Consider the following 57,671-nt stretch of genomic DNA (forward strand, 5'->3'; position numbering starts at 1 on the left):
AACGCCTAATCGGCCGCTACGGACCATATGAATCAGGGCCGGCCCCCGAACGTGGAAAAGCCCCGCACCGTCAGGTGCGGGGCTTTCCCGTCTCAAGAATTGTTCGGCGGTGTCCTACTCTCCCACAGGGTCCCCCCTGCAGTACCATCGGCGCTGAAAGGCTTAGCTTCCGGGTTCGGAATGTAACCGGGCGTTTCCCTAACGCTATGACCACCGAAACACTATGAAGATACCGACACTCCACCGGCACACCGGGAGGTCGTTCCTTCAGAACAACACAGTGGACGCGAGCAACTGAGGACAAGCCCTCGGCCTATTAGTACCGGTCAACTCCACCCATCACTGGGCTTCCATATCCGGCCTATCAACCCAGTCGTCTACTGGGAGCCTTACCCTCTCAAGGAGGCGGGAACACTCATCTCGAAGCAGGCTTCCCGCTTAGATGCTTTCAGCGGTTATCCCTCCCGAACGTAGCCAACCAGCCATGCCCTTGGCAGAACAACTGGCACACCAGAGGTTCGTCCGTCCCGGTCCTCTCGTACTAGGGACAGCCCTTCTCAATATTCCTACGCGCACAGCGGATAGGGACCGAACTGTCTCACGACGTTCTAAACCCAGCTCGCGTACCGCTTTAATGGGCGAACAGCCCAACCCTTGGGACCGACTCCAGCCCCAGGATGCGACGAGCCGACATCGAGGTGCCAAACCATCCCGTCGATATGGACTCTTGGGGAAGATCAGCCTGTTATCCCCGGGGTACCTTTTATCCGTTGAGCGACGGCGCTTCCACAAGCCACCGCCGGATCACTAGTCCCGACTTTCGTCCCTGCTCGACCCGTCGGTCTCACAGTCAAGCTCCCTTGTGCACTTACACTCAACACCTGATTACCAACCAGGCTGAGGGAACCTTTGGGCGCCTCCGTTACCCTTTAGGAGGCAACCGCCCCAGTTAAACTACCCATCAGACACTGTCCCTGATCCGGATCACGGACCCAGGTTAGACATCCAGCACGACCAGAGTGGTATTTCAACGACGACTCCACCCCAACTGGCGTTGAAGCTTCACAGTCTCCCACCTATCCTACACAAGCCGAACCGAACACCAATATCAAACTGTAGTAAAGGTCCCGGGGTCTTTCCGTCCTGCTGCGCGAAACGAGCATCTTTACTCGTAGTGCAATTTCACCGGGCCTATGGTTGAGACAGTCGAGAAGTCGTTACGCCATTCGTGCAGGTCGGAACTTACCCGACAAGGAATTTCGCTACCTTAGGATGGTTATAGTTACCACCGCCGTTTACTGGCGCTTAAGTTCTCAGCTTCGCCCCACCGAAATGGAGCTAACCGGTCCCCTTAACGTTCCAGCACCGGGCAGGCGTCAGTCCGTATACATCGCCTTACGGCTTCGCACGGACCTGTGTTTTTAGTAAACAGTCGCTTCTCGCTGGTCTCTGCGGCCACACCCAGCTCCGAGTGCAAGACTCATCACCAGACATGGCCCCCCTTCTCCCGAAGTTACGGGGGCATTTTGCCGAGTTCCTTAACCATAGTTCACCCGAACGCCTCGGTATTCTCTACCTGACCACCTGAGTCGGTTTAGGGTACGGGCCGCCATGAAACTCGCTAGAGGCTTTTCTCGACAGCATAGGATCATCCACTTCGCCACAATCGGCTCGGCATCAGGTCTCAGCCTTCACGTGCGACGGATTTACCTACCACACGGCCTACACCCTTACCCCGGGACAACCACCGCCCGGGCTGGACTACCTTCCTGCGTCACCCCATCACTCACCTACTACCAGTCTGGGCCACCGGCTCCACCACTCCGCACTTGTCCGAAGACGCACACGGCGGTTTCACGGGCTTAGCATCGCTGGGTTCAGCGCTGACGCTTCAAAGCGGGTACCGGAATATCAACCGGTTGTCCATCGACTACGCCTGTCGGCCTCGCCTTAGGTCCCGACTTACCCTGGGCAGATCAGCTTGACCCAGGAACCCTTAGTCAATCGGCGCACACGTTTCCCACGTGTGTATCGCTACTCATGCCTGCATTCTCACTCGTGAACCGTCCACAACTCGCTTCCACGGCTGCTTCACCCGGCACACGACGCTCCCCTACCCATCACAGTCCCCGTTAGGAGTATGTACTGCAATGACACGACTTCGGCGGTACGCTTGAGCCCCGCTACATTGTCGGCGCGGAATCACTTGACCAGTGAGCTATTACGCACTCTTTCAAGGATGGCTGCTTCTAAGCCAACCTCCTGGTTGTCTCTGCGACTCCACATCCTTTCCCACTTAGCGTACGCTTAGGGGCCTTAGTCGATGCTCTGGGCTGTTTCCCTCTCGACCATGGAGCTTATCCCCCACAGTCTCACTGCCGCGCTCTCACTTACCGGCATTCGGAGTTTGGCTAAGGTCAGTAACCCGGTAGGGCCCATCGCCTATCCAGTGCTCTACCTCCGGCAAGAAACACACGACGCTGCACCTAAATGCATTTCGGGGAGAACCAGCTATCACGGAGTTTGATTGGCCTTTCACCCCTAACCACAGGTCATCCCCCAGGTTTTCAACCCTGGTGGGTTCGGTCCTCCACGAAGTCTTACCTCCGCTTCAACCTGCCCATGGCTAGATCACTCCGCTTCGGGTCTTGAGCGCGCTACTACACCGCCCTATTCGGACTCGCTTTCGCTACGGCTTCCCCACACGGGTTAACCTCGCAACACACCGCAAACTCGCAGGCTCATTCTTCAAAAGGCACGCAGTCACGACGCAAGAACCGAAGTCCTTGCGCGACGCTCCCACGGCTTGTAGGCACACGGTTTCAGGTACTATTTCACTCCGCTCCCGCGGTACTTTTCACCATTCCCTCACGGTACTATCCGCTATCGGTCACCAGGGAATATTTAGGCTTAGCGGGTGGTCCCGCCAGATTCACACGGGATTTCTCGGGCCCCGTGCTACTTGGGTGTCTCTCCAACGAGCCGCATGAATTTCAGCTACGGGGGTCTTACCCTCTACGCCGGACCTTTCGCATGTCCTTCGCCTACCCATACGGTTTCTCACTCGTCTCACAGCCGGCAGACCATGAAAAAGAGATCCCACAACCCCGCACACGCAACCCCTGCCGGGTCTCACACGTATACGGTTTAGCCTCATCCGGTTTCGCTCGCCACTACTCCCGGAATCACGGTTGTTTTCTCTTCCTGAGGGTACTGAGATGTTTCACTTCCCCTCGTTCCCTCCACACTGCCTATGTGTTCAGCAGCGGGTGACAGCCCATGACGACTGCCGGGTTTCCCCATTCGGACACCCCCGGATCACAGCTCGGTTGACAGCTCCCCGGGGCCTATCGCGGCCTCCCACGTCCTTCATCGGTTCCTGGTGCCAAGGCATCCACCGTGCGCCCTTAAAAACTTGGCCACAGATGCTCGCGTCCACTGTGCAGTTCTCAAGCAACGACCAGCCACCCACCACCCCCAAGCCACACCTGGAGTTCACTGGGACCGGCATCGCAGAAGGGCAAGCAAACACTCGCACCCTCAGACACCCAACAGCGCGCCCGACAAACCCAACCGCCCACCCCTTCCGTTCCACGCCCTAAAGAGCAGTACTAAGAAAGACCGAACCGGCCAGACCTACCGAATAGTCAACGTTCCACCCATGAGCCACCAGCACCGGACGTTCGCCGATGTACTGGCCTCTGACCAGACCAGACGGCCTGGTAAGAAGTGCTCCTTAGAAAGGAGGTGATCCAGCCGCACCTTCCGGTACGGCTACCTTGTTACGACTTCGTCCCAATCGCCAGTCCCACCTTCGACAGCTCCCTCCCACAAGGGGTTGGGCCACCGGCTTCGGGTGTTACCGACTTTCGTGACGTGACGGGCGGTGTGTACAAGGCCCGGGAACGTATTCACCGCAGCAATGCTGATCTGCGATTACTAGCGACTCCGACTTCATGGGGTCGAGTTGCAGACCCCAATCCGAACTGAGACCGGCTTTTTGAGATTCGCTCCACCTCACGGTATCGCAGCTCTTTGTACCGGCCATTGTAGCACGTGTGCAGCCCAAGACATAAGGGGCATGATGACTTGACGTCGTCCCCACCTTCCTCCGAGTTGACCCCGGCGGTCTCCCGTGAGTCCCCAGCACCACAAGGGCCTGCTGGCAACACGGGACAAGGGTTGCGCTCGTTGCGGGACTTAACCCAACATCTCACGACACGAGCTGACGACAGCCATGCACCACCTGTACACCGACCACAAGGGGGCACCCATCTCTGGATGTTTCCGATGTATGTCAAGCCTTGGTAAGGTTCTTCGCGTTGCGTCGAATTAAGCCACATGCTCCGCCGCTTGTGCGGGCCCCCGTCAATTCCTTTGAGTTTTAGCCTTGCGGCCGTACTCCCCAGGCGGGGAACTTAATGCGTTAGCTGCGGCACGGACGACGTGGAATGTCGCCCACACCTAGTTCCCAACGTTTACGGCGTGGACTACCAGGGTATCTAATCCTGTTCGCTCCCCACGCTTTCGCTCCTCAGCGTCAGTATCGGCCCAGAGATCCGCCTTCGCCACCGGTGTTCCTCCTGATATCTGCGCATTTCACCGCTACACCAGGAATTCCGATCTCCCCTACCGAACTCTAGCCTGCCCGTATCGAATGCAGACCCGGAGTTAAGCCCCGGGCTTTCACATCCGACGCGACAAGCCGCCTACGAGCTCTTTACGCCCAATAATTCCGGACAACGCTTGCGCCCTACGTATTACCGCGGCTGCTGGCACGTAGTTAGCCGGCGCTTCTTCTGCAGGTACCGTCACTTGCGCTTCTTCCCTGCTGAAAGAGGTTTACAACCCGAAGGCCGTCATCCCTCACGCGGCGTCGCTGCATCAGGCTTGCGCCCATTGTGCAATATTCCCCACTGCTGCCTCCCGTAGGAGTCTGGGCCGTGTCTCAGTCCCAGTGTGGCCGGTCGCCCTCTCAGGCCGGCTACCCGTCGTCGCCTTGGTGAGCCGTTACCTCACCAACAAGCTGATAGGCCGCGGGCTCATCCTGCACCGCCGGAGCTTTCCACCACCATCGGATGCCCGAAGCGGTCGTATCCGGTATTAGACCCCGTTTCCAGGGCTTGTCCCAGAGTGCAGGGCAGATTGCCCACGTGTTACTCACCCGTTCGCCACTAATCCCCCACCGAAGCGGGTTCATCGTTCGACTTGCATGTGTTAAGCACGCCGCCAGCGTTCGTCCTGAGCCAGGATCAAACTCTCCGTGAATGCTTCCCGGTCATCCGGGCAAACACCCGCGTTGAGCGGGACCGGAAGAAGGAATGATCCTCCCGATCCACAGCATCCTCGCTGTGTTCTTCAAAGGAACCACGTCTCACAGAGACGGGGTTATCAACATATCTGGCGTTGACTTTTGGCACGCTGTTGAGTTCTCAAGGAACGAACGCTTCCCTCGTACTCACCCTCTCGGGCTTTCCTCCGGGCGCTTCCCTTCGGTGTTTCCAACACTACCAGATCCGTTCACCGTCCCGTTCTCGGTCCGGATTCCCTCTCCAGCGGCCGTTGGAAGGCCTCCGCCTTTCGGCGCTTTCCGACTTTATCAGAAGTCCTGAGTCGGAATTTCCCTCCCCTTTGGGTCCCCTGGCACGTGAACGGGCCGGGTTCCCCTCGGGCGGAGCCGTAAACGTACTGGAGCGGGGCGCCCCGATGCAAATCGAGGGCGCCCCGCTCCGTTCAGGGCCGGCGGGGCGTCAGACCTCCACCACCACGGGGAGGATCATCGGACGCCTGCGGTACGTGTCCGAGACCCACTTGCCGATGGTGCGGCGGATCAGTTGCTGAAGTTGGTGGGGCTCCACGACGCCGTCCTGGGCCGACTTGTTCAGCGCGTCCTCGACCTTCGGGATCACCGCGTCGAACGCACCGTCCTCGATGCCTGAGCCTCTCGCCTGGACGTGCGGGCCGCCGACGATCTTGCCGGTCGTGGAGTCCACCACGACGAAGACGGAGACGATGCCCTCCTCTCCGAGGATGCGGCGGTCCTTCAGGGCCCCCTCCGTGACGTCACCGACCGACAGGCCGTCCACGTACACGTAGCCGGCCTGCACCTTGCCGACGATCTTGGCCTTGCCGTCGACCAGGTCGACGACCACGCCGTCCTCGGCGATGACGATGCGGTCCTTCGGGACGCCGGTCAGGGCGCCCAGTTCGGCGTTGGCGCGCAGGTGGCGCCATTCGCCGTGCACCGGCATCAGGTTCTTCGGCTTGCAGATGTTGTAGAAGTACAGAAGCTCGCCGGCCGAGGCGTGGCCGGAGACGTGGACCTTGGCGTTGCCCTTGTGGACGACGTTCGCGCCCCAGCGGGTCAGGCCGTTGATCACGCGGTAGACCGCGTTCTCGTTGCCGGGGATCAGGGACGACGCCAGGATCACCGTGTCGCCCTGGACGATGCGGATCTGGTGGTCCCGGTTGGCCATGCGGGACAGGGCCGCCATCGGCTCGCCCTGGGAACCCGTGCAGACGAGCACGACCTCGTGGTCCGGCAGGTCGTCGAGGGTCTTCACGTCGACGACGAGGCCCGGCGGGACGCGCAGGTAGCCCAGGTCGCGGGCGATGCCCATGTTGCGGACCATCGAGCGGCCGACGAACGCGACCCGGCGCCCGTACTCGTACGCCGCGTCGAGGACCTGCTGGATGCGGTGCACGTGGCTGGCGAAGCTGGCCACGATGATGCGCCGCTGAGCGCCGGCGAACACCGAGCGCATCACGCTGGAGATGTCGCGCTCGTGCGCCGTGAAGCCGGGGACCTCGGCGTTCGTCGAGTCGCTGAGGAGGAGGTCGATCCCCTCCTCGCTGAGCCGGGCGAACGCGTGCAGGTCCGTGAGGCGGTTGTCCAGCGGGAGCTGGTCCATCTTGAAGTCGCCGGTGTGGACCACCATGCCCGCGGGAGTGCGGATGGCGACGGCCAGGGCGTCCGGGATGGAGTGGTTGACCGCGATGAACTCGCAGTCGAACGCGCCCAGGACCTCGCGCTGCCCTTCGGCCACCTCCAGGGTGTAGGGGCGGATGCGGTGCTCCTGGAGCTTCGCCTCGATCAGGGCGAGGGTCAGCTTCGAGCCGATCAGGGGGATGTCCGGCTTGAGGCGCAGCAGGTACGGGACGGCGCCGATGTGGTCCTCGTGACCATGGGTGAGGACGATGGCCTCGACGTCGTCGAGGCGGTTCCTCAGGGTCGTGAAGTCCGGCAGGATCAAGTCGATGCCGGGCTGCTCCTCCTCGGGGAAGAGCACGCCGCAGTCGACGATCAGCAGACGGCCGCCGTACTCGAAGACGGTCATGTTGCGGCCGATCTCGCCGAGGCCGCCCAGCGGGGTGACGCGCAGGCTGCCCGGGGACAGCTTCGGCGGGGCACCGAGTTCGGGATGCGGATGACTCAAAAGACTCTCCTCACCACGCGCGCCACGTGCCGTCGGGACACGTGGCGCGCGTGATCTTCCTACGGGTACGAAAGGTGGTGTTGTCGCTGTTCAGTTGTGAAGTCCGTGGTCACAGGTCTACCCCGCCGGCGGCGAGGTCCGCCTTGAGCTGCTCGGTCCCGGCCGGGGAGAGCTCCACGAGCGGCAGCCGCAGCGGGCCCGCGGGGAGGCCCCGGAGGGCGAGGGCGGCCTTGGTGGTGATCACGCCCTGCGTGCGGAACATGCCGGTGTAGACCGGGAGGAGCTGCTGGTGGATCTCGGTGGCCTTCTGGACGTCGCCGCTGGCGTGGGCTTCGAGGAGGGCGCGCAGCTCGGGGGTGACGACGTGGCCGACGACGGAGACGAAGCCCACCGCGCCGACGGAGAGCAGCGGCAGGTTGAGCATGTCGTCGCCGGAGTACCAGGCGAGGCCGGAGCGGGCGATGGCCCAGCTGGCGCGGCCCAGATCGCCCTTGGCGTCCTTGTTGGCGACGATGCGCGGGTGCTCGGCGAGGCGGACGATCGTCTCGGTGTCGATCGGGACGCCGCTGCGACCGGGGATGTCGTAGAGCATCACGGGCAGCCCGGTGGCGTCGGCGATGGCCGTGAAGTGCCGGTACAGACCCTCCTGAGGGGGCTTGCTGTAGTACGGCGTGACGGCGAGCAGGCCGTGCGCGCCGGCGCGCTCCGCGGCCCGGGCGAGCTCCAGGGTGTGGCGGGTGTCGTTGGTGCCGATGCCGGCGACGACGTGGGCGCGGTCGCCCACCGCCTCCAGGACGGCCCGTACGAGCCGGTCCTTCTCCGCGTCGCTGGTGGTCGGGGACTCACCGGTGGTCCCGTTGACGACCAGGCCGTCGTTGCCCGCGTCCACGAGGTGGGCGGCGAGCCGCTGAGCGCCGTCGACGTCGAGCGCGCCGTCCGCCGTGAAGGGCGTGACCATGGCGGTGAGGACCCTCCCGAAGGGGGTCTGCGGAGTGGAGATCGGAGCCATGGGTAACACGCTACTCGCTGCTCAGCGCATCGGGTCCCCTCGGGGGACGTGCCGGGGCAGAGCCCGGCGCTGCCTGCTCGGGGGTTCAGGTAGCGCCGGGTCCGTCTATTCACCCTAGATGAACCCCTCAATAAGCCGCAATACGGACACTTCGGGCAGTGGGTCCGTCCATCCGTACGGCTCCGGCCGCCGGTTCCCGGCGGGTCCGCGCCACGGCGCTCCGCGTCACGGCGCGACGCGGCCGTTGGCGTTGAAGGCGGCGTGCGTCAACGGCATGAGCTGGGCCCACTCCGCCTCCATGCGCTCCCCGACCATCTCGATCTCCCGCTGCGGGAACGAGGGCACCTTCGCCAGCTCGTGTTGGGTGCGCAGCCCCAGGAAGTGCATCAGCGAGCGGGCGTTGCACGTGGCGTACATGGACGAGTAGAGGCCGACGGGGAGCACCGAACGGGCGACCTCGCGGGCGACGCCGGCGGCGAGCATCTCCTGGTACGCCTCGTACGACCGGGCGTAGGAGTCCTCCATCGCGCGCGAGGCGAGCGCGTGCTGTTCGCCGGTGCCCTCGACGAAGACGTACTTGCCGGGGCGGCCCTCCTGGACCAGCCTGCGGGAGGGGTCCGGCACGTAGAAGACGGGCTGGAGCTCCCGGTAGCGGCCCGACTCCTCGTTGTACGACCACCCCACGCGGTGCCGCATGAACTCGCGGAAGACGAAGATCGGTGCGCTGACGAAGAACGTCATCGAGTTGTGCTCGAAGGGGCTGCCGTGCCGGTCCCGCATCAGGTAGTTGATCAGTCCCTTGGACCGCTCGGGGTCCTTCGTCAGCTCTTCGAGCGACTGCTCGCCCGCAGTCGAGACACGAGCCGCCCAGAGCACGTCCGAGTCGCGGGCGCTGCTTCTGACCAGGTCGACGGTCACATCACTGCGGAAGTGCAGCTTGGCGCTCTCAGCGGGGGTGGTGGGCACGTGGGTCCTTCCGGTGTGGCGTAGACGGGCGCGCCTACTCTAGCCAGGGCGGGACGGGGCCCCACCAGCCCCGCCGGCCCGATCCGCCGTCCGCCGGCGCGTCGGCCCGTCGGCCCGTGGGGGCACCGAATCGCCCGTATGAGCGTTCGTACCGGGTAGAAGCCGCATTCCACCGTCGTCATGAAGGAGGACACGCCATGCACCCCCGGCGAGAGGCCGTCCCGTTCGCGTTCGTCGCGGAGACCGACCGCTTCCGCAGCAACGTCACCCCTCCGGCACGGCAGCGTCCCGGTGTCTCGGAGATCGCCGGCCGTACGCTGATCGGACTGACTGTGGTGGCCGGGCTCGTGGGGTCGCTGCTGTTCGGGATGCCGGCACTGCAGGCCGGCCCGCAGGCCGGGCACGCGCAGCAGTCCGCGGCTTCCGAAGGCCGCTGACCCGTACGCGCCCCCTGCTGTGGCCGGGCACGGGGGCGCTGGGTAGCCTCACCGGGCACAGCCCGAACGAGCGTGCAACGAGTTAAGGATCTGTCGTGCCCCTGCCCTTTCTGACGGCCGACCGCGCTTTCGAAGCCACAAGCGACGACCTGGCGCTCCCCTTCGACGACCACGACCGGTGGCGTCGCCCCTACCGCCCCGGGCCCTGGCGGGTGAGCGCGGCGGCCCTGACCCTGCTGATCGCCTCGTTCATGCTGCTGGCGACCCTGGTCATCGCGCTGGCCGGGACGCTGCCGGCCGCGGCGGTGTGCCTGGCCGCCGCCGCGCTCGTCATCGCGCTGGCGCTGCGGCTGCTGCGCGTGGGGGCCTGGGTGAGCCGGCACGGGGTGCGGCAGGTGCGGTTCTTCCGCACCGTCACGGTGCCGTGGGCCCGGACCTCGTCGCTGCGCACCGTGCAGCAGCCGGTGCGCTGGCTAGGCATGCCGCGGACCGTGCAGGGACAGGCGCTGCTGCTCGTCCGGCGGGGCGGCGGGGAGCCGCTGACCCTGCTCACCGACCACAACGCGGACTTCCTGGCCCGGGTGGAGGCCTTCGACCGGGCCGCCGACTCCGTCGGGGCGTGGAACGCGGAGTACGCGCCCGCCTCCTGAGCCGCGGACCGGGAGACGCCCGTGCCCCGCTGCCCGGACCGCCGGGGAGCGGGGCACGGGCGCCGCGGCTCAGCGCGCGGCGGGGCCCTCGTCGTGCAGGGCGATCGCGCGCTGCATGGCCTTGCGGGCCCTGGGTGTGTCGCGGGCGTCGCGGTAGGCGACGGCGAGCCGGAACCAGCAGCGCCAGTCGTCCGGCGCCTCCTCGGTCTCGGCGCGGCGCCGGGCGAACACCTCGTCGGCCGAGTCCCGGTCGATCCGCCCGTCGGGAGTGCGGCGCAGCTCGTCGACGGGCAGCCCGCCCTCGGCCTCCAGTTCGGCGGCGAGGCGGTTGGCCCTGGTGACGAACCGGGTGTTCATCCAGAGGAACCACACGCCGATCGCCGGCAGGATCATCGCCGCGAGTCCCAGCGTCACGGTGACGGCGGTGCCCTGCCGGATCAGGGCCACGCCGCGGCCGCCGACCAGGACGAACCAGACGGCCAGGAAGGCCGCCATGACGAAGTACGTGATCTTCGCGCCCACGGGGTCAGCCGAGGTCGAGGAAGTGTTCCAGGCCGAAGGTGAGGCCCGGGGCGGAGACGACTCGGCGGCAGCCCAGCAGGATGCCCGGCATGAAGCTGCTGTGGTGCAGCGAGTCGTGGCGGACGGTAAGGGTCTCGCCCTCGCCGCCGAGCAGCACCTCCTGGTGGGCGAGGAGGCCCCGGAGGCGCACGGCGTGGACGGGGACGCCGTCCACGTCCGCGCCGCGCGCGCCCTCCAGCGCCGTGGTCGTGGCGTCGGGCTGGGGGGCGCAGCCGGCCTGCGCGCGGGCGGCGGCGATGAGCTGGGCGGTGCGGGTGGCCGTGCCGGAGGGGGCGTCGGCCTTGTTCGGGTGGTGCAGCTCCACGACCTCGACGGATTCGAAGTAGGGGGCGGCGAGCTGCGCGAACCTCATCGTGAGGACCGCGCCGAGGGAGAAGTTGGGCGCGATGAGCACGCCCGTCCCCGGGGACCGGCCGAGCCACCCCTCCAGCCGTGCGAGGCGTTCGCCGGTCCAGCCGGTGGTGCCGACGACGGCGTGGATGCCGTGGCGGACGCAGTGGTCGAGGTTGTCCATCACCGAGTCGGGGGTGGTCAGCTCGACGGCGACCTGGGCGCCGCTCGCGGTGAGCGCGTCCAGCGAGTCGCCCCGGCCCAGGGCCGCGACGAGCTCCATGTCCTCGGCGGCCTCCACGGCCCGTACCGCCTCGGAGCCGATGCGGCCCCCGGCGCCGAGGACGGCCACGCGCAGCTTGCTCATGCTTGCTTCCTTACGTTGCGGCGGGGTCGGATCAGGAGACGGCCGAGTGGAGGCGATCCGCCTGCTTGTCCTTGAGCGGGCCGATCACCGCGAGCGACGGCCGCTGTCCCAGGAGCTCGGAGGCCACCGCGCGGACGTCGTCGGGGGTGACGGCGGCGATGTTGGCCAGCATGTCGTCGACCGACATCTGGTCGCCCCAGCACAGCTCGCTCTTGCCGATGCGGTTCATCAGGGCGCCGGTGTCCTCCAGGCCGAGGACGGTGGAGCCGGAGAGCTGGCCGACGGCGCGGGCGATCTCCTCGTCGGGCAGTCCCTCGCCCGCCACCCGGTCCAGTTCCTCGCGGCAGATCCGCAGCACGTCGTGGACCTGGCTGGGGCGGCAGCCCGCGTACACGCCGAACAGGCCGCAGTCGGCGAAGCCCGAGGTGTAGGAGTACACGCTGTAGGCCAGGCCGCGTTTCTCCCGGACCTCCTGGAAGAGGCGGGAGGACATGCCGCCGCCGAGGGCGGTGTTGAGGACGCCCAGGGCCCAGCGGCGCTCGTCGGTGCGGGCGAGGCCGGGCACGCCGAGGACGACGTGCGCCTGCTCCGTCTTGCGGCCCACCACCTCGACGCGGCCGGCCGTGCGGACGGCGCGGCGGCCGTCGCGCGGGGCGAGGGGGACGGCGTCCGCACGGGTCAGGGCGCCGGCCTCCTCGAAGGCTCGGCGGACCAGACGGACGACGGTGGCGTGGTCGATGTTGCCGGCCGCCGCGACGACCAGGTGCGTCGGGTCGTAGTGCTTCCTGTAGAAGCGGGCGATCTGGTCGCGGGTGAGGGCGTTGATCGTGTCGACCGTGCCGAGGACGGGGCGGCCCAGCGGCGTGTCACCGAACATCGTCTCGGCGAACAGGTCGTGGACGACGTCACCGGGGTCGTCCTCGGTCATCGCGATCTCTTCGAGGATCACGCCGCGCTCGGCGTCGACGTCCTCGGTGCGGATCAGCGAACCGGTGAGCATGTCGCAGACGACGTCGATGGCGAGCGGCAGGTCCGTGTCGAGCACCCGCGCGTAGTAGCACGTGTACTCCTTCGCCGTGAAGGCGTTCATCTCGCCGCCGACCGCGTCGATCGCGGCGGAGATGTCGAGGGCGCTGCGCCTGCGCGTGCCCTTGAACAGGAGGTGCTCCAGGTAGTGCGTGGCGCCGTTGAGGGCGGGCGTCTCGTCGCGGGAGCCGACGTGGGCCCAGATGCCGAAGGTGGCGGAGCGGACGGAGGGCAGCGTCTCGGTGACGACGCGCAGACCGCCCGGGAGGGTGGTGCGGCGGACCGTGCCGATGCCGTCCCTGCCCGGGAGGAGCGTTTGGGTACGGGCGACGGCCCGCGCCTCCGAGGAGGTGCGGGCCGTCGTCCGGAGACTACGGGACGTCACTGGTCGGTGTCGTCCTTCCCCGCGGCGGAGCCGCTCGTGGACGCGGCCTCGGCGCCCTCGGCGCCCTCCTCGTCCGCGAGGACGGGGATGAGCGAGAGCTTGCCGCGCTGGTCGATCTCGGCGATCTCGACCTGGACCTTGGAGCCGACCGCGAGCACGTCCTCGACGTTCTCCACGCGCTTGCCGCCGGCGAGCTTGCGGATCTGCGAGATGTGCAGCAGACCGTCCTTGCCCGGGAGGAGCGAGACGAACGCGCCGAAGGTGGTGGTCTTGACGACCGTGCCCAGGTAGCGCTCGCCGACCTCCGGCATGGTCGGGTTGGCGATGCCGTTGATCGTGGCGCGGGCGGCCTCGGCCTGCGAGCCGACCTGGGCGCCGATGTAGATGGTGCCGTCGTCCTCGATCGTGATCTCGGCGCCGGTGTCCTCCTGGATCTGGTTGATCATCTTGCCCTTGGGGCCGATGACCTCGCCGATCTTGTCCACGGGGATCTTGACGGTGATGATCCGCGGGGCGTTCGGGGACATCTCGTCCGGGCGGTCGATCGCCTCCATCATCACGTCGAGGATGTGGAGGCGGGCGTCCCGGGCCTGCTTGAGGGCCGCGGCCAGGACGGAGGCCGGGATGCCGTCCAGCTTGGTGTCGAGCTGGAGGGCGGTGACGAACTCCTTCGTGCCGGCGACCTTGAAGTCCATGTCGCCGAAGGCGTCCTCCGCACCGAGGATGTCGGTGAGGGTGACGTAGTGCGTCTTGCCGTCGATCTCCTGGGAGATCAGGCCCATGGCGATGCCGGCGACCGGGGCCTTCAGCGGCACGCCGGCGTTCAGCAGCGACATGGTGGAGGCGCAGACCGAGCCCATGGACGTCGAGCCGTTGGAGCCGAGGGCTTCGGACACCTGGCGGATCGCGTACGGGAACTCCTCGCGCGACGGCAGGACCGGCATGAGGGCGCGCTCGGCGAGGGCGCCGTGGCCGATCTCGCGGCGCTTCGGCGAACCGACGCGGCCGGTCTCGCCGGTGGAGTACGGCGGGAAGTTGTAGTTGTGCATGTAGCGCTTGCGGGTCACCGGGGAGAGGGTGTCCAGCTGCTGCTCCATGCGCAGCATGTTGAGGGTGGTGACGCCGAGGATCTGCGTCTCGCCGCGCTCGAACAGGGCGGAGCCGTGTACGCGCGGGATGGCCTCGACCTCGGCGGCGAGCGTACGGATGTCCGTCAGGCCACGGCCGTCGATGCGGACCTTGTCCTTGATGACGCGCTCGCGGACCAGGGACTTGGTCAGCGAGCGGTACGCCGCGGAGATCTCCTTCTCGCGGCCCTCGAACTGCGGGAGCAGCTTCTCGGCGGCGACCGCCTTGACGCGCTCCAGCTCGTTCTCGCGCTCCTGCTTGCCGGCGATGGTCAGCGCCTGGGCCAGCTCCGTCTTGACGGCGGCGGTGAGCGCCTCCAGGACGTCGTCCTCGTAGTCGAGGAAGATCGGGAACTCGCCGACCGGCTTGGCGGCCTTGGCGGCGAGGTCCGACTGGGCCTTGCACAGGACCTTGATGAACGGCTTCGCGGCCTCGAGACCGGCGGCGACGACCTCCTCGGTGGGGGCCTCGGCACCGCCCTTGACCAGCTCGACGGTCCGCTCGGTGGCCTCGGCCTCGACCATCATGATCGCGACGTCGCCGTCCTCCAGGACACGGCCCGCGACGACCATGTCGAAGACGGCGTCCTCGAGCTCGCTGTGGGTCGGGAAGGCGACCCACTGGCCCTTGATGAGGGCGACGCGGGTGCCGCCGATGGGACCGGAGAAGGGCAGGCCGGCCAGCTGCGTGGAGCAGGAGGCGGCGTTGATCGCGACCACGTCGTAGAGGTGGTCGGGGTTGAGCGCCATGATCGTCTCGACGATCTGGATCTCGTTGCGCAGGCCCTTCCTGAAGGAGGGGCGCAGCGGGCGGTCGATCAGGCGGCAGGTGAGGATCGCGTCCTCGGAGGGCCGGCCCTCCCGGCGGAAGAAGGAGCCGGGGATCTTGCCGGCCGCGTACATCCGCTCCTCGACGTCGACCGTCAGGGGGAAGAAGTCGAGCTGGTCCTTGGGCTTCTTGGACGCGGTGGTGGCCGACAGCACCATGGTGTCGTCGTCCAGGTACGCGACGGCGGAGCCGGCGGCCTGCCTGGCCAGGCGGCCCGTCTCGAAGCGGATGGTGCGGGTGCCGAAGGAGCCGTTGTCGATGACGGCCTCGGCGTAGTGGGTCTCGTTCTCCACCAGCGGTTTCTCCGTTTACTTGTCGTCTTTTCGTCCACGCGCCCGTGTGGCGCGGGACGGGGAGCGGAGAGAACTCGCCCTGTGTGCGGGCCGGTCTTCGATCGAAGCACCCGGGTGCGCCCTGGATCCTTGCGGCCCAGAGGCCCGGGGGCCACTACCGAGGACCGGCGACGGCGAGGCGGCCTCTCCTCCGTACCATGACGTGTTCCCCGGTCGGGTCCGCGTCATGACGTGTTCGTTGTGTCGTTGTGCGACCAGACTACTGAGCCCGGTCCCGGGATCGCATTCCGATCAGCGGGTGCGGCGCGCCCGCGTACGGCAAAGGGAGCGGCTCCCCTCGTCGGGAACCGCTCCCCTCACGGCGTCCTACTTGGCGCCGCCGGCCGCACCGCGGCGGATGCCGAGGCGGTCGACCAGCGCACGGAAGCGCTGGATGTCCTTCTTGGCGAGGTACTGCAGCAGGCGGCGGCGCTGGCCCACGAGGATCAGCAGGCCGCGGCGGGAGTGGTGGTCGTGCTTGTGGGTCTTCAGGTGCTCGGTCAGGTCCGAGATGCGGCGGGAGAGCAGCGCGACCTGGACCTCGGGGGAACCGGTGTCGCCCTCCTTGGTGCCGAACTCGGCCATGATCTGCTTCTTCGTGGCGGCGTCGAGAGACACTCGGTACTCCTCATGGGTGTTCGATGCGCCCGCGAGTGCCCCTGGTCTTGGTCTCAGGGGAGCTTCCGTGACTCGGAGGCGAGGGCTCGATGAGCGCTGCCCCCAGATCCTCCGGGAGCGCGTACACGAACGGCCGTCACACAGCGTACCAGCCCTTGCGGACGCCTAGGACGTGAGGGCGCGGATGGAGTGGTACACGCCGAAGACCGCCAGGCAGAGCGGGACCAGGGTGAGCAGGAAGAACCCCTCCGCGATCTCCAGGAAGCGGCCCCAGAACGGCGTGACGCCCTTGTTCGGCACGATCAGCCCGACGGCGACGACCACGGCGGCGACGGCGGCGACGGCGGCGGCCAGCCACACCGTGCGCACGTCCAGCGCCCCGGTGTCCCCGCGCAGCGCGGCGCGGACGACGCCCTCCGGCGGATTGACGCACAGGCCCAGGCCGAGCAGGACCAGGGAGCCCAGCCCGGCGGCCAGGGCGCAGCCGACCTGCGCGGAGTACCGGAACAGATGGGCGCGCATCATCATCGCGGCGCCCGTGGCGAGGGCGAGGAGCTGGCCCCACACGTTGTCCGAGAAGCCGAGCACGCCCGCGGCGGTGACCGCGACCAGGGCGCAACCGCCGACCAGGCCGACGAGCAGCTCGTGCCCGCGCCGGGCCTGGGCGGCGACGCGGGCGGCGTCGACCGGTCCCTGCGGGGCGCCTTCGCCGCCGTCGTACCCTCCGACGGCGGTGCGGGGCGGGTCGAAGCCGATGGGGAGCCGGGCGAAGCGGGTGGACAGGCCCGGCAGGAAGGCGAGCGCGCCGGCGGCGACGGGGGGGCCGACCGCGGCGGTCTGCACGGCGCCGATGCCGGTCAGGATCGCGACGAACGTCACCAGCAGGCCCACGGTGGAGGCGAAGACGAACGCGACGAACGGCCCGTCCCCCGAGGGGGCGACGAGCATGAGGACCAGCGACGTGACCAGCACGGCGGCGCAGGCGAGCAGGAACTGCAACCGGCCCGGGCCCTGGCCGGCGGCGAACGGCAGCAGTCCGGAGCCGCCGACCGCGGCGTTCGCCATCGCGCCGAGGCCCAGGGCGACGGCCGAGCCGCGGTCGTCGTACACGCGGGCGCGGACGCAGGCGAGCGCCAGGAGGAGCAGCGCGGCCACCCCGGCGAGGACGCCCGGCAGGCCGTGCGTGTCGTGGCGCGGGTCGGCCTGCCACAGGACGAACGCCAGCAGCACCAGCAGGACGGAGCCGCCGAACAGGCCGGAGCCGCGCATCAGCCCGTCCGTCCAGAAGCGGCGGTCGCGCGCGACGGCGGAGGCGACGGCGTCCGAGACGTCGTCGAAGACGGCCGGCGGCAGCGACTCGGCGAAGGGCCGCAGGGAGAGCAGCTCACCGTCGAGGATGCGCTGGGCGGCCAGCGACCTGGCCGAGTCGAGGACCGTGCCGTCGCGGCGGACCAGGTGGTAGCCGACCGGGCCGCCCTCGACCGGACTCTGACCGGACAACCGGAGGATCTCCGGGTGGAGGTCGGCGACCGGGATGTCCTCGGGCAGCGCCACGTCGACGCGTCCGTCGGGCGCGACGACGGTGACGCGGCAGAAGCCGGTCCCGCCGCCGGACGGCGTCGCGGGAGCCGGGTGGCCGGTCGTGGTGGCCGCCGCCTGGGCCGTCATGCTCACCTTCTGCTTCCCCTCGTGAAATCCGTGACTTCGTCGGGCGCGGGCGGCGATGTGCCGGCGCCGGCGCGGCCGGCGGTGCCCGCCCGCGCTCCGAACGTCCCTCGTTCCGCGGTGGTTCGCCGCTCCGCGGGTCCGTCGCGTCACCCTACCGCCCGGTCGCCGCCCCCCCACGCAAGTAGGATCCCCAACCGCGGATGGAACCCGTCGCCACGGGGGCGCCGATAGGAACTTTTCCGTCCGGCAAGGGAATTGGTGAGCTGTGAGTCAGATCGTCGTCAAGCGCCCACCACGGGTCCTGCCGTCCGAGGTGCCCGGCGAGCAGGTACAGGTGCAACCGCCGCCCGAGCTGCCCCGCGGGCAGCAGGAGGGGGCGCTGATGCAGATCCTGCCGATGCTCGGCATGGGCGGCTCCGTCGTGTTCTTCTTCATGACCCCGAACCCGATCATGCGGATCATGGGCATGGTGATGATCGCGTCGACCCTCGCCATGGGCATCGCGATGCTGGTGCGGTACCGGCGCGGCACCCAGGGGCAGCTCGCCGACCTGCGGCGCGACTACCTCAAGTACCTGAACCAGACGCGCCGCGCCGTGCTCCGGACCGCGCGGCTCCAGCGCGACGCCCAGTTCTACCTGCACCCCTCCCCCGAGCAGTTGTGGGCGCTGGTCGCCGAGGGCAGCCGGGTGTGGGAGCGGCGCGTGGGCGACGACGACTTCGGGCAGGTGCGCATCGGCCTGGGCAGCCAGCAGCTCGCCACGCCCCTGATCGCCCCCGAGACGGCTCCGGTGGACGACCTGGAGCCGCTGACGGCGGGCGCGATGCGCCGGTTCCTGGCGACGCACGGCACGCTCGACGGGTTGCCCATGGCGGTGTCGCTGCGCGCCTTCTACCACGTGACGGTGAGCGGGGAGCAGGAGTCGGTACGGGCCTCCGCGCGCGCCATGGTCGCCTCGCTGGCGTCGCTGCACTCGCCCGAGGACCTGGTCATCGCCGTCGCCGCCGGCCAGGACGCCGCGCCGCGGTGGGAGTGGGCCAAGTGGCTGCCGCACGTGCAGGCGCGGGGCGCCGTCGACGGGGCCGGCACGCGGCGCCTGATCACCACGGACCCGATGGACCTGCAGGACCTGCTCGGCGGGCTGCTGGAGGGCCGGCCGCGCTTCCAGGGCGGCGACCACCCGCTGCTGGACCAGCCGCACCTGGTGGTCGTCCTCGACGGGCAGACGGTGCCGCCGATGTCGCCGCTGGCCTCCGCGGAGGGCCTGCAGGGCGTCACGATCATCGAGGTCGTGCGCGGTGAGGGCGCCGGGGCGCGCGGCCAGCTGTCGGTGGTGGTCCACCCCGGCGAACTGCGGCTGGAGTCGGGCCACGGGCTCGTGTACGAGGGCACGCCGGACGGGCTGAGCCTGGAGGCCGCCGAGGCGCTGGCCCGCCAGCTCGCGCCGCTGCGGATGGCGTCAGGCGGCGACGACGACGAACCGCTGCTGGCGAACCTGGAGTTCACCGACCTGCTGAACCTCGGTGACGCCGCCTCCGTCGACGTGGCGCGCACCTGGCGGCCGCGCTCGCAGTCGGAGCGGCTGCGCGTGCCGATCGGCGTCGGCGAGGACGGCTCGCCGGTCATGCTGGACCTGAAGGAGGCCGCGCAGGAGGGCATGGGCCCGCACGGCCTGTGCGTCGGCGCGACCGGTTCCGGCAAGTCGGAGCTGCTGCGGACGCTGGTGCTGGGCCTGGCGGTCACGCACTCCTCGGAGACGCTGAACTTCGTCCTCGCGGACTTCAAGGGCGGTGCGACGTTCGCGGGCATGTCGCAGATGCCGCACGTCGCCGCCGTCATCACCAACCTGGCGGACGACCTGACGCTCGTCGACCGCATGGGCGACTCCATCCGCGGCGAGCTCAACCGCCGCCAGGAGATGCTGCGCGACGCGGGCAACTACGCCAACATCCACGACTACGAGAAGGCGCGCGCGGCCGGCGCCCCGCTGCAGCCGATCCCGTCGCTCGTCCTCGTCATCGACGAGTTCAGCGAGCTGCTCACCGCGAAGCCCGACTTCATCGAGATGTTCGTGCAGATCGGCCGCATCGGCCGGTCGCTGGGCGTGCACCTGCTGCTGGCCTCGCAGCGGCTGGAGGAGGGCCGGCTGCGCGGCCTGGAGACGTACCTGTCGTACCGGATCGGCCTGCGGACGTTCTCCGCGGCCGAGTCGCGCGCCGCGATCGGCGTGCCGGACGCGTACCACCTGCCGAACGTGCCCGGCTCCGGGTACCTGAAGTTCGGCACGGACGAGATGGTGCGGTTCAAGGCCGCGTACGTGTCGGGCGTGTACCGCTCCCACACGCAGGCGCTGGCGACGGCCGGGGGGCCGCTGCCGGTGGACCGGCGGCCGGTGCCGTTCACGGCGGCGCCGGTGCCGATCCGGTACGTGCAGCCGGCGGCCCGCCCCGCGCAGGCGGACGGGGGCCGGCCGGAGGACGACGCGCTCGCCGACTCCGTGCTCGACGTGATCGTGCGGAGGCTGGAGGGCCGCGGCGTGGAGGCGCACCAGGTGTGGCTGCCGCCGCTGGACAACCCGCCGCCGCTGGACGAGCTGCTGCCGGGCCTGGCCGAGGTGCGCGGGCGCGGGCTGACGCAGCCCGGCTTCGAGGGCGCCGGCCGGCTGGTCGTACCGGTCGGCGTGGTGGACAAGCCGTTCGAGCAGCGGCGCGACACGCTCTACCGGGACTTCTCCGGCGCGGCGGGCCACATGCAGATCGTGGGCGGTCCGCAGTCCGGCAAGTCGACGCTGCTGCGGACGATCATCTCGGCGTTCGCGCTGACCCACACCCCGCACGAGGTGCAGTTCTACGGGCTGGACTTCGGCGGCGGCGGCATGTCGTCGGTCGCGGGACTGCCGCACGTGGGCGGTGTCGCCTCGCGCCTGGACCCGGAGCGGGTGCGGCGCACGGTCGCGGAGGTGTACGGCATCCTGTCGCGGCGCGAGGAGTACTTCCGCAGCGCCGGCATCGACTCGATCGCCACCTACCGGCGGCTGCGGGCACGCGGTGAGATCGCGGTGACGGACCAGCCGTGGGGCGACGTGTTCCTCGTCATCGACGGCTGGGGCAGCTTCCGCTCCGACTACGAGGGCCTGGAGCACCTCGTGATGGACATCGCGGCACGCGGCCTCGGCTACGGCGTCCACCTGGTCCTCACCGCTTCGCGGTCCATGGAGGTGCGCGCCAACCTCAAGGACCACCTGATGAACCGGCTGGAGCTGCGGCTCGGCGACCCGATGGACTCCGAGCTGGACCGCCGGGTCGCGCAGAACGTGCCCACGGGCGTACCGGGGCGGGGCCTGACCCCGGAGAAGCTGCACTTCATGGCGGCGGTGCCGCGGATCGACGGCATCAACTCCGGCAGCGACCTGTCGGAGGCGACCGCGGCGATGGCGCAGGAGGTGTCCCGGCACTGGACGCTGCCGGGCGCGCCGGGCGTGCGGCTGCTGCCGCGCGAGCTGCCGGCGGCGAACCTGCCCGCGGGCTTCGCCCACCCGGAGCGCGGAGTGGCCTTCGCGATCGACGAGAACAACCTGGCGCCGGTCTTCGTCAACTTCGAGCGCGACCCGTTCTTCCTGGTCTTCGGCGAGAGCGAGTCGGGCAAGTCCAACCTGCTGCGGCTGCTCATCAAGCAGCTGAGCGAGCGGTACGACGGGGACTCCTGCAAGCTGTTCGTCATCGACAACCGGCGCACCCTGCTGGACGTCACCCCGCCGACGCACCTGGCGGAGTACGTGCCGATGTCCAACAACATGGACCACCACGTGGAGGCCCTGTCCGGGCTGATGCGGCGCCGTACGCCGTCGGAGGACGTCACCGCGCAGCAGCTGCGCGACCGCAGCTGGTGGCAGGGCCCGACGGTGTACGTGATCGTCGACGACTACGACCTCGTGTCGACGTCCAGCGGCAACCCGCTGGCACCGCTCACCGAGCTGCTGCCGTTCGCCCGGGACGTGGGCGTCCGGTTCATCATCGCCCGCAACGCGGCGGGCGCGAGCCGGTCGACGTACGAGCCGTTCATGCAGCGCATGATGGAGCTGGGCGCGCAGGGCGTCCTCCTGTCGGGCGACCCGCACGAGGGCGAGATCCTGGGCGGCGTCCGCCCCCGCCCGATGCCCCCAGGCCGCGGCGTCTTCGTCTCCCGCCAGCGCGGCAACCCGCTGGTGCAGACGGGCCTGATGCCGCCGGACGTGCGGTAGGGGATCCGTACCGCCGTTTCGCGGCCGGTCCCTGGGGCGCCCGCCGGGAAGGCGGGCGCCCCCTCCGGCTTGAACAGGCCCCGTGACGCTCCGGGGCCACCCCTCGGTTCGAGACCCCCGTACGCCGCGCCCCGGCGTGAACCGCGCATCGCCGGTGGCGCACGGGGTGAGGACGGGGGAGGCCCGTACACGGCCTGGGAGGACCGGACACGGTCGGGCACTGCGCCAGGCCGGGCGGCCGTCGGACTCATCAGCGTCCGTGACGGCACTCCTCGAGCCCGGTGGCACCACCCCCAGGTCATCCGTTCGACAGGGGGCAACAGTCATGCCGGACCCGGAGGCCAGCGGCCCTCTTGCAGGACCGCGAGAAACGCAACGGGGCACATCCCGCGTGCGTTGTCCGCCCCTTTTTCCGGTGCTGACCGGTGCCACCGCGCACATGCCGTTCGACGCGGTTCTCTTGTCGCCCTGCCGGTGGGCGGGAGCGGCCTCGCGGACCGCACGCGCGGACCTGGTTCGACGCCTTGTGGGCCTCCACCGTCCTGCGGTCCCAGGCGGTCTGCGCGGTCTCGTACGCCTCGCCCTCCCAGAGGCCGGGGAAGGAGGTCCGGGCGGTCGCGTCCCGGCCGGCTCTCGCAGACGCCCGCCGGGAAAACCGACACTTCTCGGACTCAACAGGGCTGGGACACTTCGGAGTTACCGGTCGGCTTGAGGTTCTCGTGCGTCGCGTCCTAGCGTGAACCGCGCATCACCGGTGGCGCACGGCGCGAGGACGGGGGAGGCCCGTACATGGCCTGGGACGAGTGGGAACAGCTGAAGGCCGAGGCAGCCGGCAGAGGGGCGGACCGTATGCGGTTGAACGGGCTGCCGCCGGAGGACACTCCGAACTCGGGGGGACCGAACGGTGTCCTGCGGGTGACCCAGGCGGATCTGGCCGCGATCGGCGACGAGGCGTTCAAGCTGTACACCCGGTTATGGAAGGAGGCTCGCGTCGCCAGCACGGACGACGCGGGAACCAGCCTGTCGACGCAGGGATTCGCTCTGGGCGGCGCGCTGAAGCACGTTTCGACGCGCTGGGAGAAGCAGCTGAACTCGCTGATGGACGCCTGTGCGCTCATCTCCAATCACATGGACTTCACGAAGAACGCGCACCAGGGCGACGAACACCACATCAAGCGCCGTGTGAGCAGCATTCACACCCTGGACGCCGGTTTCGACGAACAGTACGCCCCGCCCGGCAAGAGCAACGCGGTGTACGGCCCCCCGAAGAAGAAGGGCTGAGGCTGAGCCACCATGGATTTCGAAGCACTCCACTCGGCCAATTTCGCGCAGTTCGACGGTACGGTCACGGACTGGTCGAGCATGGTCAGAAGACTCGGACAGTTGGAGAAAGACGCCCGGGGAGGACTTCAGGGCAAGGCGGCCAAGGCCGACTGGACCGGCTACAACGCCACCGTGTCTCGTGCGTTCGTCGGCAAGACGGCCGGGGAGTTCGCCGACGCCCATACACAGGCCGCATCGATCCGGAACATCCTGCGGGACGCCCGGGACGAACTGAAGACCCAGCAAAAGCTGTTGAAGGAGGCCGTCGAACGCGGCCGGGGAAAGGACCTCACGGTCCGGGTGTCAGGGAGCGGCTTCACCGTCACCCCGAGTCCGGGCTCCGCGTCCGCAGGCGCCGACAAGGACGCCACGGCGCTGCGTGACGAACTGCAGCGGATCCTGGACAAGGCGACGGAGATCGACGACTCGGCGGCGAAGGTACTGAGGGCCCTCGTCGACCTGACGGACCACGGCTTCTCAGGCGCCAGGTACAAGGATCGCGACTCGGCCGCCGCGGCGTTGCGGGACGCGGAACGCCTGGCGAAGCTGGCGGGCAAGGACCCCGCCGACTTCACCGTCGAAGACTTCGACGCGCTGAACGCGGGGCTCAGGAAGCACTCGGGCGACGAACTGTTCGCGGAGCGCTTCGCCGAGAAACTGGGCGCCGGCGGCACGCTGCGCTTCTGGGCGGGGATCAACAACCCGGCCGTCAACGGAGATGTCGGACACGCCCGACTCGACCAGCTCGACGACCTGCAGAAACACCTGAGCCTGACGCTCGCCACGGCGACGCAGGCCGACACTCCGGAGATGGTGCGCTGGCGCGGGGAGATGGTCGACCTCGGCGGCCAACCCGTCCACAAGAACAGCGCACAGCTGGGCTTCCAGGTGATGAGCAACCTGATGCGCTGGGGGAACTTCGAGGACGGCTTCCTGAAGGACTACGGCTCCGCGCTGATGCAGAGGGAGAAGGAGTCCAGTGACAACGGCCGCCACGCTTCTCCCCTCTGGTCACGTCTGGGTGCCGATCCTCTCCTGAACCGTACCGGCACGGACTCCGGCTCCGACCCTCTGGTGGGCTTCCTGCGCGCGCTGTCCAACAACCCGGGAGCGGCGACGGACTTCTTCAACAGCTCTTTCCTGACCAAGGACGACGACCACGAGTTCATGAACGATGGGAAAAAAGACGAGAAGGCGGAGCTGTCCAACTTCGACTACCTCTTCGAAGAGCGGAAGTGGCCGCAGAACATGGATGGCAAGGGCGAGGAGAGCATCGCGGGCCACAACTACCTGGCGATGGCCCTGGAGGCCGCCACGACCGGCCACCCGGCGGGTCAGCTTCCGAGCGACGCCTCTCCCCCGCACACCGCGGCACAGGCCCGGCTCATGGAGAGCCTGGTCGCAGCCATCGGCGAGAAACCGGAACTCCTCAAGGACCGTGGCTACATGTCCGACAGCATCGGGCAGATCACGTCGGAGTACCTACCGGACATCAACAGGTCCATGACGGATGCCGGCGCCAAGAATGAAAGCATCATGCGACTCTTCCCCGTCGCGGGGGCAACGGCCGACCTCAACCATGCGGACGTTACCCGTCTTCTGCTCATCCTTGGTCAGAACCCCGAGGGTTATGCAGCCGTGGAAGTGAACCAAAAAGCATACATGGCGAATCTCTTGGACTACCACATGGACCCGGGCCTCCCCAGGGACAAACGCTATCCACACGACATGGAAAAGACCATTTTGGAGATCAGCAAGCAGTCAGGAGAGGTTAGCGGAACATTGGCCATCGGGAGGCAGGAAGGAGTGCTGGGGGAGGCTAAACAAGCCGATGAGGATTACGCGAACGCGGTAAACAAGAGGAAAAGCGCAGTCACGGGAATCCTAGGCCTCGGGATCGGTGTAGGCGCTTCCTTCATCGCAAGCCCTGTGGTAGGAGCAGCAGTCGGCGGCGCCGCAAACACTGTAAGCGGCGTAATTATTGAGCAGCTGTTCCAGGATGCCAAGGGGGAAGCTCTCGGCAAACGGGGGCATGAAGTCGCTCAGCTTTGGAACGACAGCGGAGAAAAATCGGTCAAACTCAGCAGTGAGGCCGCCAGATATGCCGCGCAGGCGCACCGAGCGTCTTACGCTCCTCAGGTGGAAGAGTGGGCCCGGGAGGGCTGCAAAGAAGGTCTCGATAATGCCTCAACAGCCGCTGACCGCATGGCAAAGGACCTTCAGACCGTTCCTGGGTGATCACAGGGCAAGAAACAACGGCATGATCCCAAATAAAGGATGCCATGAGTCTCAAAAATTTTTTCCCCGATATGACCCCTGCCATGAGCGCGGCCTGTCTCGCTTTCGTCTCACTCGCCTTGGCCTCCTGCTCTTCTCCTGACGCCCGGGAATATGAGATTCCCGAAACTCTATGTGGGGCCAATATCCCTAAGGACCTGCTGGGATCCATCCTGCCAAACGGTAAGGAAATTTCTAAAAAGGAAAAAGTAGGGATGGGGTCGAAATTCTGCTATCTGAGTGTCGACGGCAAAGAGGCCTTCGCTGCTGCCGTTGAGTGGCGTGCGGAAGGGACACCCTTGACCGATGTCGCAAAGGGAATGCATGGAATTGACCCAAGTGACAAGATCACTCCCGACAGGCGGTATATCTACTCTGCCACTGGAGCCGCTGGCCTGGTTGAGTGTGCTGATCCGAGCCTTATTGACAAGGATGTCAAGGGCGACCTCTTCACATGGATTTATGCAGCCGGTGCAACCAAGGGCGAAGGTGACATCAAGTCCCTGATCAAGGCATACACCGAGGCTATGGCGACTTCTGACGCATGCCGCAACAAGATTTGGTGACTGCGGGGGAAGAGACTGTCACGGCAGTGAACCCTTTTCGTTCTGAATAGCTGCAGGTCAGCAGTGTGTGGGCGGCTTGGACGGTGGTGCCGATGCGGCCGGTGGAGCATCTGGCCCGACGAAGGATTCTCCAGGACTTCAGCTGCGCGAAGGCGCGTTCTCCTGGTGTTCTCAGCCTGGAGTGATCGCGACTGAACTACTCGTACTCAACTTGAATTCGTGATGCCGGTCAGCCGTTCATGATCAAGTCTGTACCGGCGAGGCAGCCGTCGATCAGGTGCGGACGGTATTGGGTCTGCTTGAGGTTGCGTTTGACCAGCGACCAGACCCTCTCTCGGGGAGTGAGGTCAGATGCGTAGGTAGGCAGTCGGAAGACGGCCAGCCAGTCCCCGCTGGCCTCGAAGAACGCCTTCAGCGGCGGGACGAGGTGGATGCGGGCGTTGTCCCAGACGAGCACGATCGGTCCGCCGAGCTGGAGACGGAGCCCGGACGATCCATACCGTTTCAGCAGCAGCCACGTGCCCTCCATCGTGTAGCTCACGTGTGAAACAGCCGGCCGATCAGCGTCTTGATCCACGCTCGTGTCCAGCGCTGATCGATCCAACCGTGGGCCAGCGGCCCACGTTCCAGTTCCCGTTCCAGCCTCGCGATCTGCGCGCCGCTGAGCCTCGGCCGCCCCGGCGATCCCTTCGACACAACCCCCGCTTCACCACGCTCACGCCACTGGCGACGCCACCGCTCCGCCGACCGCTCCGTCACCCGCAGCGCGGCAGCGATCTCCCCGTTCCCCTGCCCACCCGCGAAACGCTCCACGGCCTGCAGCCGGATCCGCTCCCGCGCGGGCCTCCCTGCGTCGGTCAACCCGCCACTCTGCGCGTATCTCACGATCCAGAGCTACCGGAGCGGACCCGCCGCCGTCAGGCGAACAGCTCCGACATCACTCAACCAAGTTCAGTACCTGACCCCGCGGAGCAAGGTCTCCGTCATCTTGCCAACCGGGGGACACGGCCGATCCATTTCCTGGAAAAGGAGAAGGGGCGGACACCTCCCGCGCGTGTCCGCCCCTCTTCCGGTGTTGGCCGGTGTCGTCGCTTACATGAAGTTCGACGCGGCCTTCTTGTCGCCCTGCTGGTAGGCGGGAGCGGCCTCGCGGACCGCCCGGGCGATCTGGTTCAGCGCCTTGTGGATCTCCATCGCCCTGCGGTCCCAGTCGGTCTGCGCGGTCTTGTACGCCTCGCGCGCCTCGCCCTCCCAGAGGTCGGAGATCGACGCGATCTTCGCCTGGATGGCCTCCAGGCTGGTGTTCAGCCGTTCGGCCTGCTTCTCGATGTTGCCCGCCGCCTCCTGCAGGCTCGAGTAAGTAACGATCATCGTGCCGTCGTTCTGCGTCATCGGTCCTCCAACCGGGTCGTGCTGTCGTGTGCCGGCCGAGAGCGGTGCACGGCCGGGAAAGGTCAGTACTTGCTGAGGTTCGACGTACGGGCCTCGGTCGAGGAGTCGCCCGAGTAGCCCTCCGCCACGTCGACGCCTCGGAGGGCGGCCTCCACCTCGGTGTCCGTGTTGCCGGCGATGGTGCGGGCCGCCTCGATGGCCTCCTGGAACTTCAGCAGGAGCTTGCCGATGCCGACCATGTTCTGGTTGATCGCGTTCTGCTTCACGTTGAACGCACCGGCACCGATACCGGCCCAGCGGCCCTCCAGGCTGTCGATCGTCCCCTGCAGGACGGACAGCTGGCTCTTCACGTCGTCGAACTGGGAGGTCAGCTCCTGCTGCAACTTCGTGAGGGCAACGCCATTGACCTTCTGGACTGCCATGCGATGTGCTTCCTCTCTGGAGGTTCCGGTGGGTCGGATCGCCACCGTCGGGTGCGGGCGGCTTGTTCCTGCCGCTATGCCGTACGGCGCTTGCGTACGAAGAAGATGCCTCCCGCGACGACGACCGCGGCTGCGGCGCCGCCAAGAATGAGGCCGAGGGAGCTCCCGTCCCCGGCTCCCCCGCCGGAGCCTGCCACGGTCTGACCGGGCGTGGGCCGGCCCTGCGGGGCTTGTGACGAAGCTGGTGCAGACGCAGCGGGCGAGGCGGGTGATGCGGACGAACCGCCCTTGGCGCCCGTCGTGTTCTCGTTCGTCAGCGGGTTGATGTTGGGGTCGCCGGGCTTGCCCAGACCGCGGTTGATGTGGGCTCCGGGGCGGACGACACCATGGCCCACGTAGTTGCTGACCGTGCCGGGCTTCCAGCCCTCGCCCTTGCCCGCGCTTTCGAGCATGACGCGCAGGACCTGGTTCGCGGTCCACTCCGGGTGCAGGGACCAGATGAGGGCGGCGGTGGCGGAGGCGATGGCGGTGGCGGCGCTGGTGCCGTCCGCTCCGTCGCAGTAACGGGTGAACGTCGCGTCGCACCAGTACGGGATGTCGCTGCCCGGAGCCGAGATGTCCACCATTTCGCCATGGGTGGAGTACTTGCCGACCCGGCCTTCGGAATCGGTGGCCGCGACCCCCACGGTTTCGGGCAGCCCCGCGGGATACTGGCTCTTGTTGTCCTCATCTCCGGTGTTGCCGGCCGAGGCGAACAGGAGCTTGCCCCTCTTCTGGGCGTAGGCTGCAGCCTCCCTCATGCGCTCGGTCTCGCCGAAGACGCCGAAGGACATGCTGATGATCTTTGCATCGCTCTCAGCGGCAGCCTGCATGGCGTCTTCAACGTGCCAGCTGTTTTTTCGTCGGCTGATGCCGTCGAGGGCAATGCGGAAGGGGATGATCTTGGACTTTGGAGCAAGTCCCTGGATGCCTCCGCCGCGTCCGGTGCCCGCGATCAGCTCGGCCATGGTGGTGCCGTGACCGGAGTAGTCGTCGGTCTTCCCGTCACCCCCGGTTGTGTCGAGCCCCTTGAGGACCTGTCCCTTGAGCGACGGGGTGGAGGCGTTGACGCCGGAGTCGATGACAGCCACTTTGACGCCTTCTCCAGTGGCCTTCTTCCAGATCTTGTCGACATGCATTGCGTCCAGGTACCACTGCTGGGCGCGGATGTCCTCCGCTGCAGCGGCAGGAGCCAGGCCGACGAACCCGATGGTCCACGCGCTTACGAGCGCAACCGCGCATGTGACCCGTCGCCTCAGCCGACGCGCCGTTCCTGTTGTCATCCTGGCTCCCTGCACCTTTCCTGTACTCAGTCGATCACTGGGGGAACGGCGCCGCGCCGCCGGGCCGCCCATGTCTCTTCGTCTTCCACGAGGAAGTCGGGGCGCTCGGAACCGGAGTGCCCCTTGTCCTTCTGGTCCTTGTCCCGTTGTGAGCGCGGGGTACCCACGACGCCGTTCACGCTCGGCGTGCCCCGGCCCGTGGAGCGGGCAGCCGCACCCGGGTTGGCGCCGATGACACCGCCCGTGGCGGGGCGCGCCGCCGACGGACGGCCTTGTGCCGCACCCTGGCCGCCGATGACCGTGCCCGTGGGGATGCGGGGACCACCGGCGCCGCCCGTGGCCACACGCTGCTGTGGCGTACCGCCGACGATGCCCCCGCTCGGCCGCCCGGTGACGGGCGCGGCGCTCCCCGTGCGGCCGGCGCCCGAGGTGCCCGGGGCGCCGGGTCGGCCGACCGTGTTGTTCGGGTTCTGGCCGCCGATCACTCCCTGACGCCCGGCGGCGGGGGTGCCGGAAGCGCCGGGCGCACCGGGACGGCCGACCTGGCTCGCTTGGCCGGGTCCGGCGGTGCGTCCCTGACCGGTGCCGCTCTGCCCCGCCTGCGGAACCCCGGAAAACCCGGGTCGGCCGAACTGGCTCGTGCTGGGCTTGGTGGTACGCGAAACGGCAGGCACGGCCGGGTTTCGGCCACCGCCCGTACCACGCCCGGTGCCCGGGATGCCCGGCACCATGGGCGGTGGTGTGACGGGGCCTCCGGTGGCCGTGGGAGTGGTCGGCGTGGGTGAGGGCGCCGGCGGGGCCGTCGCCGGCGGGGCCGGAGGTGCGATGGTGTCGATCTGCATCGACGGGTCCAGCGTCGTCGGGCCCGGAGTAGGGCCGAGCGCGTTGGCACTCGTGCCGCCTGTGAACCCACCGCTTTCCGCCGGCCGGGAATATCCCCCCTGCGAGTCGCTGCTCTTCGCAGCGCCCATAGTGGCCTGTCCAGTACTCTGCGGCAATCCGTTGCGGTTGGAGCCCAACGAGGGCAGCGGCACCGGGACCTTCAGGCGCTCCGGGAACTTGGGCGGCTCCTGGGAGGCCAGCGTCGACTCCGACACCGCGTAGAACGACGCCAGGCGGTTCATCTGGTTGATGGCCTCCTGGCGGTCGCGCTCCGCCTTGAGGGCCTTCTGGTAGTCCTCGTTGTCCGCCGTGCGCTCCGACGGGGGGAAGTCCGTGGGCTTCTTCGGGTCGGGGCGGGTGTCGCGGGGCGGGCGCGCGCTGCGCACCGAGGCCAGGCCCGTGCTGGCGACCTTCATCTGCGCGCCCACCACGTTGGCGAAGCCCGCCAGGTTGTACGTGTACGCGACGAGGTCGGAGGCGAAGCGCTGGAACTCCGTACCCGCCTCGCCCTTCAGCTCCACCGCCGCGGCGTCCTTCTTCAGGTCGCGCGCCGCGTCGTTGAGGGCCTTGCGGGCGGCCTCCAGGGCCGTGCCGGCGGCCTCCAGGTCGGACGGATTGGCCGCTTCGAGGAGGTCCAGCATGGCGTTGAGCGGGGCGTTCTCGAAGTTCGTCTTGCCGAAGAGGCCACCGGGACCTCTGGTGCAAAAACCGCTGGGGTCGAGCTGCGCCGTGAGGCGCTCCCACCGGTCCGTGGCGGCGAACACCGTCTGGATCTTCGCCGCCTCCTGGCTCTGCACCTGCTCGGGGGCGAGGTTCTTCTCGGTTCCCATCGGCGTTACCCCATGTCCTTCGAGACGTCCGGCCTGTCCGTACGCGGCTGGTCCGGCCTGTCCGTACGCGGCTGGTCCGGCCTGTCCGCCTTCTCGTCGTCCTTCTCGCGCTCCTTCGCCGCCGCCTTCAGACGGTCGTCGATGGCGTGGAAGCGCTGGCGCGTGTCCTCGTCGACGTTGTCGAAGCCGACGTCGGCGGCTCGGACGCCGAGGCGCAGGAGCTCCATCTGGTCGGCCAGGAGCTTGGAGAGCGACACCAGTTCCTTGTGGACGCGGGCGTACTGCTTGAAGAAGCCGTCCGCTTCCGCGAAGGGCAGGCCGGTGCCGCTGAAGGCACCGCGCTCGACGGTGTGCTCGGCGACCTTCTTGCTGCCGCCGGGGCTGCTCTCGAATTCCGTCAGCAGTGCGTCGATCCTGGTCTGGAAATTCCGTAGCGCGCCTGCACCGCGCTCAAGGTCGCCCATGGCCCTTGTCCCTCCCCGTTCCCCGTTGTTCCAGCGGCCCTGCATTGCGATCAGGTCATTGGGTCATCCACCGATCGCACGTCCGCCACTCTATCCAGTGCCTCCGACAGCCCCAAGTGCCTTACCCGTCGGGCGCCTTCCCCGGCGGCGGAGGGGGCCCTTCGGTTGCGTGCGGCCGCGCACGCCCGTCATCCGCTCGCGGGGCGCGCCGCCGTACGGCTCCGGCGGCGGGCGTCGCGGAGGGCGATCGCGGTGCCGGTGATGGCGGCGACGAGGACGCCGCCGCCCACGACGACGTACGTCGCGAGGCGGGCGTCGCGCTGCTCGGGCGTCTCGCCCAGGTGGAGCTCGGCCGGTGTCGGCGGCTCCGCGTTGACGACGCCCTCGCGGGCGACCGGGGCCTCGACGGGTCGGTCGTCCTCCGTCAGCGCCCGGACCGGGTCCACGACGCCCCACCCCACGAGCCGGTCGTGACCGGCGATCGAACGCTCGGCGGTCTGCTGGATCTGGGCGACGATCTGCTTGGGCGTCCAGTCCTTGTGCTTGGCCCTGATGAGGGCGGCGATCCCGGCGACGTAGGGGGCGGAGAAACTGGTGCCGTTGTCGGCGCAGTGGCCGCCGCCCGGCACCGTGGTGATCATGTCCACACCGGGTGCGGCGACGCCGACGAAGTCGCCGGACTGGGAGAAGGCGGCGCGTTCGTTGTTGCGGTCGGAGGCGGCGACGGCGAGGACGCCCTCGTACGAGGCGGGGTACGTCGGTTTCACGTTGCCGTCGATGCCGTCGTTGCCCGCGGAGGCGACGACCACGATCTTCGCGTCCAGGGCCTTCTGGACGGCCTCCTTCAGCAGCGGGGTCGGCTCGACGGCGTTCGCCGTGTCCTGGGAGATGTTGATGACGTGGGCCTTCTCGTCGATGGCGTGCAGGATGGCCGCCGCCAGCGTTCCGGCCGTGCCGTTGCCGTCCGCGTCGTTCTGCTGGATGGGGATGATCGTGGCGTCCGGGGCGAGGCCGACGAAGCCGGTGCCCTTCATGGGGCGTGCGGCGATGATGCCGGCGACCTTGGTGCCGTGGCCGACCGTGTCGGTGGTGCCGTCCTCCTTGCCGCGCTCGACCTTGTTGCCGTGCTCGTCCTCGGCGTCCTTCGGGATGAGGTTGATCCCGCTCCCCACGTCGACGGCCGACTTCAACTGCGGGTGCCTGACGTCGACGCCGGTGTCGATGACAGCGACGCGGACGCCCTTGCCGGTGGACTGCTTCCAGAGCTCGTCGAGCAGGACCCGCTGGAGGGCCCAGGGGCGGCCCTCGTAGGGCTTGCTGGGGTAGGTGCACTGGCCGGGGGCCTCCGCCGCGGCCGGCGGGGCGGGCAGGGCGACCCCGAGGAACGCCGCCGCCAGGGCCGCCGCCCGCCTCCGGTTCACGCGCCGCCTGTTCGTGGACTGCATCGTGTACGCCTCCGCCTCACGAGCCCTGCGGCTGCCGGGCCGCGGCCGTCGACAGGCGCGGGCCGGTCGGCAGGAACGCCGACCAGGCGGCCGGTACGGGTCGCGGGTCCACGTCCTTGTAGCCGAGCCTGTTCTGGGCCTGCTGCGCCTCCAGGAGGCGCGCCTTCTTCTCCTCCGCGGAGCCGGAGGAGCCGATGCCGGAGTCGTCGGCCGGGTTGTCGCCGTTGGACTGCATCGCGTACCGCAGACCGGTGTCGGTGACGAGGAACAGGAAGCCGGCGTCGGTGCGCGAGCCGGTGAACTGGCGGAAGAGGAGGCCGGTGCCGGGGGTGACGTACGCGCTGCTGGAACCGGTGGGCAGCGGCGCCGGGAAGTCCTCGCCGGCCCAGGTGCTGAGGGTGGTGGAGCCGTCGTCCTCGTCGACCTCGCGCAGCACGTTGCAGACGGTGTTGCGGCTGCCCTCGCCGGTGTTCGCGGAGTTGACGGGCCTCGGGGCGTGCTGCGGCCACTTCTTGTCGCGGCCGAACGCCTCGCCCGGCCGGAAGGCGGCGGCGCTGACGGAGGTGGCCTGGCCGTTCTGGCCGAGTCGGATCAGCTCACGGCTGTTGAGCAGCAGTTTGGCGGTGAAGTCGGAGACGGGGGCGACCCTGCCCCGCAGGACGACGTACTGCTGCTTCCTGGTGCCGTCGGTGGCGGTGAGAACCATGCCGACCTTGTTGACGCCGGAGTCCAGTCCGGGGACGCCGGCGGGGGAGCCCGGCTCGCCGTCGACGGTGGGGAAGGTGATCTCGTCGCCCTTGTGGAGGGTCTCCAGCCAGCCGGCGGAGACGCGCTGCGGGGTGCGGCCCTGGCCGACGAGCTGGCGCAGCAGCAGTTCGTTCTTCTCGACCGGGTACGCGGTGCCGCCGGCGTCCACGACGTAGCGGGTGCGGTCGGGGGCGGGGCCCTCGACGTACAGGAGGTCGCCGCCGCCCAGCCGGTTCGCGCCCTCGGTCTTGTCCTTCTCGCGGTCGGCGAGGACGAACGCCGCCTTCTGGATGGCGCGGCCGCCCTCGACGGGGCGCTCGCACACGGCCCAGCGCTTGGCGGCGCCCGCCTCCTTGGCGTCGGGGAGGCGGTCGGGCGCGTACGGGATGCCGAGGGTGGCGCCGTGCCGGATCTTCCCGCTGTCGAGCACGGACTCGTCGACCTTGATGACCGTCCCCTTGTCGGGGTCGAGGAGGAGCTTCGCGGAGGCCATGTTGAGGACCGGGTGGAGCTGCTTCGTGCTGCCGGTCTTCAGGACGACGTAGCGCGTCGTCGACTTGCTGGCGATGATGACGTTCTCGCCGTGCGCGTCCCAGTTCTTCGGGGCGACCGGGCGGAACATCCCCCAGGCGCCGGACACGGCGAGCACCACGACGCCCACGATGACCCCGGGCAGCACCGCGCGCAGCGGACGGGGGGCGCCCTCCTCGGAGCCGGTGGAGTTGGGCTGGACGAATTGGGCGACGAGTCTCCGTTTCGCGAAGGTGTAGGCGTTGAGTTCGTCCCGACGCGATGCCATGTATCCGCTGTCCCTCTCCCCGCTGGGCAGCCGTGTCCCCTGGTGTCCGGGACGCCGGCCGTCGTAACCGCCCCCCTACTATGCCTGTTGGCGGCCGGGCCTCTCTGCTCAGGTAGGGTGATCGCCCGGTCAACGGCCGTGTGAATTCGGCTTTTACGGACACGAGGGGGCATCGCGGCGATGGGTACGGCGACGCGCGCGCGCACGGGGCGGTCCGGCGGGGGACGCCCGGCCCGTTCCCGCCGGCAACGCGGCAACGGGCACCGGGCCGGAGGGCGCGGTCCCGCCCCGACCCCCGGGACCGCCGCCGCCCCGGCGTCCGGGGCCGCCCCCGCCCCGCGCCCGTTGTCGCGGGTCGGCCGCGTGGGGCCCTTCCAGCTGCGCCAGCTGGTCCTGGTCGAGCTGGCCCTGGCGCTGGCCGCGGTCGGGGTCGCGCTGCAGGGCCTGTGGCTGATCCCGACGCTGTCCTTCGCCGTGGTGCTCGTGCTGCTCGCGGTGGCGCGGCGGCGCGGCCAGGCCGTGCAGGACTGGTCGTCGACGGCACTGGCCCTGCGCGCCCGCCGCCGGGCGGCCGCGCCCGCCGCCGTGGACGTCGACCCGTCGCTGGCGCCGATCGTGGAGGGGCTGCCGGGGTTCCGGCCGTTCCCCTACGTCGACCGGAAGCGGCGCACCGTCGGCATGCTCGGCGACGGCACGTTCCTGACGGCGGTCGTGCGGGTCGAGGCGAGCGGTGCCGCGCCGAGGCCGGCGTTCGGCGCGCGGACGCTTCCGCTGTCCCTGCTCGGCGGGGCGCTGGAGGTCGACGACATCGTGCTGGAGTCGGTGCAGCTGGTGCAGCAGGTGCGTTCCGCGCCGGCGCCGCACCTGCCGCAGCAGGCGGTGGCCCGGTTGTCGTACGCGCCGCTGCAGCAGCGCACCGGGGCGCCCGCGCTGCGGATGACGTGGGTGGCGCTGAAGCTGGACCCGGAGCGCTGCCGGGAGGCCATCGAGGCGCGCGGCGGAGGCGTCGGGGGGGCCCAGCGGTGCCTGGTGCGCGCGGCGGACCACGTGGCGAGCCGGATCACCGGCGCCGGCTTCGAGGCCGTCGTGCTCGACCAGGAGGAGCTGAACTCCACGATGGCGACCGCGGCGTGCGCGAGTCCGCGGCTGGCCGCCCGTGCGCACCGCCCGGACGCCACGCCGCAGCGCCGGACGGTGGAGACGGCGCGGGTGTGGCGCTGCGACGACCGCTGGCACACGACGTACGCGGTGGGCCGCTGGCCGGCCCTGGCGGGCGGCGGGGGCTCGCCCCTGGCGAGGCTGGTGTCGCTGCTGACGGCGACGCCCGCGTACGCGACGACGTTCGGCCTCACCATGCGGCGCGGTTCGCGGCGGGACGCCGTGGACGTGGCCGGGTACGTGCGGATAACCGGCGGCTCGGACAGCGAACTCATCGGAGTGCGGCGGGCGCTGGAGCAGGCCGCCCGGTCGGCGAAGGTCGGTCTGGCGCGGCTGGACCGGGAGCAGCTGCCCGGTGTGCTGGCGACGCTGCCGCTGGGAGGGACGCAGTGATGCTCGGAACACGGTCGGCCCGCGCCCCGCGCGGACTGTTCGGCCCGCGCCACGCGGGCCACAGCGTCGCCGCGGACGGCCTGGGCGCCCTGTCCCTGCCGGTGGGCGACGACGGCGTGGTCATCGGGGACGACGCGGAGGGCAACCCCCGCATCGTGGGCTTCCACCGCTCCACCCCGTACGACGTGCTGCTCATCGGCGGTCTGTGGACGGCGCAGGTGCTGGCGCTGCGCGCGGCGGGCACGGGCGCCCGCGTCGCGGTCGAGACCGGCCGGGCGCAGGCCTGGACGGCGCTGGCGCACGCGGCCGGCGCGGGCCTGGAATGCGTCACGCTGCACGACGTGGGCCGGGTGCCGCCGATGGGCGCCACGGTGGGCAGTCCGGTCGTGGTCGTCCGGGACTGCGGCATGCGGCCGCCGCGCGGCCGGGTCGTGTCGTCGCCGTGGCAGTCGGTGCTGACGCTGCTGCCGTACCTGAGTCCGGTCGCGCCCCGGCTGATGCGCGCCGCGACGCTCGTGGGGGTGCAGCGGGTGTCCCCGCAGGAGGCGGAGCAGATCGGCCGGATCCTGGGGCTGGCTCGGGCCGAGTACGAGGCCCTGCCGACGCTCGCGGACGGCGTGACGCTGTGGTGCGCGGGGCGGGAGCGGCACTGGGTGATGACGGCCGGCACCGACGCCGAGACGGGGCTGCTGGGTGCGGCCCGGCGGATGGACTGAGGTCGCGGCGGGGGGCCGGTCGGGGGTTCCGGGCGGTTTGTCAAGCGACCCGGGTCCCGCGGCGCGCACGGCCCTAGGATGCCGGGGAGGCGACGCGGACCGCGGCCGCCGTCGCGGTCGACCGGACGGGCCCCGGGAGGGCACGTCCATTCCAGCCGTTACCGAAAGGACTCGAGCGATGGGCAGCGCACAGGAGAAGGACGAGTTGTACGCCCTCGACATCTCCGGGGTGGAGTGGCACGGCGCCCCGGGCACCAGCCCCGACGAGGAGCGCGTCGAGATCGCCCACCTGCCCGGTGGCGCGGTCGCCATGCGGTCGTCGTTGGACCCGGACACGGTCCTGCGCTACACGGAGGCGGAGTGGCGGGCGTTCGTCCTGGGCGCACGCGACGGGGAGTTCGACCTGAAGTGAGCCGCCGGTACGGCGGTGGCGACGGGCCCCGCCCGCCCGGGACCTCCCCGGGCGGGCGGGGCCCGCTTCCGTGTGGAGGGGCCGCCGGCGGCGCTCGGCCCGGGGTCCGCCCCGGTCCGGGATCCGTCTCCGGCGGGAGGTTCGGGCCCACGGAATTGTGAGCGCCCGTCAATACGTGAGCTTCTGAGGAACTTTGCCCCCCTTCACCTTCACGTAGAGCTTCCGGCGCGTCACTCGGCGGTGAGATCCGTCGCCCCGGGGGCGTCCTTGTGGACCGACGGGCCTGACACCCGGGTGCCGTCGGCGATTAGGGTGGGAAGGGCCGGCCATGACCCCGCGCGGGCGTGCGGTGCACGCCGGGGGAGCCGGGCCACGGACGACAGGAACGGTCGCCCACACCCACGACGGCACAAGGGTGCTCGACCACACCAGGAGGCAAAGTGAACGGCGATCGGGACGAGATCCACCGGGGATGGAACACTCCTCCCGCCGACGATCCGTCCGACATGGACGCCGCCGAGATGACGGGTGAGTTCACCATCGACTACACCCCGCCCGCCTGGTACACGCAGAACGCCGGCGGCCCGGAGTCCCCGGCGCCGGGTGCGGCGCCGCCTCCCCCGCCGCCGACCGGGCAGCCCATCGCCGTTCCGGGCCTGCCGCAGAGCGGCGGCTTCCGGCCCGACTCCACGCCGCCGCCCGCCTCCCCCGCCGTCCCGCCCGCGGCGCCTCCGGCGACCGGGCCGGGAACGCCCTCCGCGCACGTGCCCGCCCCCGCGGCGCAGCCGTTCGGGGGCGGCGACCCGGAGGGCGGGGTCACGATGCGCTTCTCGCCCGCCGAGCTGAAGCAGGAGATGGACGAGACCGCGAGGCGTACGGAGGCCGGAGCGGACGCCGGTGCCGAGAAGCGCGCCGGGGACGGCGGTACGGCGGGGGGCACCGACGGACCGGAGGGCGCCCCGGCCCCGGACGGGGAGGGGGAACCGGTCGCCGGCGCGGCGGCCGACGGGCCGGGCGGCGAAGACCGGGCCGACGGGACCGGCGCGGACGCCCCGGACGAGGTTCCGGCCGACGGCACCCCCGCCGCCGGCGCCGGCGGCACCCCTGCCGGCGACGGTGACGGTGGGGAGGACGGCCGGAGGGACGAGCCGGTGGACGGGGGCGACGGCCAGGCCTCCGGCGACCGTCCGGCGCCGGACGCCGCGCCCGTGCCGGACGCCGCGCCGGTGGCCGGTGAGCCCGTTGCGCAGCCGTGGCCGCCGCACCCCTCCCAGCAGGGTGCTCAGGGCGGCGGACCGGCCGTGCCGGCTCTGCCGCCGCTGCCGCCCTCGTTCCAGCCGGCCGCGCCGGCCGGGGCGCAGCAGTGGCCCGCGCCGGCGCCCAGCGTCGACCAGTCCGCTCCGCCCGCCCCGGCGGCGGCGCCCGCGTGGCCGGGGGCCGCTCCTCCGGCCGGAGTGCCGCAGCAGCCGGGGGCGCCCTTCGCTGAACCGCAAGCCCCCGCGCAGCCGCACGCCGGGTACGGTTTCCCGCACCCCCACGCGCAGCCCTCCACGCCCCCCACCCCGGCGCCCCACAACCCGTACGGCCCCCCCGGCACGACCACCAGGCACCCGAACCCACCACCCCCGCACAACCCCACGCCGGATACGGCTTCCCGCACCCCCACGCGCAGCCCTCCACGCCCTCCACGCCCCCCACCCCGGCGCCCCACAACCCGTACGGACCCCCCGGCACGACCACCAGGCACCCGAACCCACCGCCCCCGCACAGCCCCACGCCGGATACGGCTTCCCCGGCGGGCAGGCCCACCCCGCGCAGCCCCAGGTCCCTCCCGGTCGGCCGCAGCAGCCCGGCCCGCCGCAGGACGGGTACGGCTTCCCCCCTCCCCAGGCCCAGGCTCATCCTCAAGTCCAGGCGCAGGACCCCTCCCCCGCCCCCGCCGTCGACCCCCGCACCGGTGCCGCCTGGCCCTCCCCGGTGGCGCACGACCAGCGGCAGGCGTCCGTTCCGGGCGCCCCGCTCGGTTACACGGCGGCGGTCGAACTGTCCTCGGACCGGTTGCTCCGCAACACCAAGCAGAAGCCCAAGAGCAGCCGCAACCCCTCCCCCGGCTCCCGTTTCAAGCTCGGCGGCAAGAAGGAGGAGGCGGAGCGGCAGCGCAAGCTCGAACTGATCCGCACGCCGGTCCTGTCGTGCTACCGCATCGCCGTCATCTCCCTCAAGGGCGGCGTCGGCAAGACCACGACGACGACCGCCCTCGGCTCCACCCTCGCCAGCGAGCGGCAGGACAAGATCCTCGCCATCGACGCGAACCCGGACGCCGGCACGCTCGGCCGCCGCGTGCGGCGCGAGACCGGGGCGACCATCCGCGACCTGGTCCAGGCGATCCCGTACCTCAACTCGTACATGGACATCCGCCGGTTCACCTCGCAGGCGCCCTCCGGACTGGAGATCATCGCCAACGACGTGGACCCGGCCGTCTCCACGACGTTCAACGACGCCGACTACCGGCGGGCGATCGACGTGCTCGGCCGCCAGTACCCCGTGATCCTCACCGACTCCGGCACGGGCCTCCTCTACAGCGCCATGCGCGGCGTGCTCGACCTCGCCGACCAGCTGATCATCATCTCGACACCGTCCGTCGACGGTGCTTCCAGCGCGTCCACGACGCTGGACTGGCTCTCCGCGCACGGGTACGCCGAGCTGGTGCAGCGCTCCCTGACCGTCATCTCGGGCGTCCGCGAGACCGGCAAGATGATCAAGGTGGAGGACATCGTCCAGCACTTCGAGACGCGCTGCCGGGGCGTCGTCGTGGTGCCGTTCGACGAGCACCTGGCGGCGGGCGCCGAGGTCGACCTCGACATGATGCGGCCGAAGACGCGAGAGGCGTACTTCAACCTCGCCGCGCTGGTCGCCGAGGACTTCACCCGCGCGCAGCAGGCGCAGGGGTTGTGGACCGGTGGCGGGCACAGCGGCATGCCGCCGCAGATGGCACCGCCGATGCCGGGCCAGCCGGTTCCCGGGCAGCCCGCCCCCGGCCAGCCGTACGCCGCCCAGCCCCCCTACGGCGGACAGCCCCCGTGCCGGGGCAGGCCTCGCCCGGGCAGCCGTACGGGCAACCGCCGCAGGACCCGGGCCAGTCCGCCCGGCCCGGGGTGCCCCCTCAGGGCTGGCCCCAGCAGCCCCCGGCGGGGCAGCCCGGGCAGCCGCCCCAGCCGGGCGGCCGGCAGTACGGCGACCCGGAAGCGCCCACCCCGGCCCCCGCCTGGCCGCAGCAGCCCCCGCAGGCCCCGGGCCCGGCCCCGGAGTAACGGCGCGGCGGGAAACGGGAGAGGACCCGCACCGTCTCCACGGTGCGGGTCCTCATCGGTGCGCCCGTCGCGCGCCGTGCTCTCCCGTCGCGCGCCGTACCGCCCTATCGCGCGTCGTACCGCCCGGTCAGTTCGCGGCAGCGCTCCACGTCGTCCGCGATGGCCTTCAGCAACGCCTGGACCGAGTCGAACTTCCTCTGGCCCCGCACGTGGGCGAGGAAGTCGACGGCCACGTGCAACCCGTACAGGTCGAGGCCGACGCGGTCGATGGCGTACGCCTCGACGGTCCGCTCCGTCCCGTCGAACTGCGGATTGGTGCCGACGGAGATCGCCGCGGGCATCCTCTCGCCGTTCGCGGTCAGCCAGCCGGCGTAGACGCCGTCGGCGGGGACGGCCGTGTACGGCAGGGTCTCGACGTTCGCCGTGGGATAGCCCAGTTCGCGGCCGCGCTGAGCGCCGCGGACGACGACGCCCTCGACGCGGTGCGGGCGGCCCAGAATCTCGGCGGCGCCCTCGACGTCCCCCTCGACGACCAGGCGCCGGGTGAGCGTCGAGGAGAACGGGTGCCCGCCGCCCGCCTCGCCGGTGACGTACAGGTCGACGACCTCGACCTCGTAGTCGTACGTGGCGCCCAGCTCGGCCAGGTAGCCGACGTCGCCGGCGGCACGGTGGCCGAAGCGGAAATTGGGGCCCTCGACGACCAGGCGCGCGTGGAGCTTGTCGACGAGGACCTTCACGATGAAGTCGGCGGGCGACAGCTTCGAGAACCCGGTCGTGAACGGCAGGACGAGCACCGCGTCGACGCCCAGCTCCGCCATCAGCTCCGCCCGCCGGTGGTGCGGGGCGAGCAGCGGCGGGTGGCTGCCGGGGCGGACGACCTCGGAGGGGTGCGGGTCGAAGGTGACGACGACGGCGGGGACGCCCGACTCGCGGGCGCGCTCCACGGTGCGGCCGATGATCAGCTGGTGCCCGCGGTGGACGCCGTCGTAGGAACCGATGGTGACGACGCTGCGCCCCCAGTCCTGGGGGATCTCCTCCAAGCCTCGCCAGCGCTGCACTGTGACCGCTCCTCGCCCGAACCCGTGTGTGTGTCAGTGCGTCATGACCGATACGCAGGTCTAAGGGTGCCATGCCCGCGGAGTCCGCCCCGCACCGGCATGGCGGCCGGTACCCGCCCGGTCACGGGCGGATCCTGCCCCCGCGGTCCCCGCTCGGCGGGCCGTCCGGCCGCGCGGGGGGCCGCGGGACCCGCGGGGGCCGCCCGCCGGTGGGGGGCCTCGGCGGACCGGCCGGTCAGCAGCGCGGCGAAGCCGGGGACCTCGCCGGCCAGCTCGGCCAGCCGCCGATCGAGGCGTGCCGCGCCCTCCGGCGTGCGGGCCAGCAGTTCGGCGCTGCGCAGGACCAGGTCCCGGGTGCGGGGCTCCGGGCGTGCCGCCGCTCCGCGGGCGGCGGCCTCCAGCAGCGCCTCCGGCACGGCGGGATCGGGCCGTTCGCCCCGCTCCAGGTCGAGGAGCGCGTCGAGGAGTTCGCCGCGCAGGGCCCTCGACACGGGCGTGCCGGGCGCCGCGAGGACCGGGGCCAGCGCGGCGCGCACCTCGGCGGGGCGGCCCCGCAGCAGGTCGGTGACGAGCGGGAGGAGGACGGCGCGGGCGGCGGGGCCCTGCTCCAGGCGCCGGTCGACGTGGGCGGCGGCGTGCACGGCACCGCCGGGGTGGCCGTCGACGTACCCCCGGACGAGGGCGGCGGCGCGCCGGGCGAGCGCGGGGGTGCGCACGTCGGCGAGGGCGTCCAGGACGTCGGCGGCCGCGGCGGGGCCGCCGACGTGCAGTCGGGTGCGGAAGGCGGCGAGGACCGGCTCGGGGTGGGTGGTGAGCGCGGCCGTCAGCGCCCGGGCCGGCAGACCGCGGTCGCCGGCGCGGAACACCGCGAGGGCCTGCCGCAGGTGGCGGGCCCGGCCGTGCGGGTCGTGCACGAGGACGGCGAGGGCCGCGCCGTGCAGGGAGTGGTCGCCGGGGCGGGCGAGGAGGGCGAGGGCCGCGTACCGGAGGGCCCCGCGGTCGGCGTCGGCGGTGACGCGGGCGGCGAGGAGCGGCCCGTACGCGGCGGCGGCGACGCGGCGGGCGGGACGCGCGTCGTCGTGCGCCCAGCGGTCGACGGCGCGGCACAGAGCGGCGGGCTCGTCGCGGACCAGCACGGCGAGGAGCCCGTCGGCGTGCGGGTGGGCGGTGGTGACCAGCGCTTCGCACAGGTCGTCGGCGGCGAGGCCCCGGTGTGCGTGGAGCAGCGCCCGGGCGGCGTCGGCGACGGTGGTCCGGGCGGGGGAGCCCGGTCCGGCGGGGAGCGGCCGGTCGTCGGTGAACCACCGGCACAGCAGGGGCTGCACCCCGCGCGGATCGGCCGCCAGACGCCGGGCGACCGCCTCCAGGCAGCCGGGGCGGCCCGGGGCGTCCGCGGGGAGGACGCGGCGCAGGAGGTCCAGGCGTTCGTCCTCGCCGAGGCGCAGCCGCTCCCAGAACGGCGCCCCGTACGCGTCGCGGTCCCCGGCGGCCGGCCGTGCCGCGAGGCGCGCGGCCAGCAGCCGCAGGACCCCCGCGTACGGCCGGGCGTCCCGGACGCCCTGCAGCGTCCCGCGCAGCAGCCGGTCCGCCCACCGGTCGGCGTCGGCCGGCCCTCCCCCGCGGTGGACGAGCCGCTCCAGCCGGGGCGCGAGCTCCCCCGCGCCCCGGTACCGCTCCACCAGCAGCAGTGCCCGCACCACGACGCCGGCCCGGTACGTGGGCACCTCCGCGGAGCGGGGCTCGGCGGTACCGGGCGGCGGCGGATGCCCGGGCGGCGTCCCCGCCCCGAGAGCCGGCCCGGACGGGGCGAACCGCCCGGGAACCCCTCCGGACGGGGGGAACAGGTCGGGAACCCGCCCGGGCGTGGCGAACCCTTCGGGAACCCCTCCGGACGAAGGGACCGGCCCGGGGACCCGCCCGGACAGGGCGAACCGTCCGCGTGCGGCGTCCCGGGCCGGGGTGCGGCCTGCGGCCGGAAGGCCGTACGGGGGCGCGGTGGACCCGCCGGACGGGGCTGCGCGCCCCTCCGGCCGGCCCGCCGGGCCCGGCGCCGCCGGGAGGGCCGCGGGGGCCGGGCGGCCTGCGGGGAGGGCCGGGGCCGGTGCGGCCGCTGCGGGCGGCGGGGCCGCACCGCGCCCCGGGGGCGTGCAGGGCAGGCGGTCCGGTCCCGGGGCCTCGGGGCCGCGGGCGTGCACCAGGGACTCCAGCGCCGCGTCCACGTCGAGGTGGACGGCCTGGAGCCACTCCGCGAACCCCTCGTCCGCGAAGCGGTACCCCGCGCCCGCCGCGACCAGCAGTCCTTCCGTGAGCACCGCCGGCGCCCAGCCGGCGTCCCGGGGGAACAACTCCTCGAACGAGGCCCGGTCCAGTTCGCCGTGGCCCGGGCCGAGGCAGCGCCGGGCCGCCTCGTGCACGCGGCCGGCGGCCTCGGCGGCGAGCTCCCGCACCCGTGCCCCCGGCTGCGCGGGCCGGTGCCCGGCGGCGACGCGGTGGGCGGCGCGCAGGCACAGCAGCTCCAGGTGGGCGGCGAACACGTCGGCCCGTTCGGCGCGGGCCGGCACGGCTCCGGGGAACGCCGCCCGCACGTCCGCGAGGAGCCGCAGCGCCAGCGGGTGGCGGGCGTCCGCGGGCGCGAGGGCCCCGGCGGGGAGCCCGTACCGGACGCGGGCCTCCTCGGCCTCCCCGCGGGTCAGGTCCCCGACCCGCACGGCGGGCGGGATCCCCCGGCGGGCGCCCCGTCCCCGTACAGCACGTCCGGCGGGTACAGGGCTCCGGCCGCCTCCCAGTACGCGGGCCCGCAGGCGAGGGCGAGCCGGACACCGTGCCGCCGGAGCCAGTCCACCGTCCGGGAGGTCCATCCGGGCAGTCCCTCCGCGAAGGAGGGCGGAGCCTCCTCGGGCCCGTCGAGCAGGACCAGCAGCGGCCGGCCCGCGTCGCCGGCGACCCTGGCGGCGTGCCGGGCCGGCGCGTCGGGGGCCTCGGCACGGGCCTGCGGGCGGGCGCCCCGGGTTTCACCGGCCGCGGCGGCCGCCCGGTGCGCCCGGTCCAGCGCGCGGCCCACGGCGTCCCCGAGCGAGGTGTCGCCGCGCCGCAGGTCGACGCCGCGCAGCCACAGGACCGGCTCGGGAGCGGTACCCGCGGCGCGCCGGTCGGCGAGGGCGGCCAGGACGGTGGTGCGCCCGCTGCCCGGTTCTCCGACGAGCCCGCAGACGAGGGGGCGGCCGGGGGCGGGCGCGGAGGCGGCGAACAGGTCGAGGAGGCGGGCGACGGCGGGCCGTGCGACGGTTCGGGCCGGGTGGACGGCGGGATGGGTGAGCCGGGCGAGCCGGAGGGCGCCCGCGAGGTTCAGGTCCGCGCCGTGGGCCGGGACCGTGGCGGCGTTGCGGCGGAGCAGGGCGGCGAGGGGGCCGCCGGGGACCCGGGCCGCGGCGCGGGCCAGGGGCAGGGCGAGCCCGGCGGCGCGGTGGTCGGTGCGGAGGGAACCGGCGAGGACGGCGAGGACGGCACCGGTGGCGGCGTCCAGGACGGGACCGCCCGCGGCCCCTCCGTGCTCCAGCGCTTCGCGGCCGTCGGTGCCGATGGCGAGTTCGAGGGCCTCCCCGACCGGGTGGAGGCCCTCGGCGGTGGGGTGGGCGGCCCGTGCGGTGCCGAGGACGCGTGCCTCGCGCCAGCCGTGGGCGTGGACGTGTACGTAGGCGCCCGCGGGGGGCGCGGGGCGGTCGGCGATGGGGAGGGGGCGGACGCCGAGCCCGTCGGTGCGGACGAGGGCGAGGGCGTCGGCGGGCAGGGCGGTGACGGCGTCGGCGGTCACCTCGCAGCCGCTGCCGTCGGGCGCCCGGACGACGATGTGTCCCAGGTCGCCGACGGTTTCGTGGCTGGTCACGACCGTGCCGAGGTGGTCGGCGACGAAACCGGCGCCTCTCGTCCGGCCCGTCCGGTCACAGATGCGCACCGGTGTCGCCCGGTCCTGTCGTCCCATGGCTCGACCGTAGGACCGGGCTGATCGGGCCGGGAAACGCGGTCGTCGGGCGCGCCCCCGAATGTCCCCCGGTTCGCTTCGAGCGCCCGTCCGAGCGGGTGAATAGGCATTCCGGTGCGGGCGTGGCGGAGCGGGCGCGGGCGACCGGCCCGCTCCGCGGTGCGGCCCGGCGCCGGGGCGGGTGGTCAGCCGAAGACGGCGACGCTCTTGGCCTTCCCGCCGCGCTCCTCGACGAGCGCGAGGAAGCGGCCCCCGGGCCCGAAGACGGCGACGGGGCCCTCGCCGTGGGGGGGCATGTCGATGCGCACGCCGTTGAGGAGCAGCTTCGCGCGCCGCTCGTCGACGTCCCAGCGGGGGAACGCGGCGGCGGCGGCCTCCGCGATGGGCATGACGGTGAGCTGCTCCTGGAGCTGGTCCAGGGTGCGTGCCGCGTCGAGCTTGTACGGGCCGACACGGGTGCGGCGCAGCGCGGTGAGGTGCCCGCCGACGCCGAGGTCGGCGCCGACGTCGCGGGCGAGGGCCCGGACGTAGGTGCCGGAGGAGCAGACGACGGAGACGACCAGGTCGACGACGGGGGTGCCGTCGTCGGCGACGGCGGCGCGCATGTCGTACACGGTGAACCGGGAGACGGTCACCGGGCGGGCCGGGAGGTCGAACTCCTCGCCGCCCCTGACGCGCGCATAGGACCGCTTGCCGTCGATCTTGATGGCGCTCACCTTGGACGGCACCTGCATGATGTCGCCGGTCAGCCTGGCCACGGCCGCGTCGACCGACTCGCGGGTCACCCGGGAGGCGTCGGTCGACGAGGTGATCCCGCCCTCGGCGTCGTCGGTGACGGTGTTCTGGCCCAGCCGGACGGTGCCCAGGTACTCCTTCTCCGTCAGCGCGAGGTGGCCGAGGAGCTTGGTGGCCCTCTCGACGCCGAGGACGAGGACGCCGGTGGCCATGGGGTCGAGCGTGCCGGCGTGGCCGACGCGGCGGGTGCGGGCCATGCCCCGCATCTTGGCCACCACGTCGTGGGAGGTGAACCCCGAGGGCTTGTCGACGATGACGAGGCCGTCCCCGGGGGGCCCTCCCGGCACCGGCCGGGAGGGCGTTCGCTGCGTTGCTCATCGGGCGCCGGCGCCGTCCTCGTCGTCCTCGGCGTCGTCCTCGCCGGGCCTGCGGTACGGGTCGGCCTCGCCGGCGTACGTCTTGCCCGTGGACACCTGGCGCACCTCGGCGTCCTTGGCGCGCGCCTTGTCGAGGAGGTCCTCGATGGTGCGGGCGTTGTCGGGCAGGGCGTCCGGGACGAACGTCAGCGTCGGCGTGAAGCGGACGCCGGTCTGCCTGCCGACCTCGGAGCGCAGGATGCCCTTGGCGGACTCCAGCGCGGCCGCGGACGCGGCGCGCTCCTCCTCGTCACCGTAGACCGTGTAGAAGACCGTGGCCTCCCGCAGGTCGCCGGTGACGCGGGCGTCCGTGACGGTCACGAACCCCAGCCGCGGATCCTTGATTCGCCGGTCCAGGGTCTCCGCGACCACGACCTGGATGCGATCGGCCAGCTTGCGGGCCCGCGCGTTGTCGGCCACCGGTCCGTCTCCTCTTCCGTCTTGCGTTCACTCTTCGTCGGTGTGCAGGCGCCGTCGTACGGACAGCAGCTCCACCTCGGGCCGGGCGGCGATGAGGCGCTCACACCGGTCCAGTACCCCTGTGAGGTGCCCGATGTCCCCGGAGACCATCGCCACGCCGATCTCGGCCCTGCGATGGAGGTTCTGGTTGCCGGTCTCCGCCGCACTCACCGCGAATTTCCGCTGGAGTTCGGCGACGATCGGCCGGACGACGGAGCGCTTCTCCTTCAGCGACCGTACGTCGCCGAGGAGCAGGTCGAAGGACAGCGTCCCCACGTACATGCACAGTCCGGATGTCCCGCCGGTTCGGGTTCGGTGGGCCCCCGCCTTCAGCGGCGGGGACATCCGAACCGTACACGCAGCGGCCGGGGCCGATCGACGGAAATTCCTTCCGCCGACCGGCCCCGGCTTCCGCTGTGCAGTCGCGCCGGCCGGGTCAGCCGCGCGGCTTCTCGCGCATCTCGTACGTCGCGATGACGTCGTCGACCTTGATGTCGTTGAAGTTGCCGAGGTTGATACCGCCCTCGAAGCCTTCGCGGATCTCGGTGACGTCGTCCTTGAAGCGGCGCAGACCCTCGATGTTGAGGTTCTCCGCGACGACCTTGCCGTCGCGCAGGAGGCGCGCCTTGGTGTTGCGCTTGACCATGCCGGACCGGATGAGGACACCCGCGATGTTGCCCAGCTTGGACGAGCGGAAGACCTCGCGGATCTCCGCCGTGCCGAGCTCGACCTCTTCGTACTCCGGCTTGAGCATCCCCTTGAGGGCCGCCTCGATCTCCTCGATGGCCTGGTAGATCACCGAGTAGTACCGGACGTCGACGCCCTCGCGCTCCGCCATCTGCGCGGCACGGCCGGCCGCGCGGACGTTGAAGCCGATGACGATGGCGTCGGAGCCCATCGCCAGGTCGATGTCGGACTCGGTGACCGCACCCACACCGCGGTGCAGGACCCGGATGTCGACCTCTTCGCCGACGTCGAGCTGGAGCAGCGAGGACTCGAGGGCCTCGACCGAACCGGACGCGTCGCCCTTGATGATGAGGTTGAGTTCCTGGATCTGACCGGCCTTGAGCACCTTGTCGAGGTCCTCGAGGGACACCCGGCGGACGCGCTTGGCGAAGGCGGCGTTGCGCTCCCGCGCCGCGCGCTTCTCGGCGATCTGACGGGCCGTGCGGTCCTCGTCGACGACGAGGAAGTTGTCGCCGGCGCCCGGGACGTTGGTGAGGCCCAGGACCAGGACGGGGGTCGACGGACCCGCTTCCTCGACGTTGTTGCCCTTGTCGTCGAGCATCGCCCGGACGCGGCCGTACGCGTCGCCGACCACCATCGTGTCGCCGACCCGCAGCGTGCCGCGCTGGACCAGGACGGTCGCCACGGCACCGCGGCCGCGGTCGAGGTGCGACTCGATCGCGATGCCCTGCGCGTCCTGCTCCGGGTTGGCCCGCAGGTCGAGCGAGGCGTCCGCCGTGAGGATCACGGCCTCCAGCAGGGAGTCGATGTGCAGTCCCTGCTTGGCGGAGATGTCGACGAACATCGTGTCGCCGCCGTACTCCTCGGCCACCAGGCCGTACTCGGTCAGCTGACCGCGCACCTTGACGGGGTCGGCGCCCTCGACGTCGATCTTGTTGACCGCGACCACGATCGGCACGTCGGCCGCCTTGGCGTGGTTCAGCGCCTCGATCGTCTGGGGCATCACGCCGTCGTTCGCCGCCACCACGAGGATCGCGATGTCGGTGGACTTGGCACCGCGGGCACGCATGGCGGTGAACGCCTCGTGACCCGGGGTGTCGATGAAGGTGATCCTGCGCTCTTCGTCGTTGACCTGGGTCGCGACCTGGTAGGCGCCGATGTGCTGGGTGATGCCGCCGGCCTCGCCCGCGACGACGTTCGTCTTGCGGATCGCGTCGAGCAGGCGGGTCTTTCCGTGGTCGACGTGGCCCATGACGGTGACGACCGGCGGACGCGGGGCGAGGTACTCCTCGCCGCCCTCGTTCTCGCCCCACTCGAGGTCGAAGGACTCGAGCAGCTCGCGGTCCTCCTCCTCCGGCGAGACGATCTGAACGGTGTAGTTCATCTCGTCGCCGAGGAGCTGCAGCGTCTCGTCGGAGACGGACTGCGTGGCGGTGACCATCTCGCCGAGGTTCATCATCACCGCGACGAGCGACGCCGGGTTGGCGTTGATCTTCTCGGCGAAGTCGGTGAGGGACGCACCGCGCGACAGGCGAACGGTCTCGCCGTTGCCGCGGGGGAGCATCACACCGCCCACGGACGGGGCCTGCATGGCCTCGTACTCCTGGCGCCTCTGGCGCTTCGACTTGCGGCCGCGGCGGGCGGGACCGCCCGGACGGCCGAACGCGCCCTGCGTGCCACCACGGCCGCCGGGGCCGCCGGGACGACCGCCGAAGCCGGGACGACCGCCGCCGAAGCCGCCGCCACCCGGGGCACCGGGACGGCCGGCGCCGCCGCCACCACCGGGACGGCCGGCGAAGCCGCCGCCGCCACCGGGACGGCCGGCGAAGCCGCCGCCGCCACCGGGACGACCGCCGGGACCACCCGGACGGCCACCGGTCGCGGGACCGCGGCCGCCGGGGCCGGGACGCGGACCGGCGGCGGGACGCTGCGGCATCATGCCCGGGTTCGGGCGGTTGCCGGCGGGGCCGCCGCCCGGGCGCGGGGCCTGGGGACGCGGCATGGAGCCGGGCGTGGGGCGCGGGCCGCCGGGACCCGCCTGCGGACGCGGACCGCCCTGGCCGGGGGCCTGCGGACGCGGGCCGCCGGGAGCGCCCGGGGCGCCGGGACGCGGGGCACCGCCCGGACGGGGCGCCTGCGGGCGCGCCATGCCGGTGGAGCCGCCGGAGGTGAACGGGTTGTTGCCCGGGCGCGGGCCGGCGGGGCGGCCGCCCGGACGGGGGGCCTGCTGGCCACCGGGGCGCGGGGCGCCCTGGCGTCCGCCGCCCTGCTGGCCGCCGGGCGTCTGGGGACGCGCGGCGGGGCGGGGGGCCGGGGGCGGCACCGGGCCGGGGGCCGGCCGCGGGGGCCGACGGGGGCGCGGTGAACTCGGGCTTCGTCGGGGCCGGGGTCGGCCTGGCGGCCGGGGCGGGCTTCGGACCCGGGGTGGGGCGCGGGCCGGGGGCCGGCGCCGCGGGCCTCTCCGCCGCCGCGGGCCTCGGCGCGGGGGCGCCGGGCTTCGGGGCCGCGGGACGCTCTCCCGTCGGGCGGGGGGTGCCCCCGGCCTGCGCCGGTGAGGGCGCGGCGGGCCTGGCGGGCGCGGGGGTGCCGCCCTCGCGCTTGGCGGGGGCGGGGGGCGCGGCCTTGCGGGGCGCGCCGGGCTTGGCAGCGGACTTGCCGGCGGAGCCGGGTCCCTGCAAAGCGTCGGTCAGCTTACGGACAACCGGCGCCTCGATCGTCGAGGACGCCGAACGCACGAATTCACCGAGTTCCTGGAGCTTGGCCATGACGACCTTGCTCTCCACACCGAACTCCTTGGCGAGTTCGTATACCCGGACCTTAGCCACTTCGCTCCTTTGAGGTCCGGTTACCGCCGGACCGTCGCTACTTCATGGGCGTACTCATCGCGTACTCATCGAGTGCTCATCGCAATCTCGACCTACTTCCACTCGCGAGGTACCTGACCGCACGGGCTCTCCCCGTGCCGTGCTTCTTACGGTGTCGCCTGCTCGAGGTGACGGCGGACGTGCGCGGTGTCGAGCGGACCCCGGACCCGGAGGGACCGGGGGAACGCCCGGCGGCGGACCGCCAGATCGAGACAGGACTGGTCGGGATGCACATAGGCACCCCGACCGGGCAGCGTACCGTGTGGATCGGGGGTGCACACACCCTCGGTCGCCACGATGCGCAACAGATCGCTCTTGGCCGCCCGCTCCCGGCATCCCACACAGGTTCGCTCAGGGCGTGCGCGGTCGTGCGTCCGGCCAGACACGTACAAGTCTACCTCCCCGCACCGACCTCACCTCTTCGAGGCGAAAATCGAACGGTCGTTGTCGTGATCCCGCCGTGGTCCCGCTGTGGCACAACGTGACCGCGGGGACGCCTATTCCCCGGCGGGCGGCGAGGCCTGCTCGGTGTCGGGGCGGATGTCGATGCGCCAGCCGGTGAGACGGGCGGCGAGGCGGGCGTTCTGGCCCTCCTTGCCGATCGCCAGGGACAGCTGGTAGTCCGGCACGGTGACGCGGGCGGACCGGGCGGCCGGGTCGACGACCTCGACCTTGGAGACGCGTGCCGGGGAGAGGGCGTTCGCCACCATGTCCGCCGGGTCGTCCGACCAGTCGACGATGTCGATCTTCTCGCCGTGCAGCTCGGCCATGACGTTGCGCACCCGGCCGCCCATCGGGCCGATGCAGGCGCCCTTGGCGTTGAGCCCGGAGCGCGTCGACCGCACGGCGATCTTCGTGCGGTGGCCGGCCTCCCTGGCGATCGCGGCGATCTCGACGGAACCGTCGGCGATCTCCGGGACCTCCAGCGCGAACAGCTTCCTCACGAGGTTGGGGTGGGTGCGCGACAGGGTGACGGACGGTCCGCGCACGCCCTTGGCGACGCGGACGACGTAGGTGCGCAGGCGCAGGCCGTGCGGGTACTCCTCGCCGGGCACCTGCTCCTGGACGGGGAGGATCGCCTCCAGCTTGTCGTCCAGCTTGACCAGGACGTTCTTGGGGTCCTTGCCCTGCTGGACGACGCCGGCCACGATGTCGCCCTCGCGGCGCGCGTACTCGCCGAACGTCATGTCGTTCTCGGCGTCGCGCAGCCGCTGCTGGATCACCTGGCGGGCCGTGGTCGCCGCGATGCGGCCGAAGTCCGACGGGGTGTCGTCGAACTCCTTGGGTTCCTGCCCCTCCTCCAGGTCGGCGGGGTCCTCCTTCGCCCACACCGTCACGTGGCCGGTCTGCCGGTCCAGCACGGCGCGGGCGTGGCGGCGGGCTCCCTCGGTGCGGTGGTAGGCGATGAGGAGGGCCGACTCGATCGCCTCGACCAGCAGCTCGAAGGGGATCTCCTTCTCATGTGCCAAGCCCTTAAGGAGCTTCACATCGATGTCCACGGCTACGCCTCCTCCTCTTCCTTCTTGTCCTTGCGGTTGAACTCGATCTCCACGCGCGCCCTGGCGACCTCGGGGAACTCCACCCGCCGGGCGGTGGGCCTGCGCCCCTTCACGCCCGGCACCTCCAGGTCGAGCCCCTCGTCGTCCACGCCGAGGACGCGGGCGACGAGGTCGCCCCCTCGTGCAGCCGGAACCTCACGAGGCGGCCGGTGGCGCGCACGAAGTGGCGGTGCTCGGTGAGGGGGCGGTCGGCGCCCGGCGAACTCACCTCGAGGACGTACTCGCCCTCGCCCATCGCGTCCGTCTCGTCGAGCGCCTGGGAGATGGCGCGGCTCAGGTCGGCGACGGCGTCGAGTTCCACGCCGTCGTCCGAGTCGACGACGACCCTCAGCACCCCGCGGCGGCCGGCCCGGGACACCTCGATCTCTTCCAGATCCAGCTGCCTGGCGGTGACGAGCGGTTCCAGCAGCCCGCGCAGCCTCTCGCTCTGGGTGGTGCTCATCCGGGTGACTCCTCGGCCGCGTGTGCTGTTGTGGGTTCGTCGCGTGTCAGACAAAGGGTATCCGGTCCCGAGGGGTGTTGCCGTCCACCCCGGACCGACCCGCGGGTACGCTCGCCTGCGGTGATCTTCGACTGGTGTACCCGAAGGAGTGAGGCGTGGGGCGCACGGGGCTGACGCGGAGGCGGGTGCTCGCGGCGGCGACGGCGGCCACGGCGCCGGCCGGCTGCTCGGGGCCGGGTTCCGGCGGAGGCGACCGTCCCGGCGCGTCGCGCCCCTCCGCGGCCGAGCGGGCGCGACGCGCCGAAACGATCCTGCGCCGCAGGTCGGCGGCGGTGAGCGGGGTGCTGCTGGCCGGTTGCGACGAGGTGCTGGGCGCCCATCCGGCCCTCGGCTCCCGGGTGGCCCCGCTCCGCGAGGTGACGGTCCGCCACCTGGCGGCGCTGGAGCCGCGGGACGGCCCGGTCCCCGGGACGGCGCCCCCGGCGCCGGCCGGTGGAGCGGCGCCCGGCCCGGCCGGCGCGCCGTCACCGGCGCCGCACCCCTTCCCCGAGGGCGTGCCGGCCGAGCCGGGCGCCGCGCTCGGGGAGCTGGCCGCGCTGGCGTCCCGTACCGCGGCGGCGCACACCGCGGCCCTCGTCGGCGCGCCCCCGGAACTGGCCCGCCTGCTGGCGTCGGTCGCCGCGGCGGGGGCGGCGCAGGCGTTCCTGCTCGGCGCGGGGAGCCGGGGATGAGCGCCCTGGAGGCCGCGCAGGCGGTGCTGGCGGCGGAGCACGCCGCGGTGTACGGGTACGGCGTGGTCGGCGCCCGGGTCGACGCGGCCGGGCGGGCGGAGGCCGCGCAGGCCCACGCGGCGCACCGGGCGCGGCGCGATGCGGCGGCCCGGACCGTGCGGGACCTGGGCGGCACGCCGGCCGTGGCGGCGCCGGCGTACGCGCTGCCGTTCCCGGCCGCGGACGGGGAGGCGGCGGTGCGGCTGGCCGCCGTGCTGGAGGACCGGATCGCGGGCGCGTACGCCGACCTCGTACGGGCCGCCGGGGGCTCGCTGCGCCGGGACGCGGCGGCCGCGCTGCGCGAGGCGGCGGTGCGGGCCGTGCGCTGGCGCGGGCGCGGCGTAGCCTTTCCCGGACTCGCCGAGCGACCGTGAGCCCCGCTCCCCGCGCGGCTCGCGCCGCAGGACCGAAAGGTGGCCCCGCACGCATGGTCCGCGCCGCTGACGCCCCCGTGCCCGAACCGCCGCGCCGTCTGGTCCGGGCACTCGGCGAGACGTACGGCGGGGCCGCGGCGGGCGCGTGGCTCGCCGGGCTGCCGGACACCGCGCGCCGGGCGCTGTCCGGGCGCGGCATGACCGCGGAGCGGGTGGTGGAGCCGGGTGGCCGCAGCAGCGTGGTGGTCCTGGCGCGGCGGGCCCGCGGGGAGCGGGCCGCGCTGAAGCTGGCGCCGCCGTTCGCCGCGCCCGACCTGGAGCGGGAGGCGCTCGCCCACTGGGACGGCCGGGGCGCGGTGCGGCTGCTGGACGACGCCGGCGACGGGCCCGGACTGCCGCTGGAGCGGCTGCGGCCGGAGGTGTCGCTGCGGTCCCTGCCGGACGCGAAGGCGCTGCTGGAGGCCGCCGGCGCGGTGCGGCGGCTGTGGGTGGGAGCCCCCGGGGGCACCGCTTCGAGTCGGTGGCGGAGCGGACGGCGCGCATGGCGGGGGCGATGGCCGCGTACCGGACGGACGGGGCGGCGGGCGCCCTGGTGGCGGCCGCGCTGGAGGCCCGCGACGGGCTGCTGGCGGACGTGCCCGAGGCACTGCTGCTGCACGGCTGCTTCCGGCAGGGCAAGGTGCTGGCCGGCGAGCGGTCCCCGTGGCTGGCGGTGGGGCCGGAGCCGGTGGTGGGCGAGCGGGCGTACGACCTGGCGCGGCTGGCACGCGACCGGGTCGAGGACCTGGTGGCGGAGGCGTCCGGCGCGGCGGCGGCGCGGCGGCGCGTGGACGGGCTGGCGGACGGCCTGGACGTGGACCGGGAGCGGCTGCGCGGCTGGACGCTGTTCCGGGCGGTCGAGGCGGGGGTCCGCGCGCTGGCGGCCGGGCGGGGCCGCGAGGCGGAGCCCCTGCTGGAGTTCGCGGGCTGGCTGTGACCGGCCGGGCCCGGGGCGGCCGGGGACCCGCACCCGGGCGGCCGGGGACCCGTACCGCGGGCGCGTGACCACGGGAGCACTGTCCGACCCGCCCATATGGGTGCACTATGGGGCATAACCCTTCCACCGCTCCCGGTTCGACTCGACGGCAGGGGGTCGTCATGGGCGAGGAACTGCTGACCGCGGCCGTGCTGGCGGGCTCGGCCGCCCTCGCGTACGCCGGAGCCGCCCTCCGGGTCGTCAAGCAGTACGAGCAGGGCGTGGTCCTGCGGTTCGGACGGCTGCACAACCGGGTGCGGGGGCCGGGACTCACCCTGATCGTCCCGCTGGCCGACCGCATGCGGAAGGTGAGCATGCAGATCGTGACGATGCCCGTGCCCGCTCAGGACGGCATCACCCGCGACAACGTCACCGTCCGGGTCGACGCGGTGATCTACTTCAGGGTCGTCGACCCCGTCGAGGCCGTGATCCGCGTCGAGGACTACCGGTTCGCCGTCTCGCAGATCGCGCAGACGTCGCTGCGCTCGATCATCGGCAAGAGCGACCTGGACGACCTGCTCTCCAACCGGGAGAAGCTCAACGAGGGGCTGGAGCTGATGATCGACAATCCGGCCGTCGAGTGGGGCGTCACCATCGACCGGGTGGAGATCAAGGACGTGTCGCTGCCCGAGACCATGAAGCGCTCCATGGCCCGGCAGGCCGAGGCGGACCGCGAGCGCAGGGCCCGGCTGATCAACGCGGACGCGGAGCTGCAGGCGTCCAGGAAGCTGTCGGAGGCCGCGCGGGAGATGTCCGACACGCCCTCGGCGCTCCAGCTGCGGCTGCTCCAGACGGTGATGGCGGTCGCCGCCGAGAGGAACTCGACGCTCGTCCTGCCGATCCCGGTGGAGCTGCTGCGCTTCCTCGAGCGGTCCGCCGAGGCCGCGGAGCGGCGGCCCGGGCGCCGCGGGGAACCGGAGGGGCCCGGGACGCGCTCCGGGCGCCCCGGGCTCGCCGCCGCCCCGGGCGACCCCGTCGCGGCCGCGCCCTGGGACCCGCCGCGCCCGGAGTCCGCGCCGCCCGTGCCCGCACCGGCGCCGGCCGCCCCCGGGGGACGACGGCGCCGGTACGGCGGGATGCCTCTGAGGAACGCCGCCGGGGACCGCCCGGCGGCTACTCGGCGGTGAGGCGGGCCACCGCCTCGTCGACGGTCAGTTCCTCGCGCTCGCCCGTGCGGCGGTCCTTCAGCTCCACCACGCCCTCCCCCGAGCGGCGGCCGGCGACGAGGATCCGCGGCACGCCGATCAGCTCGGCGTCGGTGAACTTCACGCCCGGCGACACGCCCGCCCGGTCGTCGACGAGGACGCGCAGACCGGCCTCGCGGAGCTTCTCGGAGACGTCCAGGGCCAGCTCCGTCTGGAGCGCCTTGCCCGCGGCGACGACGTGGACGTCGGCCGGGGCGATCTCGCGCGGCCAGCACAGGCCCTTGTCGTCGGCGGTCTGCTCGGCCAGGGCCGCGACCGCGCGGGAGACGCCGACGCCGTACGAGCCCATGGTGACGCGGACCGGCTTGCCGTTCTGGCCGAGCACGTCCAGCTGGAAGGCGTCGGTGTACTTGCGGCCGAGCTGGAAGATGTGGCCGATCTCGATGGCGCGGTCCAGCTTCAGGCCGGTGCCGCACTGCGGGCAGGGGTCGCCCTCCTCGACCACGACGACGTCGAGGTAGTCGTCGACCTGGAAGTCGCGGCCGCAGACGACGTTCCCGGCGTGCTTGTCCTGCTTGTTGGCGCCGGTGATCCAGGCGGTGCCGGGCGCGACGCGGGGGTCGGCGATGTAGCGCACCTTCTCCAGGCCCTGCGGGCCGACGTAGCCGCGCACCAGGTCGGGGCGGCCGGTGAAGTCCTCGGCGGTGACCATCTCGACGACGGCGGGCGCGAGGTGGTCCTCCAGCTTGCCGAGGTCGACCTCGCGGTCGCCGGGGACGCCCACGGCGACGATCTCGCCGTCGACCTTGACCAGGAGGTTCTTCAGGGTCGCGGAGGCGGGGACGCCGAGGTGCTCGGCGAGCGTCTCGATGGTCGGCGTGTCCGGGGTGTCCAGCTCCTCCACCGGGCCGTGCGCGGAGCCGTCGGCGGCCTCGCCGGCCGGGAAGGTGACGGCCTCGGTGTTGGCCGCGTAGTCGCAGGACGGGCAGTACACGAAGGTGTCCTCGCCGGCCGCGGCGGGGGGCCAGGAACTCCTCGGAGGCCGAACCGCCCATGGCGCCGGAGACCGCGGAGACGATCTTGTGGCGGAGGCCGAGGCGCTCGAAGATCCTGACGTACGCCTCGCGGTGCAGGCGGTACGACTCGGCGAGGCCCTCGTCGGTGGTGTCGAACGAGTACGAGTCCTTCATCTGGAACTCGCGGCCGCGCAGGATGCCCGAACGGGGGCGGGCCTCGTCGCGGTACTTGGTCTGGATCTGGTAGAGGATCACCGGCAGGTCCTTGTAGGACGCGCACTGGTCCTTGACGAGCTGGGTGAAGATCTCCTCGTGGGTGGGGCCGAGCAGGTAGTCGGCGCCCCTGCGGTCCTGGAGGCGGAAGAGCTCGGCGCCGTACTCGTCCCAGCGGCCGGTCGCCTCGTACGGCTCCTTCGGCAGCAGGGCGGGCAGGAGGACCTCCTGGGCGCCGATGGCGTCCATCTCCTCGCGCACGACGCGGGAGACGTTCTCCAGGACCTTCTTGCCCAGGGGCAGCCAGGACCAGATGCCGGCGGCGTTGCGGCGGACGTAGCCGGCGCGGACGAGCAGCTTGTGGCTGAGCGTCTCGGCGTCCGCCGGGTCGTCGCGCAGTGTCTTGACCATCAACCGGGACATGCGCTGGACCTGGGCCATGGGGATCTCTCCTGCGGTGAAAAGTGTGATGGGCAGG

General features: G+C 71.4%; 37 protein-coding genes, 3 rRNA genes and 9 pseudogenes. 15 read left to right on the forward strand and 34 right to left on the reverse strand.

What is annotated here, in order from left to right; translation table 11 throughout:
* Positions 1-101: 101 nt before the first annotated feature.
* The 6 genes from rrf to thyX all read right to left on the reverse strand — a co-directional run bounded on the left by rrf (position 102) and on the right by thyX (position 9,411).
* A 5S ribosomal RNA gene (gene rrf, locus LUW75_RS04495) occupies positions 102-218 on the reverse strand.
* Between the two features lie 78 nt (positions 219-296).
* Positions 297-3,421 (reverse strand): 23S ribosomal RNA (locus tag LUW75_RS04500).
* 319 nt (positions 3,422-3,740) lie between these two features.
* Positions 3,741-5,268: ribosomal RNA gene (locus LUW75_RS04505) — 16S ribosomal RNA — on the reverse strand.
* Together the 16S, 23S and 5S rRNA genes form the textbook arrangement of a ribosomal RNA operon.
* Before the next feature lie 482 nt (positions 5,269-5,750).
* Positions 5,751-7,436 (reverse strand): ribonuclease J, encoded by a 1,686-nt coding sequence (locus tag LUW75_RS04510; protein ID WP_250334476.1) that lies wholly within the window; start codon positions 7,434-7,436, stop codon positions 5,751-5,753.
* Between the two features lie 109 nt (positions 7,437-7,545).
* A complete protein-coding gene (dapA, locus tag LUW75_RS04515) occupies positions 7,546-8,445 on the reverse strand; it encodes a 4-hydroxy-tetrahydrodipicolinate synthase (RefSeq protein WP_250334477.1) in 900 nt (299 codons plus the stop codon).
* A 225-nt stretch (positions 8,446-8,670) separates the two neighbouring features.
* On the reverse strand, positions 8,671-9,411 hold the full coding sequence (thyX, locus tag LUW75_RS04520; protein WP_250334478.1) for an FAD-dependent thymidylate synthase: 741 nt from the start codon (positions 9,409-9,411) through the stop codon (positions 8,671-8,673).
* A 197-nt stretch (positions 9,412-9,608) separates the two neighbouring features.
* Between thyX and LUW75_RS04525 the strand changes: the two genes are divergently transcribed.
* Complete coding sequence (locus LUW75_RS04525; protein ID WP_250334479.1) at positions 9,609-9,848, forward strand: hypothetical protein; 240 nt, start codon at positions 9,609-9,611, stop codon at positions 9,846-9,848.
* A 95-nt stretch (positions 9,849-9,943) separates the two neighbouring features.
* The gene (locus tag LUW75_RS04530; RefSeq protein WP_250334480.1) at positions 9,944-10,498 is read left to right on the forward strand and encodes a hypothetical protein; all 555 of its coding nucleotides are present in this window, start codon (positions 9,944-9,946) and stop codon (positions 10,496-10,498) included.
* Between the two features lie 69 nt (positions 10,499-10,567).
* Here LUW75_RS04530 and LUW75_RS04535 read toward each other — a convergent pair whose 3' ends face one another.
* From LUW75_RS04535 to eccD, 6 genes are all read right to left on the reverse strand, one after another.
* Entirely contained in the window at positions 10,568-11,020 is a 453-nt protein-coding gene (locus tag LUW75_RS04535; RefSeq protein ID WP_250334481.1) for a tetratricopeptide repeat protein, read from the reverse strand.
* Between the two features lie 4 nt (positions 11,021-11,024).
* Entirely contained in the window at positions 11,025-11,777 is a 753-nt protein-coding gene (dapB, locus tag LUW75_RS04540; protein WP_250334482.1) for a 4-hydroxy-tetrahydrodipicolinate reductase, read from the reverse strand.
* 31 nt (positions 11,778-11,808) lie between these two features.
* A complete protein-coding gene (locus LUW75_RS04545) occupies positions 11,809-13,188 on the reverse strand; it encodes a M16 family metallopeptidase (RefSeq protein WP_250334483.1) in 1,380 nt (459 codons plus the stop codon).
* Complete coding sequence (locus LUW75_RS04550) at positions 13,185-15,437, reverse strand: polyribonucleotide nucleotidyltransferase (protein WP_250334484.1); 2,253 nt, start codon at positions 15,435-15,437, stop codon at positions 13,185-13,187. The genes LUW75_RS04545 and LUW75_RS04550 overlap by 4 nt, the downstream gene beginning before the upstream one ends.
* Positions 15,438-15,803: 366 nt before the next feature.
* Entirely contained in the window at positions 15,804-16,094 is a 291-nt protein-coding gene (gene rpsO / locus LUW75_RS04555; RefSeq protein ID WP_023586232.1) for a 30S ribosomal protein S15, read from the reverse strand.
* A 165-nt stretch (positions 16,095-16,259) separates the two neighbouring features.
* Complete coding sequence (eccD, locus tag LUW75_RS04560; RefSeq protein ID WP_250337541.1) at positions 16,260-17,762, reverse strand: type VII secretion integral membrane protein EccD; 1,503 nt, start codon at positions 17,760-17,762, stop codon at positions 16,260-16,262.
* Positions 17,763-18,027: 265 nt separating this feature from the next.
* Here eccD and eccCa point away from each other — a divergent pair, with 265 nt between their 5' ends.
* The 4 genes from eccCa to LUW75_RS04580 all read left to right on the forward strand — a co-directional run bounded on the left by eccCa (position 18,028) and on the right by LUW75_RS04580 (position 26,168).
* Positions 18,028-22,002, forward strand: coding sequence for a type VII secretion protein EccCa (gene eccCa / locus LUW75_RS04565; RefSeq protein WP_250334485.1), 3,975 nt, complete (start codon positions 18,028-18,030; stop codon positions 22,000-22,002).
* Between the two features lie 915 nt (positions 22,003-22,917).
* On the forward strand, positions 22,918-23,283 hold the full coding sequence (locus LUW75_RS04570) for a hypothetical protein (protein WP_349816395.1): 366 nt from the start codon (positions 22,918-22,920) through the stop codon (positions 23,281-23,283).
* 12 nt (positions 23,284-23,295) lie between these two features.
* A complete protein-coding gene (locus LUW75_RS04575) occupies positions 23,296-25,563 on the forward strand; it encodes a DUF6571 family protein (protein WP_250334487.1) in 2,268 nt (755 codons plus the stop codon).
* A 44-nt stretch (positions 25,564-25,607) separates the two neighbouring features.
* Positions 25,608-26,168, forward strand: coding sequence for a hypothetical protein (locus LUW75_RS04580; RefSeq protein ID WP_250334488.1), 561 nt, complete (start codon positions 25,608-25,610; stop codon positions 26,166-26,168).
* Positions 26,169-26,211: 43 nt separating this feature from the next.
* Here the strand turns inward: LUW75_RS04580 and LUW75_RS04585 are convergent.
* The 9 genes and pseudogenes from LUW75_RS04585 to eccB all read right to left on the reverse strand — a co-directional run.
* Positions 26,212-26,364, reverse strand: a pseudogene (locus tag LUW75_RS04585) (IS5/IS1182 family transposase); the annotation flags it as partial.
* 33 nt (positions 26,365-26,397) lie between these two features.
* Positions 26,398-27,053, reverse strand: a pseudogene (locus LUW75_RS24875) (transposase).
* A gap of 207 nt (positions 27,054-27,260) precedes the next feature.
* The gene (locus LUW75_RS04600; protein ID WP_250334491.1) at positions 27,261-27,560 is read right to left on the reverse strand and encodes a WXG100 family type VII secretion target; all 300 of its coding nucleotides are present in this window, start codon (positions 27,558-27,560) and stop codon (positions 27,261-27,263) included.
* A gap of 62 nt (positions 27,561-27,622) precedes the next feature.
* Complete coding sequence (locus tag LUW75_RS04605; RefSeq protein WP_250334492.1) at positions 27,623-27,982, reverse strand: WXG100 family type VII secretion target; 360 nt, start codon at positions 27,980-27,982, stop codon at positions 27,623-27,625.
* A gap of 74 nt (positions 27,983-28,056) precedes the next feature.
* On the reverse strand, positions 28,057-29,304 hold the full coding sequence (locus LUW75_RS04610; RefSeq protein ID WP_250337542.1) for a S8 family peptidase: 1,248 nt from the start codon (positions 29,302-29,304) through the stop codon (positions 28,057-28,059).
* A 26-nt stretch (positions 29,305-29,330) separates the two neighbouring features.
* Complete coding sequence (locus LUW75_RS04615) at positions 29,331-31,016, reverse strand: hypothetical protein (protein ID WP_250334493.1); 1,686 nt, start codon at positions 31,014-31,016, stop codon at positions 29,331-29,333.
* Positions 31,017-31,021: 5 nt separating this feature from the next.
* Positions 31,022-31,480, reverse strand: a complete 459-nt coding sequence (locus LUW75_RS04620; RefSeq protein ID WP_250334494.1) for a DUF677 domain-containing protein — start codon at positions 31,478-31,480, stop codon at positions 31,022-31,024.
* 188 nt (positions 31,481-31,668) lie between these two features.
* Positions 31,669-32,925, reverse strand: a complete 1,257-nt coding sequence (mycP, locus tag LUW75_RS04625; RefSeq protein ID WP_250334495.1) for a type VII secretion-associated serine protease mycosin — start codon at positions 32,923-32,925, stop codon at positions 31,669-31,671.
* 16 nt (positions 32,926-32,941) lie between these two features.
* On the reverse strand, positions 32,942-34,471 hold the full coding sequence (gene eccB / locus LUW75_RS04630) for a type VII secretion protein EccB (protein ID WP_250334496.1): 1,530 nt from the start codon (positions 34,469-34,471) through the stop codon (positions 32,942-32,944).
* A 180-nt stretch (positions 34,472-34,651) separates the two neighbouring features.
* Here eccB and eccE point away from each other — a divergent pair, with 180 nt between their 5' ends.
* The 4 genes and pseudogenes from eccE to LUW75_RS24880 form a co-directional block, all read left to right on the forward strand.
* Positions 34,652-36,022 carry a type VII secretion protein EccE gene (gene eccE, locus LUW75_RS04635; RefSeq protein ID WP_250334497.1) on the forward strand — a complete coding sequence of 457 codons (1,371 nt, stop codon included), beginning with the start codon at positions 34,652-34,654 and terminating at the stop codon, positions 36,020-36,022.
* The gene (locus LUW75_RS04640) at positions 36,022-36,738 is read left to right on the forward strand and encodes a hypothetical protein (RefSeq protein WP_250334498.1); all 717 of its coding nucleotides are present in this window, start codon (positions 36,022-36,024) and stop codon (positions 36,736-36,738) included. Before eccE ends, LUW75_RS04640 begins: the two co-directional genes overlap by 1 nt.
* Before the next feature lie 178 nt (positions 36,739-36,916).
* Positions 36,917-37,150: a DUF397 domain-containing protein gene (locus LUW75_RS04645; RefSeq protein ID WP_168437561.1), complete on the forward strand. Its 234-nt coding sequence runs from the start codon at positions 36,917-36,919 to the stop codon at positions 37,148-37,150.
* A gap of 440 nt (positions 37,151-37,590) precedes the next feature.
* A pseudogene (locus LUW75_RS24880) lies at positions 37,591-37,671 on the forward strand (hypothetical protein); the annotation flags it as partial.
* 23 nt (positions 37,672-37,694) lie between these two features.
* Here LUW75_RS24880 and LUW75_RS24885 read toward each other — a convergent pair.
* Positions 37,695-38,090 (reverse strand): hypothetical protein, encoded by a 396-nt coding sequence (locus LUW75_RS24885; protein WP_250337791.1) that lies wholly within the window; start codon positions 38,088-38,090, stop codon positions 37,695-37,697.
* Between the two features lie 1,037 nt (positions 38,091-39,127).
* Here LUW75_RS24885 and LUW75_RS24890 point away from each other — a divergent pair.
* Positions 39,128-39,727 (forward strand): annotated as a pseudogene (locus tag LUW75_RS24890) (MinD/ParA family ATP-binding protein); the annotation flags it as partial.
* Here LUW75_RS24890 and LUW75_RS24895 read toward each other — a convergent pair.
* The 11 genes and pseudogenes from LUW75_RS24895 to rimP form a co-directional block, all read right to left on the reverse strand.
* Positions 39,727-40,128, reverse strand: a complete 402-nt coding sequence (locus LUW75_RS24895; protein WP_250337792.1) for a hypothetical protein — start codon at positions 40,126-40,128, stop codon at positions 39,727-39,729. The pseudogene LUW75_RS24890 and the gene LUW75_RS24895 overlap by 1 nt on opposite strands.
* 437 nt (positions 40,129-40,565) lie before the next feature.
* Complete coding sequence (locus LUW75_RS04670) at positions 40,566-41,519, reverse strand: bifunctional riboflavin kinase/FAD synthetase (RefSeq protein ID WP_250334499.1); 954 nt, start codon at positions 41,517-41,519, stop codon at positions 40,566-40,568.
* 41 nt (positions 41,520-41,560) lie between these two features.
* Positions 41,561-42,976, reverse strand: a pseudogene (locus tag LUW75_RS24900) (serine protease); the annotation flags it as partial.
* A 1,232-nt stretch (positions 42,977-44,208) separates the two neighbouring features.
* Positions 44,209-45,498, reverse strand: coding sequence for a serine protease (locus tag LUW75_RS04680; protein ID WP_250334501.1), 1,290 nt, complete (start codon positions 45,496-45,498; stop codon positions 44,209-44,211).
* Between the two features lie 185 nt (positions 45,499-45,683).
* The gene (gene truB / locus LUW75_RS04685; RefSeq protein WP_250334502.1) at positions 45,684-46,580 is read right to left on the reverse strand and encodes a tRNA pseudouridine(55) synthase TruB; all 897 of its coding nucleotides are present in this window, start codon (positions 46,578-46,580) and stop codon (positions 45,684-45,686) included.
* A 27-nt stretch (positions 46,581-46,607) separates the two neighbouring features.
* Positions 46,608-47,069 carry a 30S ribosome-binding factor RbfA gene (gene rbfA / locus LUW75_RS04690; RefSeq protein ID WP_250334503.1) on the reverse strand — a complete coding sequence of 154 codons (462 nt, stop codon included), beginning with the start codon at positions 47,067-47,069 and terminating at the stop codon, positions 46,608-46,610.
* Positions 47,070-47,096: 27 nt separating this feature from the next.
* Positions 47,097-47,390 carry a DUF503 domain-containing protein gene (locus LUW75_RS04695; protein WP_250334504.1) on the reverse strand — a complete coding sequence of 98 codons (294 nt, stop codon included), beginning with the start codon at positions 47,388-47,390 and terminating at the stop codon, positions 47,097-47,099.
* Positions 47,391-47,544: 154 nt separating this feature from the next.
* Positions 47,545-50,620: pseudogene (gene infB / locus LUW75_RS24555) on the reverse strand (translation initiation factor IF-2).
* Positions 50,621-50,766: 146 nt separating this feature from the next.
* Positions 50,767-51,045 carry a YlxR family protein gene (locus tag LUW75_RS04715; protein ID WP_250337543.1) on the reverse strand — a complete coding sequence of 93 codons (279 nt, stop codon included), beginning with the start codon at positions 51,043-51,045 and terminating at the stop codon, positions 50,767-50,769.
* Between the two features lie 111 nt (positions 51,046-51,156).
* A complete protein-coding gene (gene nusA, locus LUW75_RS04720; RefSeq protein WP_250334507.1) occupies positions 51,157-52,158 on the reverse strand; it encodes a transcription termination factor NusA in 1,002 nt (333 codons plus the stop codon).
* A gap of 2 nt (positions 52,159-52,160) precedes the next feature.
* A pseudogene (gene rimP / locus LUW75_RS04725) lies at positions 52,161-52,660 on the reverse strand (ribosome maturation factor RimP).
* A gap of 155 nt (positions 52,661-52,815) precedes the next feature.
* Between rimP and LUW75_RS04730 the strand changes: the two are divergent.
* The 4 genes and pseudogenes from LUW75_RS04730 to LUW75_RS04745 all read left to right on the forward strand — a co-directional run bounded on the left by LUW75_RS04730 (position 52,816) and on the right by LUW75_RS04745 (position 55,946).
* Entirely contained in the window at positions 52,816-53,391 is a 576-nt protein-coding gene (locus tag LUW75_RS04730; protein WP_250334508.1) for a hypothetical protein, read from the forward strand.
* The gene (locus tag LUW75_RS04735; protein WP_250334509.1) at positions 53,388-53,804 is read left to right on the forward strand and encodes a DUF4439 domain-containing protein; all 417 of its coding nucleotides are present in this window, start codon (positions 53,388-53,390) and stop codon (positions 53,802-53,804) included. The genes LUW75_RS04730 and LUW75_RS04735 overlap by 4 nt, the downstream gene beginning before the upstream one ends.
* A gap of 53 nt (positions 53,805-53,857) precedes the next feature.
* A pseudogene (locus LUW75_RS04740) lies at positions 53,858-54,780 on the forward strand (aminoglycoside phosphotransferase family protein).
* Between the two features lie 161 nt (positions 54,781-54,941).
* Positions 54,942-55,946, forward strand: coding sequence for a slipin family protein (locus LUW75_RS04745; RefSeq protein WP_250334510.1), 1,005 nt, complete (start codon positions 54,942-54,944; stop codon positions 55,944-55,946).
* Here LUW75_RS04745 and LUW75_RS04750 read toward each other — a convergent pair.
* Positions 55,933-57,634, reverse strand: a pseudogene (locus tag LUW75_RS04750) (proline--tRNA ligase). The gene LUW75_RS04745 and the pseudogene LUW75_RS04750 sit on opposite strands and share 14 nt — an antisense overlap.
* Positions 57,635-57,671: the final 37 nt, after the last annotated feature.

Origin of the sequence: Streptomyces sp. MRC013 (assembly GCF_023614235.1) — a bacterium.
Classification (GTDB): domain Bacteria; phylum Actinomycetota; class Actinomycetes; order Streptomycetales; family Streptomycetaceae; genus Streptomyces.

What these genes read in the sequence shown, in the direction of transcription:
- LUW75_RS04680 (WP_250334501.1), bottom strand. Translation starts at nt 45,498, where the DNA reads ATGGGACGACAGGACCGGGCGACACCGGTGCGCATCTGTGACCGGACG.
- LUW75_RS04695 (WP_250334504.1), bottom strand. Translation starts at nt 47,390, where the DNA reads ATGTACGTGGGGACGCTGTCCTTCGACCTGCTCCTCGGCGACGTACGG.
- LUW75_RS04580 (WP_250334488.1), top strand. Translation starts at nt 25,608, where the DNA reads ATGAGTCTCAAAAATTTTTTCCCCGATATGACCCCTGCCATGAGCGCG.
- LUW75_RS04605 (WP_250334492.1), bottom strand. Translation starts at nt 27,982, where the DNA reads ATGGCAGTCCAGAAGGTCAATGGCGTTGCCCTCACGAAGTTGCAGCAG.
- LUW75_RS04525 (WP_250334479.1), top strand. Translation starts at nt 9,609, where the DNA reads ATGCACCCCCGGCGAGAGGCCGTCCCGTTCGCGTTCGTCGCGGAGACC.
- LUW75_RS04575 (WP_250334487.1), top strand. Translation starts at nt 23,296, where the DNA reads ATGGATTTCGAAGCACTCCACTCGGCCAATTTCGCGCAGTTCGACGGT.
- LUW75_RS24895 (WP_250337792.1), bottom strand. Translation starts at nt 40,128, where the DNA reads ATGCCGCTGTGCCCGCCACCGGTCCACAACCCCTGCGCCTGCTGCGCG.
- mycP (WP_250334495.1), bottom strand. Translation starts at nt 32,925, where the DNA reads ATGCAGTCCACGAACAGGCGGCGCGTGAACCGGAGGCGGGCGGCGGCC.
- LUW75_RS04735 (WP_250334509.1), top strand. Translation starts at nt 53,388, where the DNA reads ATGAGCGCCCTGGAGGCCGCGCAGGCGGTGCTGGCGGCGGAGCACGCC.
- dapB (WP_250334482.1), bottom strand. Translation starts at nt 11,777, where the DNA reads ATGAGCAAGCTGCGCGTGGCCGTCCTCGGCGCCGGGGGCCGCATCGGC.
- LUW75_RS04640 (WP_250334498.1), top strand. Translation starts at nt 36,022, where the DNA reads ATGCTCGGAACACGGTCGGCCCGCGCCCCGCGCGGACTGTTCGGCCCG.
- LUW75_RS04610 (WP_250337542.1), bottom strand. Translation starts at nt 29,304, where the DNA reads ATGACAACAGGAACGGCGCGTCGGCTGAGGCGACGGGTCACATGCGCG.
- LUW75_RS04615 (WP_250334493.1), bottom strand. Translation starts at nt 31,016, where the DNA reads ATGGGAACCGAGAAGAACCTCGCCCCCGAGCAGGTGCAGAGCCAGGAG.
- LUW75_RS04600 (WP_250334491.1), bottom strand. Translation starts at nt 27,560, where the DNA reads ATGACGCAGAACGACGGCACGATGATCGTTACTTACTCGAGCCTGCAG.
- eccD (WP_250337541.1), bottom strand. Translation starts at nt 17,762, where the DNA reads ATGACGGCCCAGGCGGCGGCCACCACGACCGGCCACCCGGCTCCCGCG.
- eccE (WP_250334497.1), top strand. Translation starts at nt 34,652, where the DNA reads ATGGGTACGGCGACGCGCGCGCGCACGGGGCGGTCCGGCGGGGGACGC.
- dapA (WP_250334477.1), bottom strand. Translation starts at nt 8,445, where the DNA reads ATGGCTCCGATCTCCACTCCGCAGACCCCCTTCGGGAGGGTCCTCACC.
- LUW75_RS04620 (WP_250334494.1), bottom strand. Translation starts at nt 31,480, where the DNA reads ATGGGCGACCTTGAGCGCGGTGCAGGCGCGCTACGGAATTTCCAGACC.
- eccB (WP_250334496.1), bottom strand. Translation starts at nt 34,471, where the DNA reads ATGGCATCGCGTCGGGACGAACTCAACGCCTACACCTTCGCGAAACGG.
- LUW75_RS04745 (WP_250334510.1), top strand. Translation starts at nt 54,942, where the DNA reads ATGGGCGAGGAACTGCTGACCGCGGCCGTGCTGGCGGGCTCGGCCGCC.
- LUW75_RS04645 (WP_168437561.1), top strand. Translation starts at nt 36,917, where the DNA reads ATGGGCAGCGCACAGGAGAAGGACGAGTTGTACGCCCTCGACATCTCC.